This is a genomic window from Vibrio lentus, from assembly GCF_002875945.1.
Lineage (GTDB): Bacteria > Pseudomonadota > Gammaproteobacteria > Enterobacterales > Vibrionaceae > Vibrio > Vibrio apostichopi.
In genome coordinates this window covers 1-57,671 of record NZ_MCZK01000097.1, presented here as the reverse complement: position 1 = coordinate 57,671, position 57,671 = coordinate 1, and the positions used below count along the sequence as shown (strand labels likewise).

The window sequence follows — 57,671 nt, the reverse complement described above, 5'->3', positions numbered from 1 at the left end:
CCGTATCGGTTTTGGTAAGCACTTGTTCCACGACTGGCGCTTCCTAGATGACGCAGGCCAACAGCCAAACCCTGAGTTTGTCATGAACGCACCACGCTATAAAGGCGCTTCAATTTTACTGGCTCGTGAAAACTTTGGTTGTGGTTCATCTCGTGAACACGCACCTTGGGCGCTTGCCGATTACGGTATTCAAGTGATGATCGCTCCAAGCTTTGCTGATATTTTCTACGGTAACTCGATCAACAACCAGATGGTTCCGGTTCGTCTTACAGAGCAGGAAGTTGATGAAATCTTCCAGTTCGTAGAAGCGAATGAAGGAGCTGAGATCCACGTTGATTTAGAAGCAATGAAAGTTAGTGCGAATGGAAAAGAATACTCGTTTGAAATTGATGAATTCCGTCGTCACTGTTTGTTGAATGGCCTAGATAACATCGGCCTAACGCTTCAACACGCAGATAAGATTTCAGAGTTTGAAGCTAAGATTCCTAGTTTCCTGAAATAAAGAAGTCTTGAAGTAGAATCACACAGTTTTGTGTTCATATAAAAGGTTGGCCTAGCGCCAACCTTTTTATTTGGCTGGCTTTTAGCTTAACTTAATGTGTTTATTAAGCTTAGCCCTTTTTAGATCAGTTCCGCTATTTAACTGAAGAGCTATGAAAGAAAATCGTAAAGCATAAGGTCTTAGTAGTCAGTCATCAGGAGAATGCCATGAAACAACTACTCTTTATTATTAGTCTACTTTTCTCAACCTTAGCTTGGTCTGCACCTAAATCCGAACTTTGGCCATACTGGAACCAAAGTAATGAATCGAACTCAACACAGGTGTCTCATCAAGATTGGCAGCAATTCCTCGATAGCTATTTAGTCACGCAAGGCCAACACGCCCTAGTGCGTTATCAAGCCGTGAGCACTGCAGACAAGGCAAAGCTCAAGCAGTACATCCAGAATCTAGAGCAGGTAAATCCACTCGACTATTCAAAAGCCGAACAGTATGCCTACTGGGTTAATCTATATAACGCCGTGACTGTCGATTTGATTCTTGATGCCTACCCAATAAAATCCATCACCAAGCTCGGTGGGCTATTTAGTTTCGGGCCATGGGGAGATGACGTTGCGACGGTCAATGGGAAGTCGCTGACACTCAATAATATTGAACATCGAATTTTAAGACCGATTTGGCAAGACCCGCGCACACATTATGCTGTGAACTGTGCGAGTTTAGGTTGTCCGAACTTACAATCTCAGGCCTTTACTGCTGACAATACAGAAATGCTTCTAGAACAAGCGGCGGCCGAGTTTATAAACAGTGATAAAGGTGTGCTAGTCAACAGCAACAAGCTTGAATTGTCATCAATTTACGAGTGGTTTGCTGTGGATTTTGGTACAGAGAAACAGCTCATTCAGCACTTAGGCCAATATCGAGCTAAGCCTGTACCGAGTACTAACAAAATCAGCTATGACTATGATTGGTCACTTAACAAAGCGAACTAGTTTTCACCTGATGATGCCCGATTAAAAATACGCAGATAAAAAAGAGGCGAGATACTATCTCGCCTCTTTTTCGTTTGACCAATTTAAAACAGGTACAACACAGATAAACTTAAAACATCAAAAGCTTGAACCCGGTTGCTGCAAGAACTCAATTTCTTCGGCAGTTGATTCTCGTCCCAACACCTCATTACGGTGAGGGTAACGACCAAAGCGTTCAATAATCACTTTATGTTTGAACTCAAAATCCAGATTGTTTTCTAGACCCGTCTGAGAAAAAAGCAGAACCGCTTGTTCATGAATCAACAGAGATTCGCTGTGCATATAAGGCATATACAAGAAGCTTTTTTGTTGTTGATTCAACTGATGGTCAAAACCACCAGCAACCGCTTCCTGAGCTAAAGCGAGTACCATCGGGTCAGCTGAAAATGCAGCAGGACTGTTTCTGCCAATATTCCGAGAAAACTGATCCAGAACGATAATCTCAGCCAAACGCCCTTCCGCTGTTTGACGCCATTCAAAAAGTTCACCTTGAACAGCGACTTTATGCAATTCAGAGAATCGAGTCTTAATTAAAACATCGACCTCTTCACCGCCAGTAAACCAATCCTTAGGCGTCAGTTCATCGAACCAAAACTCTAGAACATCCTGATACGTTACTGTCATATAATTCCCTTTAATAAAAAACCGAATCATTTAGTATCATGACTCAGTCTATGTTCGATTACTTGAAACCTTTGACCTTCTTAATTAGGTCATAAGCATTTTGAATTTCTTGTGATTTCTCTTTGGCGACATTCATCATCTCTGGCGGTAAACCCTTCGCCATCAATTTATCTGGGTGATGTTCATTCATCAGTTTACGGTAAGCTTTCTTCACTTCTTTGCCGTCAGCACTTTCACTCACATCCAGTACCTTAAAGGCATCCGCCAATTGGTTCTGTTGTGAAGCTTGCTGCCAACCTGATGACTGCCCGTGACCTTGATGACCACCAAAGTTTCCACCTTGCTGTTGGAATCGGAATGCCGCTTCTTGCATCTGCAAGCGACGCTCTAGTTGCTCTGAAGAGAATCCAAGCCCTTGCGCTATCTTATGAAGAACCTGACGTTCACTTGGGTGCAAGCTGCCATCGGCAAACGCCGCCGATACCTGTAGCTCTAAAAAGAACTGCAGAAGATCAAAGCGGCCACCCGATGAGATCTTCACACGCTCAAGTACATCGCTTAACGGGAAGTCACTTTCTTTGCCATCACGAAACGCATCTTGCGCAGCTTTACGTTGCTCGCCGTGCAGGTTCATACGCTCCATCATTGTAGAAGCGAGCTGAATCTCTTCTGGCGTTACCTGCCCCTTGGCCTTAGCAACATGTCCCATAACCGCAAAAGCCGCTTTAAAGAACTCGTTTTGCCTTTCAGCTTGGCTTGGTCCGCGACCAAAACCAGAACTATTGAACCCCGATTGGTTTAAACGTCGAGCCTTATCAAATTGATGCCCCAAAAACAGGCCAAAAACTAAACCAAGCGGACCTCCAAATAAAAAGCCAAAAAAAGCGCCCAAAATTTTGCCAAATATTTGCATTATGTGTTCTCTATCTATGAATTTTATCTGAGTAACGCTGTCTGATGATGCTGAATGCTAATATTTCCTTTATCATAAGGAAAATGCTTTATTAATTGGATTGATACTAGATCAACCCTTCATCTAGTGACACAGGATAGTTCAACTTCATGCAATCTTTTTCCCGCACCTTGTTAGCCGCGTCTATAAGTACGGCATTATACGTGTCGACAACTCAAGCTGAAACAATCACCGATAGTAGTGTGCAGGAAATGCCCTCTATAGATCAATGCTTGATCGAACCCGCTGCCGAAAACGAGACACAACTGCCCGCTCATGTGGAATCAGATCGCTTAGAGGCTATCAATGGTGACAAGGCAATATATTCAGGTGATGTAAGAGTTACGCAAGGAAATAAGACCATCCTTGCTGATAATGTAACGCTTCACCAACAAGAAAACATCGTTGTAGCTGAAGGCAACGTAAACTTTAGTGACGGTCAAATTAAGTCTATCTCAGACAAGGCGACTAATAATCTCACTACCGATGAAATGACGCTAGAAAATACCGACTACGAATTTCTTTGCGAACCAGGTCGAGGGAATGCGGTATATATTGCGAAAACAGGCAAGGCGGTTTATGAGATAGAAGATGGTTCGATTACCTCTTGTCCTATTGGTGATAACGCTTGGCGACTAAGAGCATCGAGCATCAGCGTCGACCAGGACGAAGAACAAGCCACTTTTTATAATCCACGTTTTGAAATTCAAAGTGTCCCAGTATTTTACTTACCCTACTTAACCGTACCAGTGGGTGACACACGTAAAACTGGTTTCTTGTATCCAACCGTTTCTTACGGTTCAAGCGATGGTTTTGAAGCCGAAATCCCCGTTTATTGGAACTTAGCTCCAAACTACGACTTGGAAACGACCTTCAAGTACATGCAAGAACGCGGCACCCAACTCAACAGTAAATTCCGTTATCTGAGTGATTTCGGCTCAGGTAGTATTGACTCTGAATACTTACCTGACGACCAAAAATACTCAGACAAAGGTGACCGCTGGGGATTTCAACTCCAACATTCAGGTATCTTTCAACAATCTTGGTTATTTGAAGTCGACTACTCAAAAGTCAGTGATATTGATTACTTTACCGACTTAAGTTCTGGTATTGGTAACCGTGAAGATGGACAACTTCTTCAGGAAGGACAAGCGACATACCGTTCACAAAACTGGGATGCCTCAGTATTGGTACGAGACTTTCAGGTTCTTACCACAAGCAACAACCTGCCTTACCGCTTAATGCCACAGCTAGAGTATAACTACTATGCTCCTGAGGTCATGGATTACCTAGATTTCGACCTCATCAGTCATATATCGATGTTCGATACCGATGCTTCTGGTAAACCATCTGCGACGCGTGTACACGTTGAACCTGGCATTACAATTCCGGTTGGAAACACCTGGGGTACTTGGACAACAGAAGCTCGATTACTGGGTACTTATTACCAACAGGACCTTGATGGCGTTGATACAGGCAGTGGCTCAGATTATGAAGGACTAGAAGAATCTACCAGTCGTGTTATTCCTGAATTTAGAAGCCACGCTGGCATCGTTTTGGAGAGAGATACCACTATTGTAGGTAACTATACACAAACGTTAGAGCCTCAAGTACAGTACCTTTACGTACCCGAAGAGGATCAAAGCGAAATTGGTCTTTACGATACAACACTACTACAGACTGATTACTATGGCTTATTCAGAAGCCGTAAATACAGTGGCGTAGATCGAATTGCTGCGGCAAATCAGGTCAGCTATGGTGCATCGTCTCGTTTCTTTGATGATGAATATAAAGAGCGACTTAATATATCCTTTGGTCAAATCTTCTATATTGATAAAGACACCAAACAGAATTTAAACAGCGATGACGCAGATAAAAATTCCAACTACTCTTCTTGGGCTGTTGAGGTCGATTTTAACTACGACGATTACCTGTTTTATCACGGCGGTGTACAATACGATATTGATACATCAGCGATGCAACTGGCAAACAGTACTCTCGAGTACCGCTTTGCTGGCGGTTACGTACAAACCAACTATCGATATGTAACCAAAGAGTATATTGAAGATACCGTAGATTTTAATGTGGGCTCAATTACCAAAGATGGTATATCTCAAGCAGGCTTACTCGGCGCTTACCAAATTTCACCAAAATGGAATGCAAGTGCTCAATACTTCTATGATTTAACAACAGAAGAAGAACTAGAGTGGTTAGCTCGACTCAATTATAAATCAGATTGTTGGTATATAGGTTTCACCTACAGCAACCAATTGCGCAGTTGGGAAGGTGATTACATCAACACATCGAACGCAACTCCGGTCTACGAAAATAACCTTAGTGTGAATTTCGGTATTATTGGCTTTGGTACTAACCTAGGTTCTGATTCAGGTGCTGTTGGGGATAGTAGTTCAGACAACTCATTGAGCTATGGCCGCCCATTCTTCTTAAACAACTAATTTTCTTTATTGATAAACAATCAGTAAATATAAAGGATTACACATGACATTGTGGAAACACACATTAATTGCTATCGCAGCAGCTTGCACTGTATCAACGAGCTACGCAGCACCGGTTGAGCTCGATAGCGTAAAAGTGATCGTTAACGAAGGCGTTATCTTACAAAGTGACATCGATGCTTCAATGAAGACACTGCGCGCAAACGCTAAGAAAAGCGGTCAAACATTACCATCACAAGATGTCTTGAATGAGCAAGTTCTAGAGAAGCTGATCATTGATACGATTCAAACTCAAGAAGCGGAACGTATCGGTGTTCGTATAGATGATGCACGACTTGATCAAGCAATCGAAGACATTGCGAAAGACAACAAACAGACAGTCGCTCAGCTTACAGCCTCCGTTGCTGAAGAAGGCCTGAGCTACAATGCATTTCGTGAACAAGTAAGAAAAGAGATTGCAGCAAGTGAAGCTCGCAATGCCTTGGTTCGCCGTCGTATTAATATCCTTCCTGCAGAGGTCGACAACCTAGCGGACATCTTAGCGCAAGAAACCAATGCGACTGTTCAATACAAAATTGGCCACATTCAACTTCGATTTAATGATGACCAAACCAAAGAAGAATTAGAAGCACAAGCGACAGATTTAGTGGAAGAGCTAAACAACGGCAAAGACTTCAGCACCATGGCTTATACTTACTCTAAAGGCCCTAAAGCACTACAAGGTGGTGATTGGGGTTGGATGCGTAAAGAAGAGATGCCTACGATTTTTGCAGACCAGATCAAAATGCAAAATAAAGGCAGCATCATCGGTCCATTCCGAAGCGGTGTTGGCTTCCATATTTTAAAAATTGAAGACGTAAAAGGTTTGGAAACCGTTGCCGTTACCGAGGTGAATGCACGCCATATTTTGATTAAACCAACGGTTATCTTAAGTGATGACGGTGCCAAAGAGCAACTTGAAGAAATCACGCGTCGCGTAAACGCGGGTGAAGCGAGCTTTGGTGAACTTGCGCAGCAATACAGCCAAGACCCAGGCTCAGCCGTTCAAGATGGTGAACTAGGTTATCAAACTCCTGACTTATACGTGCCGGAATTCAAGCACCAAGTGGAAACACTACCTGAAGGTAAAATCAGTGCACCATTCAAAACGGTTCATGGCTGGCATATTGTTGAAGTGCTTGATCGCAGAGAAGTAGACCGTACAGACTCAGCTTTGAAAAACAAAGCATACCAAATTCTATTTAACCGTAAGTTCAACGAAGAAGCTGGCGCTTGGCTGCAAGAAGTAAGAGCGAGTGCTTTTGTTGAAATGGTTGAGGATGACCAAGATGACAACTAAACGCCTTGTCATTACAGCAGGTGAACCGGCGGGAATTGGGCCAGATTTAACTCTCGCCTTATCCCAAGAAAGCTGGCCACATCAGCTCGTCGTTTGTGCGGACAAAACCCTACTAGCAGAGCGAGCTAAAATGTTAGGGATCGAGGTTGAGCTGTTAGACTACGACTCAACCGCGCCTAAGCAACCTCAACGCTCTGGAACACTGGTTGTGAAACATGTTCCACTCGCTGAAGTCGCCGTTGCGGGTCAACTTAATGAAGCGAACGGCCACTACGTATTAAATACATTAGAAACCGCAGCAATTGGCTGTATGAATGATGAATTTGATGCTATTGTCACCGGCCCTGTTCACAAGGGTGTAATTAACCGAGCTGGCGTTGCTTTTAGTGGCCATACCGAGTTCTTTGCAGAGAAGTCCAATACTCCACTTGTCGTGATGATGTTGGCAACAGAAGGGCTGCGTGTTGCTCTCGTAACAACGCACATCCCGCTAGCTTATGTATCTCAAGCAGTGACCGAAGATAGATTAGAGCAAATCATTGCTATTCTGCATAAAGATTTGGTCGAAAAGTTTGCTATAGAGAAACCAACTATTTACGTGTGTGGATTGAACCCACATGCGGGTGAAGATGGTTGTTTGGGTCGTGAAGAGATAGAAACTATCACCCCTACGCTAGAAAAAATTCGCCAGAAAGATGGTATTAATTTAGTTGGCCCATTGCCAGCAGACACCATCTTTAATGAAAAATATTTGCAAGATGCAGATGCTGTTTTAGGTATGTATCACGACCAAGTACTCCCAGTATTGAAATACAAAGGGTTTGGTCGCTCAGTGAACATCACGCTTGGCTTACCGTTTATTCGCACATCAGTCGATCACGGTACCGCCTTAGACTTGGCAGGGAAAGGCCAAGCCGATACAGGGAGCTTTAGAACAGCGCTCACGCACGCCATTGAATTAGTAGAGAAAAAGCAATGAGAAATGATGTCCACTTAGGGCACAAAGCGCGTAAACGTTTTGGTCAAAACTTCCTTAACGATCCATACATTATTGATGGAATCGTATCGAGTATTAACCCACTTCCAGGCCAGAACTTAGTAGAAATCGGTCCTGGTCTTGGTGCGATTACTGAGCCTGTAGGCAAACTTGTCGACAAGTTCACAGTGATTGAACTGGATAGAGATCTTGCTGAACGTCTGCGTAATCACCCTGATCTTGCTGAAAAGTTAACGATCTATGAAGGCGATGCAATGAAGTTCGATTTCGAACAACTTGTTAAGCCAAACAACAAGCTACGAATCTTCGGTAACTTGCCATACAACATCTCTACACCATTGATGTTCCATCTTTTTGAGTTCCATAAAGATGTGCAAGACATGCACTTTATGCTTCAAAAAGAAGTCGTTAACCGATTAGCAGCTGGCCCAGGCACTAAAGCTTATGGTCGTCTAACAGTAATGGCTCAATACTACTGCAAAGTGACACCAGTACTAGAAGTACCACCAACAGCATTTGTTCCGCCACCGAAAGTAGACTCAGCAGTCGTTCGCCTTCAGCCTTATGAAGTACTGCCTTACCCAGCAAAAGATCTTAAGTGGTTAGATCGCGTATGTCGCGAAGGCTTTAACCAGCGTCGCAAAACAGTACGTAACTGCTACAAGAGCCTAATCGACAAGGAAGTGCTTGAAGAGCTAGGTGTAAACCCTGGCATGCGCCCTGAAAACCTGACGCTCGAACAGTTTGTCGATATGGCGAACTGGTTGCACGACAGTCACAACGCTGACAAATAATCGTAAAAGGCTCCTACACTTCGGTGAGGAGCCTATTTTTTTATGTAATACTTAAAGCATACCAACAACAAAAGGTGCGAATATGGATATATCTACGCCTTGTATCAAATGCCAGGTTCATTCTAAATATATTGAAGAACAATCTGAGCCATCTAAAAATCGCTACGTTTTCGCTTACATCATTACCATCAAAAACCTAAGTAAAACAACGGTGCAACTTATGTCTCGCCGCTGGTTGATTACCGACTCTAACGGTAAACAACTCACCATAGAAGGTGATGGCGTGGTTGGACAACAGCCGGTGATTGAAGCCAATGACGAATACACATACACCAGTGGTACCGTCATCGAAACCCCGGTGGGAGTCATGCAAGGGCACTATGTAATGACCGATCATAAAGGCATTGATTTCATAACAGAAGTAGACCCATTTAGGCTGGCTATCCCCAATATTCTTAACTAGTACACATCTCTACTACTTACAGGAAAATGCTGTGTCGAATTATATTGTCGGAGACATCCAAGGATGCTTTGACGAACTTCAGTTACTGCTTGAAACCATCAACTTTGAGAAACAACAAGATACGTTATGGGTCGCCGGAGACTTAGTTGCTCGTGGCCCTAAATCCTTAGAGACGTTACGTTTTGTTCGTAACCTTGGCAGTTCAGCGAAGGTGGTATTGGGTAACCATGATTTACATCTACTTGCGGTGTCCTTAGGCCTCTTTTCAGCCAAACCAAAAGATAAGACTCAACCAATTCTTGACGCTGAAGACCGTGACCAATTGCTGGAATGGTTAAGGCAACAACCCTTGATGCAAGAACACCCAGAGTTTGTCATGACACATGCGGGCATCTCACCTCAATGGGACTTAGAACAAGCACGCACAGAGAATCGAGAGATAACGTCGTTACTTAAATCGGACCGTTGGCAATGGCTTATCAAGAACATGTACAGCAACACGCCAGATCTCTGGAACAAAGAGTTGCAAGGCATAGAGCGCTATCGCTATGCGATCAATAGTTTCACTCGAATGCGCTTTTGCTCTCCAGATGGCCGACTCGACATGGCGTGTAAACTTCCGCCCAATGAAATTACGGATGAACCTTTGATACCCTGGTTTGACCTTTCACAACGTATTACGCTTGATAAAACCGTGCTCTTTGGGCACTGGGCAGCCTTAGAAGGCTATTCAGGAAAAGATGTGATTGGCTTAGATACTGGATGTGTTTGGGGAGGAGAATTGACGATACTTCGCTGGGAAGATAAAAAGTTTTTCACTCAAGAAGCTCTAACTATAGTTTAATATAGGGCTTACTTTATATTTCAATAAAGTAAGCCCGACTATAAATTATCGCTCTAATATAACAAAATGCATATCAAATCGGTTCTTAGCATCATGAGTGTAATATTCATCATACTCACAAGTCCAACCTTCACTTCCCCAGCTAGGAAAGCGAGTGTCACCTTCAATTTCAGCTTCAATAAATGTTAGATATAGTTTATTTGCTATAGGAAGGTAAGATTCATATATAGAACCGCCACCTATAACCATTACCTCTTCAACGTCTCCAACAGCTTTCAGAGCTTCCTCTGTAGATGTAACTGTTGTTACCCCGTCGATGGATAACTCAGGATCACGACTGATAACTATATTCTGTCTTCCAGGAAGAGGACGACCTATAGAGTCATAAGTTCTGCGCCCCATAATTACTGGTTTTCCTAGAGTGTGTTTTTTAAACCAAGCAAAATCAGCAGGTAAGTGCCATGGCATGGCATTCTCTTTACCAATAATCCGGTCACCAGCTTCAGGTAAATAAAAACCATTTTCCTTGTCAATTTTCCCACCATGAGCCATAGCTGCAATTAAGCTAATTTTCACAACTCTATACCTCTGTAATTTCTGAGACACAGATTATACCGATTTCCCTCATAGGGTAAATCATTATGCGATTATACTATCGGTCTTCTTCTATAAAAGAGCAGCCCTGGCACCGCCAAGCCAACCGCTAGCCCCGCGATAATGAACATCGACTTTAAGAAGTTCTCCATCAACATGGCGAGCAATTCTGGGTTATACCCTGCTCTGTTGATTTCTACCATAGCGATCATCGCTTTGAACGCGAAGACTCCTGGAACCATAGGAATCAAAGCGGCGACGGTAAATACCTTTGGGTGCGCCAACAGTTTGTGTGACCAATGAACCCCAATCATCCCGACAATGGTAGCCGCGAAGAAGGTCGCCCACTCAATGGGTATCCCGAAATGCATCATTAAGTAACGGCTACCGTGGCCGATTGATCCTCCTAGAGCACAATAGATCAACGCACGTTGTGGTACGTTAAAGACCAATGCAAATCCGACGGCAGGTATGGCTGCAAAAAACATATCGTTCAGAAGGCCTACCAATAATTCAAAGATAGTCATTAGCTTGCCCACCCCCACACATTCGAAAGACTCATCGCTGCAACAATACCTAAGCTTGTTGCCAACGTTAATAAACTGGCCATGGTGAAGCGTGCGAGACCCATATTAATATGACCTTTAAGCATATCCGCAACAGAGTTAATTAAAGGGAAACCGGGTACAAGCATCAGCACAGAAGAAGCCATCACGATAGTGGGTTGACCACCGATGTTATAAAGAACCGCTTGCGCTGAAATAGTTGTCGTAACAAACGCAGTGATAGCAAAGTTTAATAAGGGGTTAAAATGACGATGGCCTATCTCTTGTCTGACGATCATGCCGCAAGCTGATGCGATAAAAGTCATCATGAAGACCTGCCAATCACCGCCAGCAAGGTGACTAAAAGAGGCGCACGATAATCCAATCATCACGACAACCAACCAACGATTATAACGTTCTGGACTGATCCCTTGGATCTTCTTGTAAGCTAAATCATAATCAAGAATCCCTTTCTCCATCATGATACACACGCGTTGAATCTCTGTTATCACCCGCATATTAATGCCACGATCAGCACAGCTTCGAGTCGTCGTTATGCAATGATCATCCATTACTGTTGTCACAACCAACGCATTGGCTGACAGTGCAACTTCAACCTCATTCACCCCACAAGCAATACCAATGCGGCGCATAATGTCACCGACCAGTGTGCTCTCGGCGCCGTGTGCCAATAACATTTGTCCTGACTGAGCGACTAACCTTGAGATCGCTCTTTGTTCTGATGCCATGATTTCCTTCCCATAGGCGTTATACCAGTCACAGTAAGTAAGTGATCAGAAATAGCGCAGAAAAAAAGCTTGAGAACAAGGCAGAGATTTTCGATAAGTAGTTATTCTACAATCAAAATCTCTAACGCAGTTATCGAGCGTTTTAACCAGCTAGGGTGACCAGTTATTTACTACGATTGATATTAATTATCTAGAAATAAATTCTGCATTAAAATTTGATAAGACATAATGATTTAGATACAAAAAAACCGCAATTTTCATTGCGGTTTAGTAAAACTATCAGTGTGCTTCAGAAGAAGCGACCAAAGTATTTATAGGAAACGGTGAGGATTAGTCACGAACATAGATAACATGACCGTCATCTTCTTCGTCATCCCAGTCATCCCAATCGTCGTCATCTTCAGTAACGACATTCTTACCGGCCATCGCATCTTTATGGTAGTCATCCCACATAAAGTTAACTTTTTCTTCTTCTTCAATTGCTTCAACTTCACGAGGTAGGTTCTCCATAAACTCACCCAGTTTAAAGCAAAGATCTTTGGTACCGATCTTGTTCACAGCAGAGATCTTGAAGTACTCGCCTTCCCAACCTAAAGCTTCGACGATTTCTTGAATCTTTTCGTCCGCTTCTTCTTCAGGCATTAGATCAACTTTGTTGAATACTAACCAGCGAGGTTTCTGTGCCACTTTTTCGCTGTATTGCTCAAGCTCGTCAATGATCGTCAGTGCGTTCTGAATTGGATCAGAACCATCAATCGGCAAAATATCGATCATGTGCAGAAGAACACGACAACGCTCAAGGTGCTTCAAGAAACGAATACCAAGACCAGCGCCATCAGCTGCACCTTCGATAAGACCAGGGATGTCAGCAACAACGAAGCTCTTTTCAGGGACAACACTAACAACACCTAAGCTAGGGATTAGCGTGGTAAACGGGTAATCAGCCACTTTCGGTTTCGCAGCAGAAACTGAGCGAATAAAAGTCGATTTACCAGCGTTTGGCAAGCCAAGCATACCAACATCCGCTAACAGAAGAAGTTCTAAACGCAGTTCGCGAACTTCACCTTTAGTACCCATTGTCTTTTGACGAGGAGCACGGTTAACCGACGACTTAAAACGCGTGTTACCAAGACCGTGCCAACCACCTTTACCAACCATTACTTTTTTGCCATGTTCAGCAACTTCAGCAACGATTTCATTAGTGTGGATATCAACAGCGCGAGTACCTACAGGTACTTTCATGGTCATATCTTTACCACGTTTACCAGTACAGTTACCACCGCGGCCATTTTCGCCACGCTCTGCATTGTAAAAACGTTGAAAACGGTAATCGATTAGCGTGTTTAAGTTTTCATCCGCTTGAATGTAAACATCACCACCATCACCGCCATCACCGCCGTCAGGACCACCTTTAGCGACGAATTTTTCGCGCCAAAAGCTTACTGTACCATTACCGCCATCACCGGCTTCTATTTTTACTGATGCTTCATCAACGAATTTCATTTTTTAACTCCGCACTTACGTTGCGTTACCACTCATCAAGGAGTGATATAAATTCTAGCAGATCCGTGTTTAGATCGATCACCTAAGATCTAGATCGATCTGCAACCAAGGAACAAATAAGGAGAGGTTCTTTGCTTTCTGTATCTTAAAAAACAAACGGCTTCTTGAAACTAAACGGTTTCTCAAACACCAAACTGCTTCTCAAAACTAAAGCCAGAGCGTCTACTTTTTTATTCTCGCTATAAATAAAAAACCCTGCCGAATCGGCAGGGCTTTTGAATTCAGCTTGAAAGCTAGTATAAATAATCTAATGAAAGATTAAATTACTCAGCTTCGATGCTTACAAACTTACGGTTTTTAGGACCTTTTACTGCAAATTTCACTTTACCTTCAGTAAGAGCGAAAAGAGTATGGTCTTTACCGATGCCAACGTTTGTGCCAGCGTGGAACTTAGTACCACGTTGACGAACGATGATGTTACCTGCAAGAACAGATTCACCACCAAAACGCTTAACACCAAGACGTTTGCTTTCTGAATCGCGGCCGTTATTAGTAGAACCGCCAGCTTTTTTATGTGCCATTGTTAAACTCTCCTAATACTTAAGCGTTAATGCCAGTGATTTTCACTTCTGTGAACCACTGACGGTGACCAGCTTGCTTACGCGAGTGCTTACGACGACGGAATTTAACGATTTTTACTTTATCGCCACGACCGTGTTGTACTACTTCTGCAGTAACCTTGCCACCTTCAACAAGAGGTGCACCAACAGCGATTTCTTCGCCGTTAGCAACAAGAAGAACTTTATCAAATTCTACAGTTGCACCAGTTTCAACGTCTAATTTCTCTAAACGAAGTGTTTGACCTTCGCTTACTCGGTGTTGTTTGCCACCAGATTGGAAAACAGCGTACATATTTTACTCCGCTTTTTCCGCACAGCCTATGGTTGTTAATTCTACAACTCGGGTGTGCGCTAAACTAATCAATAGGGCGCAGATTCTACGGGAATCATGCCGCTATGACAAGCCATATTTTTAAAATATTGGCGAAAACATGTTCGCCAAAGAAAAGTGCGGCAATGATGCCTTTAAGTGATGTATTAATCAACGTTTTTTAGTGTATTATTCAACAATTAAATACAACGTATAAGCCTTACAGGGTCTAACTTCAGCCGGATGAACAATGGATTTTAAAGCTATCCAAACGCTTACTGCCAATGATATGGCAAAAGTGAATGAAACAATTCAAGCCCAACTTAATTCTGACGTAAGTTTAATCAACCAGCTTGGTTTTTATATCGTTAGCGGTGGTGGCAAACGCCTACGCCCTTTGCTTGCTCTTTTATCAGCTCGTGCACTTGGTTACCAAGGTGAAGCTCATATCACCTCAGCCGCCTTTATCGAGTTTATTCACACAGCAACCCTTCTCCATGATGATGTCGTCGACGAATCGGACATGAGACGCGGCAAGGCTACAGCGAATGCTGCTTTTGGTAATGCCGCTAGCGTTTTGGTTGGTGATTTTATTTACACCCGCTCGTTCCAGATGATGACTACACTAGGATCTTTAAGGATCCTTGAGCTAATGAGCGAATCAGTAAACGTGATTGCCGAGGGTGAAGTTCAACAATTGATGAACTGTAACAACCCAGACACCACAGAAGAAAGCTACATGCAGGTGATCTATTCAAAGACCGCTCGCTTGTTTGAAGCCGCAACCCAAATCGGCGCGATTCTTACAGAGTCTTCACTTGAAATCGAAACGGCGATGCAAAACTACGGTAAGTACCTAGGAACCGCATTCCAGCTTATTGATGATGTGATGGACTACACCGCTGATGGTAAAGAGATGGGTAAAAATGTTGGTGATGACCTAGCAGAAGGCAAACCGACGTTACCGTTGCTTTACGCAATGCGTAATGGCTCTCCAGACCAAGCAAGCATGATTCGTGAAGCGATTGAAAAAGCCAATGGTATGGAACGTCTCGACGACATTATGTCTGTCATGAAAGAGACAGGCTCGTTAGAGTACACGACCAATAAAGCCTATGAAGAAGCTGATAAAGCGATAGCAGAGCTGTCTATTCTTCCTGATTCAGAATACAAACAAGCTTTAACTACGCTAGCTCACCTTGCAGTAAAACGTAACAAGTAAATAGAAGCTAAGTAGTAAGTAGACAGCTAGATAATAAAAAAGAGCCGGTTGGCTCTTTTTTTGATCCTGCTAGATATTACTCTGGGTTTTAATATCGACTCGATTCTAATGATAAAGGTAATTGCGCCTCGATCTCTTCAAGTTCTTCCAACGGAACCGCATATTGCTTATGGCTGTTGTAAGACTCAAACAAAGCGAACTGCTCTTGTTCATCGATAACCAATATCTTACCCAAGCGACCTAGATAGTTAACATTCATTCCCTTTTGTACTCTAGTCATAATCCGATACCCTAATTCTTCGTGGTTAGAAAAAGATTACGAGTGGGTTGAATACTAGGATCAAAAAAGCCGATCACAATGATCGGCTTTCGTTAACTGTCTTTTTAGCTGAGTTCAGTTGTCTATCGCTTATTTAGCGAATTCAACACCAATCTCAATATCGCCATTTAACGTTTCTAGCATGCTGTCTAGTGCGTTGCGTTCGAAATCGCTCAGTTCACCGTAGCTAAGGATCGCTTCAGCGCCCTCTTTGCCAAGTTTAACTGGTTGTGCGAAGAATGGTGCGTGCTCGCCTTCACCTTCAACGTATGCACATTCAATCACGTTCTCTTCGCCTTGAAGTGCTTTCACTAGAGCAAGACCGAAGCGACAAGCCGCTTGACCCATAGATAGAGTCGCACTACCGCCACCCGCTTTAGCTTCTACTACTTCAGTCCCCGCATTTTGGATGCGAGTTGTTAGCGCTGCGATTTCTTCATCAGTGAACTCTACGCCTTCAACTTGAGAAAGAAGAGGCAGGATCGTTACACCAGAGTGACCGCCGATAACAGGAACGCGAACATCGCCTGGATCTTTATCTTTTAGCTCAGCAACGAACGTTTCAGAACGAATAACATCAAGAGTCGTAATACCGAATAAACGACGCTTGTCGTAAACGCCTGCTTTCTTTAGTACTTCAGCAGCGATTGGCACTGTTGTGTTTACTGGGTTAGTAATGATACCAACACAAGCAGTAGGACAAGTAACGGCAATTTTCTCAGCTAGAGACTTAACAATGCCAGCGTTCACATTGAAAAGATCCGCACGATCCATACCAGGTTTACGAGCAACACCCGCAGAAATAAGCACAACATCCGCACCTTCAAGTGCTGGAGTTGGGTCTTCACCCGCGTAACCTTTGATCGAAACAGGCGTTGGGATGTGGCTAAGATCGGCAGCAACACCCGGAGTTACCGGAGCGATGTCGTAAAGTGCAAGATCTGAACCAGCAGGCAGGCGGTTCTTTAGTAGTAGGGCTAGGGCTTGACCGATGCCACCAGCGGCACCAATAACAGCTACTTTCATTGTTATTCTCCTTGAGAGATTTCTCTTATAGATTCTTTGTAGAGTAATTCTTGAGCTAAATTAAGGCTAAAAAGCTAAATTATCGCTAAAAAACTATATTAATCACAAAGTGATTACAATCAATTAACGCCAGCTTTGCGACTTCGCGCAAGTCAACAAAACCGTGCCACACAGCGAGTTGGTATTATGGGGATAATCATCTGAAATAACAAAATAAGTCGGCACTAATAACACATTATTCTATTAAATTTTTACAGTGATATGACTAACAAATTACCGTGATATTTTGGCTAAGATTGAATATGTATGCGAGAATATGCAGATATCTTTATTAATGAATAAGAATGACATATGCGCAATACAGAAAAACAAGACAACTTAGTTCGTGCTTTTAAATCATTACTAAAAGAAGAACGTTTTGGTTCGCAAGGCGAGATTGTCGATGCCCTCAAACATGAAGGTTTTGAAAGCATCAACCAATCTAAAGTTTCGCGTATGTTAACTAAGTTTGGCGCTGTTCGAACGCGCAATGCAAAAATGGAGATGGTTTACTGTCTTCCAGCTGAACTTGGCGTCCCGACAGTTTCGAGCTCTTTAAGAGAGTTGGTGTTAGATATTGACCACAACAATGCATTAGTTGTGATACACACCGGCCCAGGTGCTGCGCAGCTTATTGCTCGCTTGTTAGATTCATTAGGTAAGTCAGAAGGCATACTGGGCGTAGTCGCAGGCGATGACACTATCTTTATTACTCCAACCTTGTCAGTGACCACTAAGCAACTGTTTGATTCAGTGTGCGAACTGTTTGAATACGCTGGATAATTGCCCATAGTTTCATAACTATCACAGCTACTAATGGATCACGAACATCTATTCGCTTCGTGATCCAAATCACATCCTAAGATATCCATTCCCTCCCCCCTTAAAAACCACTAAACCATTGATTTTAAAAAACTCAATAGCAAATTAAACACGAGATCTAACCGTCATTTGTTAGATTTTTTAGCTATATCTTTTAACATTTGAGTAATTTTCTGCCAATTTTTGATATTATTCAGCCACTTTTTCATCACATGGATTGAAAAAGGTGCCGTTTCCAAATAGGAAACTCCAGAAACGACTACAATTGTTTCAGGGTTAATAATGAATAAAGGAAGGGAAATTCATGGCATTTACCAAACTTATTAAAGTTGGGGCTATTGCAGCTGCTGTAATGGGCGCTGGCGCAGTTAACGCTCAAGAGTTCATCACAATTGGTACTGGTTCAGTAACGGGTGTTTACTACCCAACTGGTGGTGCTATTTGTAAGCTAGTGAACAAAGGCCGCAAAGACCACAACATTCGTTGTTCTGTTGAGTCTACTGGTGGTTCAATCTACAACGTTAATACCATCCGTGCTGGTGAACTAGATTTCGGTGTTGTTCAATCGGATTGGCAATACCACGGCTACAACGGTACAAGTAAGTTCAAAGATCAGGGCGAATACAAGAAACTTCGCGCTATGTTCTCTCTACATACAGAACCGTTCAACATCATCGCTCGTACCGATGCTGGCATCAACAATGTGTCTGACCTAGCTGGTAAGCGTGTAAACATTGGGAACCCAGGTTCTGGTGACCGTGCAACGATGGGTGTTGTAATGGACGCTATGGGTTGGACTAACGATAGCTTCAAGCTTGCTTCTGAACTAAAAGGTTCTGAGCGTTCACAAGCACTTTGTGATAACAAGATTGATGCATTCATCTACATGGTTGGTCACCCGAACGGTTCAATCAAAGAAGCAACAACTTCTTGTGATGCAAAACTGGTTTCAGCAACAGGTCCACAGATCGACAAAATCGTAGCTGAAAACCCATACTACGCATACAGCACAGTTCCAGCTGGTATGTACCGTGGTACAGATGCTGACGTAAACAGCTTCGGTGTTGCTGCAACTATGGTAACAACGTCTGACGTTTCTGATGAAGTCGCATACAACGTTGCTAAAGCAGTATTTGAAAACTTTGCTACATTCAAACGCCTGCACCCAGCATTTGCGAACCTGAAGAAAGAAGACATGGTTAAAGCGGGTATCTCAATCCCTCTTCACCCTGGCGCAGTAAAATACTACAAAGAAGTAGGCCTTCTAAAGTAACTCTACTTTAAGCCTGCTCTACCAATAAGGAGGCGTGTCCTCCTTATTGGCTTTTCACGTTTTATAAAAATAACCCAAGTGAAAAGAGACAAACCTTTAAGTTTCTCCAATTTGGCGAACTTACCTTCGTATCAAGCCTAAGACAAAGACGAACAAAAAACGCATTTCCCTATCGATTCACTACACTAGATAGGAAATAAATAACGTCTCGTTGTTCGTAAGAAAGGCAGACCATCAATAATAAGGATAAAGTACATGACGCAGACAACATCACCGTCTCCAGATGTGCAAGAAATGGTGGCACAATCAGACACTGGTGCGCGTAGCCCTCGCGGTATCCAAGGCCGTATTTTATGGTTTGTGCCTCTATGTTGGTCACTGTTCCAACTTTGGTATGCATCTCCGCTGCCGTTCATTTTTAACTTCGCAATTTTAAACGACACTGAAGCTCGAGCAATTCACCTTACGTTTGCCATCTTCCTAGCCTTTACCGCTTATCCAGCCATGAAAAATTCGCCTCGGGATAGAATTCCTGCGGTCGACTGGATATTAGCGCTTGTAGGTAGTTTTTCAGCTTCTTATATCTATATTTTCTATACGGAATTAGCCGGTCGTTCAGGCGCGCCAACAACATTCGATATTGTTGCGGCTGTGTTCGGTATGGTTCTACTGCTTGAAGCAACTCGACGCGCTTTGGGTCCACCTCTTATGGTTGTGGCAGCAGTATTCCTACTTTACACCTTTGGCGGTCCTCATATGCCAGACGTGATTGCCCATAAAGGTGCCAGCCTGAACAAGGCAATGTCACATCTATGGCTAACGACAGAAGGTGTATTCGGTGTTGCTCTTGGCGTATCAACGTCATTCGTATTCTTGTTTGTACTGTTTGGTGCAATGCTAGAACGCGCAGGCGCAGGTGCTTACTTCATCAAGGTTGCGTTCTCTTTACTTGGCCACATGAAGGGCGGTCCAGCGAAAGCAGCCGTTGTTGCATCTGGCCTATCAGGTCTAGTGTCTGGTTCATCTATCGCTAACGTGGTAACCACGGGTACTTTCACGATCCCTCTAATGAAAAGAGTCGGGTTCTCAGGTGAAAAAGCCGGTGCTGTAGAAGTTGCGGCTTCAACCAATGGTCAATTAACCCCACCAATCATGGGTGCTGCTGCATTCTTGATGGTTGAATATGTGGGTATCTCGTACGTAGAAGTTATTAAAGCGGCGCTATTGCCTGCTCTTATCTCTTACATCGCCCTGATTTACATTGTTCACTTAGAAGCATGTAAAGCAGGTATGACTGGCCTACCTCGTCGTCACACGCCAACTATCGTACAGAGCCTTCTGTCTTTCACTGGTACCATTTTAGGTCTCTGTGTCATCAGTGCTGCGGTTTACTACGGTGTCGGTTGGACGAAAGATGTCTTTGGCGATGCAGCAACCCCAATTGTTACCGTTGCTCTATTGATCGCTTATGTAGCCTTGGTTCGAGTTTCAGCAAAATATGCGGCTGAAGGCGGCATGGACATCGATGCAGAGCTAACAGAAGTGCCTGATCCAGGCCCTACCATTAAGTCTGGTTTACACTTCCTATTGCCTATCGTGGTTCTTGTTTGGTGTCTGACTGTAGAACGTTTCTCTCCAGGTCTTTCAGCCTTCTGGGCAACGGTATTCATGATCTTCATTTTGATCACACAGCGTCCTTTGATGACTCTTATGAACAAATCGGACGATCTTGCAGAGCAGACTAAAGCAGGTTTCGTTGACCTATTAGAGAGCTTGGTTTCAGGCGCGCGCAACATGATCGGTATCGGTGTAGCAACAGCTGCAGCGGGTACGGTTGTCGGCGTGGTAACTCTGACGGGTATCGGCTTGGTAATGACGGACTTCGTTGAGTTTATCTCAGGCGGTAGCATCATTCTTATGCTGCTATTCACTGCGGTAATCAGCTTAATCCTAGGTATGGGCTTACCAACAACGGCGAACTACATCGTTGTATCAACGCTAATGGCTCCCGTAATTGTTACCTTAGGCGCGGCGCATGGCCTAATCATCCCTCTGATTGCGGTTCACTTGTTCGTGTTCTACTTCGGTATCTTAGCCGATGATACACCTCCGGTTGGTTTGGCAGCCTTTGCGGCCGCCGCGATTGCAAAATCAGACCCGATCCGCACTGGTATTCAAGGCTTTACCTACGATATCCGAACCGCGATATTACCATTCATGTTCATTTTCAATACTCAACTACTATTGATGGGCATTGATTCTTGGTGGCATCTATTCCTCACTATCTTCTCTTCTGTAACTGCGGTACTTATCTTTGCCGCGGCAACGCAAGGTTGGTGGTTTACCAAGAACAAATGGTGGGAAACGATCCTATTATTGGTTCTAACTTTCTCTTTCTTCCGCCCAGGCTTCTGGTGGGACATGATTTATCCAGAAAAAGTTCTTTCACCTGGAGTTGAGATCGCTCAAATCACAGAAGGTCTATCTGTGGGACAATCTCTTGAGTTAAGAGTGGGTGGCGAAAACTTAGAAGGTGACTATTCTGAGAAGACGGTTCGCCTTCCATTTGAAGATTCTGCGACAACAAGTGAAGACCGCCTTGCTTCAATGGGCTTAATGCTGACGAAATCTGAAGACAAGATGATTGTCGACATGGTTGAGTTCGGTAGCCCAGCAGAAGCGGCTGGTATTGACTTTGATTGGGAAATTAAATCAGTTATCCAAGACGCAGAAAGACCAATGAAAGAGTGGGTATTCTTACCATCCCTACTGATTCTTATTGGCTTAGCGATGAACCAAAGAAGGCGTGCTCGTAAGGATGAGATTAGCGCGTAATGGATAGAGCCAAGTAGCGCTCAACTCTATTTGGCTTTATTACATGGAAAGGATAATCACAGCGCTTGGTCAATACTAAGCGCTGATAAAAAAGAGAAAAACACATGTATAAACAAATCCTTGTTCCTGTTGATCTTAACGACAAAGGCTTTTCTGACAAAGCTGTTGAATTAGCGGTATGGCACGCAAAGCACAGCAATGCTGAAATCCATATCTTGAACGTATTGCCAGGCATTCACATGTCGATGGTTGCGTCTTACTTCCCGAAAGATGCCGCGAATCAAATGAAGCTTGATGTAAAAAATCAGCTAAAAGAGTTTGCTGATAAATACATCGACGATGAAGTGGTTTATAAGGTTCACGTTGCGGAAGGTAAAACCTACACAACGATTCTAGATTATGCGGAAAAGCTTGGTGCTGACCTAATTGTAATGCCTAGCCATAAGCGCTCGAAAATCGACAAAGTGGTACTGGGTTCAGTGGCGAGTAAAGTCGTACAGAATTCACCAATTAACGTATTGGTTATCAAGCCTCAAGGCTAATGGCTAATGGCTTCTAGTTAATAAGCTAATAAGCTAATAAGCTAATAAGCTAATAGACCAATAAGCTCTGTCGAACTAAAGACAAAATATCGAAAAAGGTTGGCTCAAAGCCAACCTTTTTTATTTCTACTTCATCAAGTGCAGACTGCTGAATACAACCTAAATTAACTCACTAGATTCTGTGGTTTCCCTTCAACAAACGCATCAATGTTATCCATCAGAATATCGGAAAGCTTCTGAATTGAGCTATCACTGCCCCATGCTACGTGTGGCGTTAACAATAGATTCGGTAAGTGACTATTCGCCAATAACGGATTCGAAATATCTGCGGGTTCTTGTGTGAACACATCCATACCCGCACCCGCAATCTCATGATTGATCAACGCTTCGACCAAGGCTTGCTCATCGACTAATCCACCACGGCCAGCATTAATTAACACCGCACTTGGTTTCATCATTGTAAGCTCTCGCTCCGATATCAGATTTCGAGTCGCTTCGGTCAACGGGCAATGCAAGCTGATCGCATCTGCTTGTTGTAACACCGTATAAAAAGGTAGATACCCCTCTCGACAAGAGTCGGCCCCTTTACGCTCAGCAAAGATGACGTTCATACCAATCGCTTTGGCCAATATCGCGGTCGCTTGCCCTAAACTGCCGCTACCCATTAAACCTAATGTACTGCCTGCAACATCTTGGATTGGATGAGTGAAAAAGCAGAACTGTTTGTCCTTTTGCCATTCGCCGGCCTCGATGTCTTGATGATAACCAACGAGGTTTCGCTTTAGCGTAAACAGCATCGCGATAACATGTTCAGGTACCGATTGAGTCGCGTAGCCTTGCACGTTTGTCACCGCTATGTTCTTGCCATTGCAGTAACCAACATCGACATTGTTCACTCCCGTAGCAGACACTGCAATTAACTTAAGCTGTTGTGCTTGAGCCAAATTCGATTCGTTAAGCACGACCTTGTTGGTAATAACCACATCAGCGCCTTCAATTCGTTCAGACACTTGTTCAGGCGAAGTGAAGTCATACTCCACCCACTGATGTTCAAAGCTAAGGGGTTTTAAATTAATCTGAGATGGGATGGTAGCTCTGTCGAGAAAGACCACTTTCAACTTCGGCATTGTACGTCCTTGCATTGGTATTGATTTAACCATTCTAAGCTTTTAGCTTGCTGTAGTCTGGAAGCTCAGGCGCAATTTCAAAGTGCTGTTCTATTTGTGGCAATGCTTGAGGATAAATATCACATGGCACGAAGGCTTTGAAAAGCTGATTATTAGCCGGATGATAAAAACTCAGTTCGCACGCGTGCAAAGCTAACCTATCACTATACTCAAACGCCTCTGGCGTGGCATAAAACTCGTCGCCAACAATTGGAGTCCCTATCGCCATACAATGAACACGCAACTGATGAGAACGACCAGTGATCGGCAGCAACTTCAATAATGTCGTTTGAGCCTCTTGTTGCTCCACAATATAGCGAGTCTGTGATGGCTTTCCATCCTCGAAGCACACTTTCTGCCTAGGACGATTTGGCCAATCACAAATGAGTGGCAGATCAATCAAGCCCTCTTTTTCCTCTACTGAACCCCATACTCGCGCGTAATAGAGTTTGTGTGTCAGTCGATATTGAAACTGCTTCTTCAAATGACGCTCAGCCTGTTTGTGTTTAGCGAGCAGCATCAATCCCGATGTCGACATGTCCAGTCGATGTACAACCTGAATATCCGGAAAATCCACAACCAACCGACTCCACATACTGTCGTAGTGCTCAGGCAGTCTCCCCGGCACCGAAAGTAGGCCTGCAGGCTTGTTCACCACAAGAATATCATCATCTTGATAGACAATATCAGTCCACGGTTGACGTGGTGGTGTGTACTGTTCTAACGCCATTAGAGCCTCTTAATTACTGGTTAATAAATAACTCACGGTCGATTCGTTTATTAATAAATACAATTTTCAACATTTTCGTACATAAAAGTTGACGAAAATACGAAACATGGTATTGATAAGGTAATGGAAAATAAGAACTAAGCCTCAAAGGAAAAATGATGGAAAGTACGGCTAAAACCACCACAACACCAACCTCCGCACCACTTTCAAGTCTGATTAAATCTCTTGGCCCAGGAATCATGATGGCCGCTGCTGCGGTCGGTGGTTCTCACTTAGTCGCTTCAACGAAAGCTGGCGCCATTTATGGTTGGCAACTAGCCGCACTGATTCTTTTGGTTAACGTATTTAAGTACCCATTCTTTAGAGCCGGCATCCAATATACCCTTGGCACCGGGCAAAGTTTGGTGGAAGGATACTCTAACCTTGGCCGACCTTACCTTGTTATCTTTTCGATACTGAGCGCCATTTCCGCCGTGGTCAATACCGCAGCCTTACTGTTATTCAGTGCAAGCTTGCTTAGTTACTTTGTTCCTTTTGACTTGGCCACCAGCACATTGTGCATGATCGTTTTAGCGACGTGTTTGATCATTCTATTCGCTGGCCATTATCGCGCGCTCGATACGCTGTCCAAAGCGATCATGGCGATCCTGACCATCACAACCTTAGCTGCAGTCGCCATTGCTATTGGGTCTCCCGTTGAACCTGATGCGGCTTTTGTTCCGCCATCACCTTGGTCATTGGCTGCTATTGGCTTTATCGTCGTGACCATGGGTTGGATGCCAGCACCTATCGAGATATCCAGCATCACCTCTATGTGGCTAAAAAGCCAAAAAGAGAAGCAAGAAGTGACTGCTCAATCAGCACTGTTCGATTTCAATGTAGGCTACATTGGCACAGCGTTGCTTGCACTGGTATTCGTTGCTCTAGGTGCACTGGTACTTCACGGTTCTGGCGTTGAACTATCTCGCTCTGGTGTTGGCTTCACCCATCAATTGGTTGGCATCTACGCTTCTACGATTGGTGAATGGTCTCGTCCACTGATCGCTCTTATCGCCTTCTTCTGTATTTTTGGCAGTACCATTACCGTTATCGATGGCTATTCACGCGTACTTGCTGAATCACAACGCCTGTTATTGAAAAAAGAATCTAGCCCAAGAATGCTGCAAGGCTGGATCATCATTGTCTCTCTTGCTGCACTCGCAATTGTAATGTTCTTCAGCGCAGCACTGATGCCAATGCTTGATTTCGCGATGGTGCTTGCTTTTGCGACTACGCCATTCTTCGCATTGCTTAACTTCATCTTAGTCAGTAAAACTAAGCTTCCTGAGGCGCTCGCGATTGGCACTAAGCTAAAATGGTTGTCTGTGGCAGGCCTGGTTTACCTATTTGGTTTCCTAGCCGTATTTGTTTGGTGGAAATGGTTAATGTAATTCCTTTGCCATTACACCTTTCAACAATCAAAACACCTTTCAAACGCTAGATAAAAAGAAGGCCTTCATGATGAAGGCCTTCTTTTGTTAAAGCATTTAGCTCATTCAAAACTAGTTGTGAGAAACCACAATCAAACGTAGCGAATCTAGCTGAACCTGAGCTTTGCTGATGTAACCGGTCAGTTCATTGATTTGAGCTTCGATAACTTCTAGCTCTTCATCACGAATATTAGGGTTGACCGCTTTAAGCGCTTGTAGGCGCTCTAGTTCACCGTTCAAGTTAGTTTGCATATCTTTCTGAGCTTGTTGACGAACTTCTTCAACCTTCGGTAGGACATGCGTCTCACCCGCTTCGATTAGCTTGTGAATCTCGCCTTGTACCGAGTTCACTAGCTTGCTCGCTAAATGACGGTTTACCGGGCTTAGCTGACGGTTAAAGCTATCGAACTCAACCTGAGCAGATAAATCGTTACCACGACCATCCATCATCAAGCGAATCGGCGTCTTAGGTAAGAACTGGCTGATACCGCTGCGCTTTGGCGCTTGTGCATCAACAAGGTAAACCAACTCAAGCAGAATAGTACCGACTGGCAGCGCTTTGTTCTTCAGTAGAGATACCGAAGACGCACCTACACCTTCGCTCAATAGCAGATCAATACCGCCTTGAATCATTGGGTGTTCCCAGCTAATGAAGTTCATGTCTTCACGAGAAAGCGCCGTTTCACGGTCAAACGTGATCGTTGCACCTTCATAAGGTAAGCCTGGGTAGCTTGGTACCATCATGTGTTCAGAAGGTGTCACGACTAGCGCATTTTCACCCTTGTCATCTTGGTTCAGACCAATGGTATCAAACAGGCTCAGAGCGAAAGAAACTAGGTTAGTATCACCATCAGTAGACGCGATCTTTTCTGCAATCTCATGGGCTTTATCGCCACCATTTGAATGCATCTCTAGTAGGCGATCTCGGCCTTTTTCTAGATCCGATTTCAGGCTTTGATTGAGCTTCGCTGATTCTTCAATGACTTCATCAAGCTGCTCGGTGTTACCAGAAGCCAGCATTTCAATCAGTACATCAGAATACTTATCGTAAACTGTGCGACCAGTAGGACAAGTCTCTGCGAATGCATTCAGACCTTCATCGAACCAACGCGCTAGAATCGCTTGCGATGTGCCTTTTAGGTAAGGGACATGAATGTCGATATCACGAAGCTGACCGATACGGTCCAAACGACCAATACGTTGCTCAAGCAAATCCGGGTTAAACGGAAGATCGAACATCACTAACTGGTTAGCAAACTGGAAGTTACGACCTTCAGAACCGATTTCGCTACAGATAAGCACCTGAGCGCCGCCCTCTTCTTGAGCAAAGTAAGCCGCAGCTTTATCACGTTCTAGAATCGACATGCCTTCGTGGAATACCGTTGCACGCACACCTTCACGCTCACGCAGTGCTTGCTCCAGTTGCAGAGCCGTACTCGCACGCGACGCGATCACTAAGATCTTTTCGCTACGCTTGTCTTGGATCTTTTCAATCAACCAGTTCACACGTGAATCGAACTGCCACCAGCTTGAGTCTTCACCTTCAAATTCTTGGAAGATCTCTTCTGGGTACAACATCTTCATTGCACGAGCTTCTGGCGCCATCTTGCCACCGATCATGCCTGATACACGCATCGAGGTTGTGTACTGCGTTGGAATGTCCATCGGCAGTAGGTTTACATTACGCTTAGGGAAGCCTTTAATTGCAGCACGCGTGTTTCTGAATAGAACACGACCTGTACCATGGCGATCCATAAGGTTATCAATCAATTCTTGGCGAGCTAACGCTTGCTCTTCTTCGCTGCTGTCGCCTTCGATAACGCGGAATAGAGGCTCAACATCTTGTTCAGACAGAAGCTCTGTAATCTGGTTCTTCGCGCTGTTTTCAAGCTTCACGCCAGAGAACAATGCCGTTACTGCATCAGCAACAGGGGCGTATTGATCTTCTTCTTCAACGAATGCTTCGTAATCGTAGAAGCGATCAGGATCAAGCAGACGCAGACGCGCAAAGTGGCTCTCACGACCCAGCTGTTCAGGGGTCGCTGTCAATAGTAGTACGCCAGAGGTGTTTTCAGCGAGGCCTTCAACCACTTGATATTCACGGCTTGGCTTATCTTGGCTCCACTCAAGGTGGTGTGCTTCATCGACAACCAATAGATCCCACTCACCTTCAAGTGCTTGCTCGTAGCGCTTGCGGCTCTTACGTAGGAAATCCAGTGAACACAGAACGTATTGTTGAGTATCAAATGGGTTATCTGATTCAGCAAAAGATTCAATACAGCGCTCTTCATCAAAGATAGAAAAGTGCAGGTTGAAACGACGCATCATCTCGACAAGCCATTGATGTTGTAGCGTTTCAGGCACCACAATCAGAATACGCTCAGCACGGCCAGACAACACCTGTTGGTGGATGATCATGCCCGCTTCGATGGTTTTACCTAGGCCAACTTCATCGGCGAGTAAAACACGCGGTGCGTGACGACGACCCACTTCGTGAGCAATGTAAAGCTGATGAGGGATAAGACCTGCACGCATACCACACAAGCCGCGCATTGGGCTCTTGTGTTGTTGATATTGATTGCTTAAAGCACGGTAGCGCAAGACAAAGTTATCCATGCGATCAATTTGACCTGCATACAATTTATCTTGCGGTTTATTAAAACGGATTTGGTTGCTTAAGAAGATTTCTCGTAGAGCCACATCCACTTCTTGAGTATCTTCACGAGTACCCATGTAAGTCAGAATGCCTTTATCTTCGATCACTTGTTCAACCGATAAAGACCAACCCTCTTGGCACTCGATGACGTCGCCGACATTAAACGTTACTCGGGTTACGGGAGCATCCGTTCGTGCATACACACGATTCTCTTCTGATGCTGCAAACATTACTGTCACTGTTCGAGCATCCATTGCTACAACGGTACCTAAACCTAAATCGCTCTCCGTATCGCTTATCCAGCGTTGCCCCAAAGCAAATGTCATGAATCGACTACCTCAATCTTATAGTTGGAATTTGGTCTTTTTAACTGCATTGTTATCAGAATTTTCTGACTCTCAAAATAAAAATATAGCTAAAAATGCCTAATTTGCAGCCACTTTTAAAGTGCGCTTAAGATAAAAATCATCTTAAGGAAATGGTGCAGAAAAAGGTCGCTAATCTTACTCGATACTGTGATTTAGGTCACGTCTAAAGGCTGCTATTTCATGCTTTTTTTCTGTTTTCGCTAATGCAATCAAACTGTCAAAAATTCATGGTTACTCTAGAGGGAGTAGATAAGTTATTTCGAGCAGACTCTTAATATTTGAGCTATTACTACTAGAGGTAGGATCTACTCGGTGTACTTTTGATAAGTGCTTGATAGTAATGCCGTCAAACACATCAAGAGTTTGCTAGCGTTCAATCAACCCATTCGAGCCACGTGGTGGCAAGGAGATGCTATGGGCGATACCAATCGGAAATTATTTGTTCTAGATACCAATATCTTACTTCACGAACCCTTTGCTATATTTTCGTTTCAGGAACACGATGTCGTCATCCCAATGACGGTACTCGAAGAACTCGACAGAATTAAGGACAGTAAACGCGATGTTGCTCGCGATGCCAGAGTCGCAATCAGAGCATTAGAAGATCTTTTCCATGACGCAACCCCAGACAAAATATCCGAAGGCATTCCTTTCTCAACCGATGTAAGCGCTTCAGGCACTATTTCAATACTCGCAGACTACGAACTCCAAGAAAGCATTAAAGCCTTTGCCGACGATAAGGCTGGCGACAACCGCATCCTCAACGGCGTGTTGTACTTACAAAATAAACGTGCACCGCGAGAAGTAGTACTCATTACCAAAGACATCAACATGCGTTTGCGAGCTAAAGGTGCAGGGGTACGCTTTGTTGAGGACTACCAAACCGACCAATTAATCGATGACGTTCAATATCTCACAAAGGGCTTTCAACAGCTTGAAGGGTCATTTTGGGATGGTATAGACAATGTTGAGAGTAAGAGTCTTGGAGGGAAAACACTGCACACCCTCGCAAGAACACCGTTCGAACCCACTTTCATTAACCAGTACATTATTGATCAAGACAGTGACTTTGCTGCTCGTGTCGAAGAGATTGAACCCGAAACTATCACTCTGCGAGACTTAAGCCGAGAACGATTAATGAACCGCAGGGCGTGGGACATTACGCCAAAGAACATCTATCAAGGCATGGCGATTGATGCCTTACTTGATCCCGATATTGATTTGGTGATTTTAACTGGTGCTGCGGGGAGCGGGAAAACCTTGCTTGCCATGGCAGCCGCTCTTGAACAAACCATTGAGCGCAAACATTTCGATAAGATCATCGTAACCCGAAACACACCGGACATCGGTGAATCCATTGGTTTCCTTCCCGGAACCGAGGAAGAGAAGATGTTACCTTGGTTAGCTGCGGTGACCGATACACTCGAAGCGCTGCACAAGAATGATCACTGCACCGAAGGGTCGATGAAATACATCTGCGATAAAGCCAATATCCAGTTCAAATCCATCAACTTCATGCGTGGCCGCTCGATCCAGAATGCGTTTGTACTGCTGGATGAGTGTCAAAACCTCACAGCTTCGCAAATCAAAACCATCATCACCCGTTGTGGTGAAGGCACCAAGATCGTCTGTTCAGGAAACCTGGCTCAGATAGATTCTTCCTACTTAACTCCTGTGACATCAGGGCTTACCTACATGGTCGAGCGTTTTAAAAACTTCGAAGGCAGTGCCAATATCCACCTTAATGGAGTGGTGCGTAGTCGACTGGCAGAGTTTGCTGAAGAGAACATGTAATGGTTCTGTATAGCTCACTAAATCAATAACCTAAAAACAAAAAAGCGCCTCACATTGGAGGCGCTTTCAAACTATTTTATGACGGGGGTTTTTGAAGCTAACTCGTGCTGCTGACCTGAATTACTCAGTACCACCAACCGTTAGAGAGTCTAGTTTCAATGTTGGTTGACCAACACCGACTGGTACGCTTTGGCCAGCCTTACCACACACACCAACACCGCGGTCGATGCTTAGGTCGTTACCAACCATAGATACTTGCTGCATCGCTTCGATACCAGAACCAATTAGCGTTGCGCCCCTCACTGGGTGAGTGATCTTACCGTTTTCAATCATGTACGCTTCAGAAGCCGAGAAAACAAATTTACCGGAAGTAATATCAACCTGACCGCCACCGAAGTTCGGTGCGTAGATGCCTTTTTCAACCGTAGCAATGATCTCTTCAGGAGTGTGCTCTCCCGGTAGCATGTATGTGTTGGTCATACGCGGCATTGGAAGATGCGCGTAAGATTCACGACGACCGTTACCTGTTGGTGCCACACCCATTAGGCGAGCATTCAACTTATCTTGCATGTAGCCTTTTAGGATACCGTTTTCGATTAGCGTGTTGTACTGACCATTAACACCTTCATCATCCACGTTTAATGAACCACGAAGATCAGTCAATGTACCGTCATCAACAATCGTACATAGGCTTGAAGTGACTTGCTCGCCGATCTTGCCAGAGAAGACTGAAGATTCTTTACGGTTAAAGTCACCTTCTAAACCGTGACCTACCGCTTCGTGTAGAAGAACGCCTGGCCAACCAGAACCCAGAACAACTGGCATTGCGCCCGCAGGAGCAGCGACAGCTTCAAGGTTAACTAGCGCTTGGCGAATAGCTTCATCAGCAAATTGGTAAGCAACTTGAGAGCCGTCAACATCACTTAAGAAGAAATCGTAACCAAAACGACCACCGCCACCAGCACTGCCACGTTCACGACGATCGCCTTTCTGAGCAAGTACGCTAATAGACAAGCGAACCAGCGGGCGAATATCACCAGCGAAAGTGCCGTCAGTCGCGGCAACAAGCATTTGCTCGTGTACACCGCTTAGGCTCACTGAAACCTCAGCAATCATCGGTTCCTTGGTGCGAATGTAAGCATCAAGTGCTTTTAGTAATTCTGTTTTCTGTTGTTTTTCCCAGCTTGCTAGCGGGTTAACTGCGTCATAGTAAGCTTGGTTCGAGTTACGCTTGAATGCATGAACTTTGCCGTTTTGACCTTGCTTCGCAATACCACGAGCTGCAATTGCGCTCTGCTTAAGACCATCCAATTGGATTTGATCTGAGTAAGCAAAACCGGTTTTTTCGCCAGATACTGCACGAACACCAACACCGCAGTCGATATTAAAAGAGCCATCTTTAATAATGCTATCTTCTAGTACCAACGACTCGTGCCAGCTCGATTGGAAATAGATATCAGCATAATCAATTTGGCGGGTAGCAATGCTCGCCAGTGTATCTGCGATATTTTGCTCCGTCAGCCCTGTCGGGTTCAGTAGCGCTTCTTCAATTTGATTAATGCTCATAAATGGCTCTTGTTTAAAATTAAAATTGATTGGTAAATCGAGAGTGCTGCGCTATTGGCATATTCTGCCTGATCGATTCGCAACTGGATGTGTCTATCTCAACCACCATACTTTTAGGGGCTTGGTCTAACTGTGCGACCACTCGCCCCCATGGATCAACCACCATTGAGTGTCCCCATGTTTCTCTTTGGCAAGGATGTTTCCCCCCTTGCCCTACCGCGACAATCCAAGACTGAGTCTCGATGGCACGGCACCTTAATAAGGCTTCCCAGTGTGCTTGACCTGTAACGGCCGTAAACGCCGCGGGAACCACGATGATCTGCGCACCTTGCTTACGTAACTCTGAATACAAGTGAGGAAAGCGCACATCATAACAAATACTCAAACCTAAGCGACCAAAAGGCGTTTCCGTCGTCACAACTCGGTCACCCGGCGTGAAAATATCGGACTCGCGATAACATTTATGTGTATCGGCGACATCAACATCGAACATATGCAGCTTATCGTAATGAGTCACTAGAGCGCCAAAATCATCGATAACCAATGTGGTGGTGGTGACACCTGCTGCGGTTCGAATTGGCATGCTACCGACAACGACCCAAACACGGTGCCGTTTTGCTAGCTCAGATAATTTCTGCTGCAAAGGTCCATTATTCAGAGGTTCGGCATATTGGTGATAATCGGCTTTATTGCCGAACACTAATGCATTCTCAGGACACACAACCCACTTAGCCCCTAACGCTTTGCACTTTGCTACCTCGTGCTCAAGGTAATCAAGGTTATGCTCAGGGACTGGGCCTGAAGTCATTTGAATCAATCCAACACAATCCATGTGCACCGCTTCTCCATTCATTATGATTCAGAAATCCGAATTTAGCCGCATATAAACTGACTCGCCTCTAACGACTATTCCGCTAATTTCCTCAGTTTTTCTGGTAACTGAAACTCACCCGAGCTACGCGAAAGCTCGCTTACTATTGGTGAATCTAGTGGCCCTTTTACTGAGTAGTTTACTTGAGTAAAGACCTCAACAACCGGTGAAATAACCGTGGTCACCGCCAATACATACAGCGCCGTTTGTGGGGTTACGGCAAACGCCGTTAATACAGGAATTCCTGAAGTGATATCTGGAGTGAAGTTAACCTCAGCATCGACCTGACGAGTGTTTAGATTCGCGATACCTTTGATCTTCATCTCACCGGCAACCGCATCCATGTTCAGATCATTGGTTAAGAAGATACCATTTTGGATCTCGCCAGTACCCGTAATACTGTTGAATGCCATGCCTTTATCAAACACATCAGAGAAATCGAGCTGCATCTTACGGATAATCGAATCTAGACTAAACAAACCAAGCAATCGAGCGGCGCCACTCACGTCCGAGATGATGCCTTTACCCAGCTTGGTTTTAACGTTGCCGTCGATGGTATCCATCTGAATACCCCACGGAGAACCGTCCCATTCAAGCTGACCTTCCAATGCAAAAGGTGCTTTTTGAATCCCGGAAGTAATACCGAAGCGCTCCATTAACTCACTGTTATTTTCACCTTCGACATCAATCGATAACGATGAATGACTCTTGTCACCATTCAGTGCCCACCAGCCACTCACATCGGCTTTATTGTTTCCGCTTCGGACTTGAATCTTATTCCACTCAATACGATCGTCTTGCCTTGCTAGCTCAATATCGACCTTACCTACTTTATAGCCTTGCAACCAAAAATCGTTCAGTGTGAGTTTAAGATTTGGCATCGCATCATAGATCTTTTTATCGAGTTCAGAGATCAATGGAGCTTCTTGTTCTTTTCGTTGCAGCAGTTGCTCTTGATTTTTCTTGTCACTCCATTCAGGAACGAACAAATGCAGACGATCTAGAGACACCGTTAAGTCGTAAGGGGGCAAATAATTGATATCCCCTTCGATCTCTTGGCTAGTCACTTCCATTTGCCAAGCTTCTTTATTCTTACGGGCACTAAAATCGACGTCATTCCAAGCTATGCCACCTAAGATCAGCTCTTTACTCTCAAAAGTAATACGGCTAGGCGCAGGAATGGTTGGCGTGTTCATTTGGCTAAGCACTGCTGTTGATGGCTTCACGGGTTCCATCGCAACCGCTAACCAATCATCGGCATTAAATTTGTCAGTACGAATTAAGGCATGATGCCCAACAACAGGGCTAATTTTATAACCACCACGGCCCAACACTAAATTGGTTGCCGTGAGCTCTGGAACCTCACCCGTAATATCAATTTCAGCTTGATATTTGGTATTCGGCAGCTGCAGGCGCGCAGTAATGGCTTCTTGGTTACCCGAGGCTTGCAGCCTAGCAGAACCACTCTCCAAGGATTTTTTCGCCAAAGGATAAGGGTAATCACTGGCTAAATACTTAAGATCTGACTGTAAGTCTAACTGGTAGCTAAAACCTATATCGTTGAGTTGAATATCAATCTGGCTTTGCCATTGCGCATGACCCGACAAGCGACTCAACCACTGTTCGCCAATATAAGGCTCTAGAGGTTTCACGTCCCAGTCACCTAAAACATCGATATCAACCGCATAACCTGGGCCGTCATTAAGGCCTTTAAAATCAACAGAGATGCCTTGCTTTAGTAAGTCAGCGGATAAACCATTCGCCGTGATGACATCATTATCAAACTCGATACGTCCGGTGGTGTTTTCGAGCACCATTGGCGGCGCTTCAATCTCAACATGGTTATCTTTGAGATCGGCATAGCCCCACGCTCTTGGCTCTTTTTCGGAATCAAAAGGAATATTGAGTTGGAATTCAGACGATACATCACCACTCACTTGCAGCGCCGTTAAGGCAGCACCGACAGAGTCGACCAATGGCGAGGCCGTCATATAATCACGAACAGCATTACCCGAAGCGGTCGCTTTGGCTTCAATCTCGATGTGGCCGCCTTCCCCTAGATAAGGAATACGCCCAGTAATACGGTCAGCCGTTACGTCCATCAATTGAGCAGAGCGCGAATCAAGATGCATCGCATCATTTTCAAACAGGAGATCAAGCTGAAGATCGGTGATCAGTGGCCATCCAGTATCAAAACTGAACTTTGCATTTTCTAGGCCAACCCAAACTTGGAAGATCCCGTCATGGTTGGTGTATGGGTATTGACCCAACTCACCGTGCCATAACAGTTTCACAGTATCGGCTTTACCCGCTTGAATCGCAGTAGAAAGGTAGTCGGTTAGATCTTGTCCAAGTGCCAACGTCGGTAAATAACGCCAGGTTTCACCCACATTGTAAGCGTCCGCTTCACCGTAGAAAGACAAGAACGGGCTCGCATCATTCGGGAAGTCCAAACGAAAGGCACCCAAAACTTGTAAATCTGGCGTTGCTGCGGTGATTTTATCAGACCAAAGCTTCCAGCCGTTTTCATCTTGCTGCCAAACAATATCAACCTGACCTTGTCTGATATTGAGAGGCGCTTGGAATACATCGCCATAAGGGAACACATCATCAATAACATGAAGGTTCGCTTTCGCTTGTGACGTAGAACCAAACACACTGCCTGAGACTTGGCTAAAGCCCGGAACTAATTCCCATTGCTCGATGGCAAGATCACTAAAACTCGCTGAATAACGTAAGCTTTCGATACCAGAATCCATTGAGACCCGAATATCAGAAACGGATCCACCTGGCTTCAACGAATTAATCATTTGGGTGGATTGCTCGGAGTCCGGCATTAACTTAATAAGAGGAGTAATTGCCTCAATATTCAGTTCAGAAACATTCAGTTGCCACGGACCTTTGTCCCATTTGAAGGCAACATCTAACTCAGGCCAAGGCGTATCATCCGTTCTAAGATTAAGTGAGTGACCATTCACTTGCCATCCATCATCAATGGGAGACAACTTAAAGACGCCTGATTCAAGCATTAAGTCATGTTGGCCATCTTCGTTCCAACTCAGTTCCGAAGGCAGCACTTCTACGTAAGCATTTACCGGCTTACTGTTTTGCAAGGTAACCCAACTGTTCAGGCTCACCGTGCCCGTTTCTATGCCCGACTCAGCCTGCATGTAACGAGTTAGCCATGGTTTAACCGAGATGTTTTCTGCACTCACATAGAACTCACCGGTTACGTCGGTCAATGAGCCACCATCGATAAAGTTAGCACTTACTGACAACGAGTTGAGATTGGCGTCTTTAATGCTCACCACACCTTCCGCAAGGTGGTGTTTACCTGAGTTTTTCCACTTTAAGGTTTCAATATCGAGTTGGCGCTCTTCATCAGAGATGGTTCGATACAAAAGTGAGGAGTCTTTGGCGGTCACATCCACTAGCGTTTTGAGTAGCAAGTTGTCCAGCTCTTGCATAACCCGCTTTGAGGAGCCCGATTCTTTAGGTTTATCTTTGCCGTTCTGACCCGCAAACAGATCGATCGAACGTATATCCAGATACATTCGATTCATTACAAGGTCGGCAACAACAGGACGCATCTGTACCAGAGATTGAATCAAATCAAATTCAACTTCGACACGTTCTACAGAGAAGGTTACATCTTCAGCATTAGGAAGACGGGCTTGAACGCCTTGCAGCGCGATTGAGGGATGGGTGTTACGCCAAAATCCACCCACATCTTGAATAGAAAATTCAAAACCGGAATGTTGGTTTACCCAAAGCTCAATCTCAGATTGATACTTATTTAAATTGGGTAAGGCGACACGCAGTGTAGTAACAGCAATGGCTAGTGTTACTAAGAGAGTAACCACTAACCACAGACACGTACGTAAAATCAGAGTAACACTAGAACTCACAAAATATCCATTACATCATAACGACATCAAACTGCTCTTGTATGTACAGAGGCTCAGCCTGAATTTTCACTTGTTTACCAATAAAGACTTCAAGCTCCGCAAGCGCATGAGACTCTTCACCCTCTAATGCCTCGGCAACCGCTGCTGCCGCATAAACCACGAACTTATCCGCATCGTAGGCACGATTTACACGAGTAATTTCTCGAAGTATTTCATAACACACGGTTTCGACTGTCTTCACACTGCCACGACCTTCACAGGCAGGACAGCTAGAACACAGAATATGCTCAATACTTTCACGAGTACGTTTACGAGTCATCTCAACCAAACCAAGCTGTGTGAAGCCGTTAATATTGGTTTTCACACGGTCTTTGTCGAGTGCGGCTTCTAAAGAAGTTAGTACTCGCTTACGGTGTTCTTCAGACAACATATCGATAAAGTCGATAATGATGATGCCGCCTAAGTTACGCAGGCGAAGTTGACGAGCAATCGCTTGTGTCGCTTCTACGTTGGTATTGAAAATCGTTTCTTCTAAATTACGACGACCAACAAAGGCACCAGTATTGATGTCGACGGTTGTCATCGCTTCTGTTTGGTCGATAATCAGATACCCACCAGACTTCAATTCTACTTTACGATCCAGTGAACGCTGAATTTCATTCTCAGTGTCGTACATATCGAAGATCGGTTTATCACCTTCGTACAGCTCAAGCTTATCGGTAAGCTCAGGTACGTACTCCGAAGTAAACTCTTTCAGGTTTTCAAACTCTAGTCGAGAATCGACCTGAATCTTACTCAGCTCAGTACCCACAAAATCACGTAAGATACGTTGACTTAAACACAGCTCACCATATAAACGCGTGCGAGCCTTATGCTTACCACGACGCTCTAATACTTTGAGCCACAAACGCTTCAAGAAAGCAGCGTCTTGTTCAAGCTCATTAAAATCAGCACCTTCAGCGGCAGTACGGATGATAAAGCCACCGTGCTCATCACAGTAACGAGATACAGCTTTTTTAAGACGATTACGTTCTGATTCGCTTTCGATACGCTGGGAAACACCTACATGGCTGGCTCCCGGCATAAACACCAAGTAACGAGATGGCAAAGTGATATCAGTCGTTAAACGAGCGCCTTTTGTTCCAAGAGGATCTTTAACAACCTGAACCACAATATCCTGACCTTGACGGACAAGCTCAGAAATATCACGTACCTGAAACTGCTTCTTTTCATTTTCAGCAACACATTCAGTGTGCGGAACAATGTCTGAGGCATGTAAAAATGCTGCTTTCTCAAGGCCTATATCCACAAATGCAGCCTGCATTCCAGGAAGAACACGGCTTACACGTCCTTTATAGATATTTCCTACGATACCGCGTCGAGCATCTCGTTCGACATGGATCTCTTGAAGAGCTCCCCCTTCAATCATGGCCACACGAGTTTCACTCGGGGTCACGTTCAGCAACAATTCAGCACTCATGGTGCACCTCAGATTAGTAATTATAAGAATTCTTGCAGTAGCTGGTCCGTTTCAAATAAAGGTAAGCCGACAACGGCGTAATAACTACCTTCAATTCGGGTAACAAAGCGTCCACCCAAACCTTGAATCCCATAGCTACCGGCTTTGTCGCATGGCTCCCCTGTTTGCCAGTATTGTTCTATTTCTTTTTCACTGAGGGGTTTAAACCATACGTCGGTAATAATGATTTCTGTTTTTTGTTTTTCAGCAGAAACGACAGAAACCGCCGTCATGACTTGATGACGTTCATTCGCTAACTGAGTAAGCATACGCTTAGAATCAGCAAGGTCTGCAGGCTTCTCGAGCACTTGCCCTTGGCTGACCACAACAGTATCAGAGCCAAGGACTACTATTTTAGAGTCAAGAGCTACGATATCTGAGCCAACAGCCGCAACATCAGAGCCTAGAGCGAGATTGTCGGAACTAGAAACTACAGTATCAGAACCAGTAACGACATGCTGCTTTTCAGAAGAATTCTCTGTTAATAAAGAAAGCGCTGCTAAGGCTTTATCTAAAGATAGACGTTGAACGTACTCTTCGGCGGTTTCTTGGGCGTGTTTACACTCTTCTACATTGGTCACAAGGACAGAAAACTCATAACCAAGCTGGGATAACAATTCTTTGCGGCGTGGTGAGCCGGATGCCAAAACTAAATGTTTCTTTTCCATTGTCATATTACCTCACATGCCAATGGCGACGGACTCGTCTCATTAATAAAAACATCCACGGCCAAAGTATACAGTTAATCAATGCGCTCCATAGCGATAATGGATTAAAAACGACATCTTGAATCAAATATTCACCAAAGAAGATCAACACTTCAAACAATACCGTTAAAGCCGCGATGATCATGGCTTGTTGCCACAACGCCATGTTGCGGATCACGAGGAAGTTGAGTGCAATAATGTACATCACGATTGCCATCATCATCCCACGAATACCTAACGTAGAACCGATCAAAAGATCCCACAATAAGCCTAGAATCAAAGCACTACCCACGTTAACACGGTGAGGAAGAGCAAGAACCCAGTAACAGGTAACCAGCAATAGCCAAGACGGCCTGAATAGATCCAAACTACCAGGCCAAGGGATCGTCTGCAGAATAAGCGCGATCAAAAATGAGCAACCAATTACTACCTTGCTTCTTAAAACGCTATTGGCCATCTTCGCCCTCTAACAATGCTTGTTCTATGCTGGATTGATCCGCTTGCATCTGTTTGTTCTCGTCTGGCCATACAAGCAGCAAGTATCTGAGCTTATCAAACTCAACCACTGGTTCTGCTTTAATAACGGCGAACTCACGTTTCGGGTCGTAATCAACCGCAGAAACATAAGCCACTGGATAACCTTCTGGATATACCCCACCCAAACCAGAGGTCACAAGTAAATCTTCTTCTTGAATATCTGTACTGGTTGGAATGTGTTCTAGCTGAATCTCATCAATGTTGCCATTACCCGAAGCAATCACACGAATATCGTTACGAATAACCTGCACGGGAATCGCATTGTTTGCATCAGTGAGTAGAAGGACACGGCTATTATGAGCAGCAACAAAGGTAACTTGACCGACAATGCCTTTCTCGTTGATCACCGGTTGACCTTCATATACTCCATCAATCAAGCCTTTATCGATCACAACTTGATGACGATACGGTGAAGTATCAACAGCCATAACTTCTGTGACGACTTTCTTCTCATCACGGATAAACGGAGAGCCCAATAGCTTACGAAGGCGCTTGTTTTCCTCTTGATATTGCTCAAGCAAAATCAGCTCGCTCTTCAGACGCAAGACTTCTCGTTTAATATTATGGTTGGATTCGATTAGCCCTTTGCGAGTGCTAAAACGGTCGTATACACCATCGAACATAGTGCGAGGCAAGTTGGCTGCATACTGGATAGGCGCAACCATGCTGTTCAATAGATAGCGGACATTTGAGAAAGCATCTAAACGACTATCAGCCAGCATAAGGCTGGCTGATAAAATTACAGCAAAAAACAGGCGCAATTGTAGAGAGGGACCTCTACCAAAAATTGGCTTCATTCTATATTTGGTCCTAGAGCTACATTTGATCCTATAGACAAGGTCCTAGGCTCTTTACATAAAACTAGATAAGAAAAGAGCCTAACACTAGATATTATTCTTCGCTGAACAGATCGCCGCCGTGCATGTCGATCATCTCTAGGGCTTTACCGCCACCTAGAGCAACACACGTTAGTGGCTCTTCTGCAACAACAACAGGGATACCTGTTTCTTCTGTTAGCAGACGATCAAGGTCTTTAAGTAGTGCACCACCACCGGTTAGTACCATACCATTTTCTGAGATATCAGAAGCTAACTCTGGCGGACACTGTTCAAGTGCAACCATTACTGCAGATACGATGCCAGATAGAGGCTCTTGAAGCGCTTCAAGGATTTCGTTTGAGTTTAGGCTAAAGCTACGAGGAACACCTTCTGCAAGGTTACGACCACGAACTTCGATCTCTTGCACGTCATCGCCAGGGTAAGCTGAACCGATTTCGTGTTTAATCTTCTCTGCTGTCGCTTCACCAATCAAGCTGCCGTAGTTACGACGAACGTAGTTGATGATTGCTTCATCAAAACGGTCACCACCGATACGAACAGAAGACGAGTAAACTACGCCATTCAGTGAGATAACCGCAACTTCAGTAGTACCACCACCGATATCAACCACCATTGAACCTGTTGGCTCAGATACACGTAGCCCAGCACCAATCGCAGCAGCCATTGGCTCATCGATTAGGTAAACCTCACGAGCACCAGCACCTAGCGCTGATTCACGGATAGCACGACGCTCAACCTGAGTTGAACCACAAGGTACACAAACCAAAACACGAGGGCTTGGTTTAAGCACACTGTTATCATGCACTTGCTTAATAAAGTGCTGAAGCATTTTTTCGGTTACGTAAAAGTCAGCAATTACACCGTCTTTCATTGGGCGGATCGCTGAAATGTTACCAGGCGTACGACCAAGCATTTGCTTAGCAGCGTGACCAACCGCAGCGACACTCTTTGCAGACCCCGTACGATCTTGGCGAATAGCGACAACGGAAGGCTCATCAAGAACGATGCCTTGGCCTTTTACATATATAAGGGTATTGGCTGTACCTAAATCAATCGATAGGTCGTTTGAAAACATGCCACGAAGTTTTTTAAACATATTCTTCGCTCATCCTGCAAGAATTAGAAGACAAAAATTGCACTAAATGTACCAATGCCTTGCTGTCACGGCAAGGCATTGAAGTATAAACATGGACTGAAACCCGCAATTTCTTACAGATTCCTAACTTAAGGGGCAAAAATTATATTTTTACTGACCTGTTAAACCGCTTTCACCTCGGTAAATCACTCGATCGTTACCGCGGTAGATACCAAATGTGACGACGGTGGAGGGATCCTGCTCTCCATTTGCCTCATCCGAAACTTTATCGCTACCCCAATCGTATCTGAGCCATGGAATATCATCCATATTTTGCCACAACTGTACTTGTTCACGCGCGCTTACACCTGCACCTTGAGAAGCCGTCAGGTTACGAGATTCTCCATCAGAGACCAGTCCGCCATTAGCGAGTGTTACTGTCGTGGTAACACTGTCGTCTTCTGACCAAATAACATCGCTAGCGCTCGTAGAAGCTTCGACGTTTGTAGCATTATCATCTTCATTAAGAACAAAGCGACTGCCATTCCAATACTCAACTCTTAGAGGAATAGTAATTGTTGCTCCTGAATTACCACCAACATCGTCTAAGTCCATTCGACCAAAGCGAATATCGGGCTGCGCGGTTAGGAGTTGAGGATCTCTACTCCCCTCCTCGTTCTGATAAGCAACCGGATCATCACTTACAGAACCAGTGTGAGTAATTGATATATCTGTTGAGTTGCCATTAGTACCGTTGTAAGGACCATCCTCATAATTATTAGCCATTGATAATTTTTCGAGACATAGTTCTGAATCACAGTCAGTTGAAGGAGAAGTTTCACTTAATGTAAAAGTACCAATACTTCGATTATCAGTAGCAGTCCACTCTTTGTTAGGTACAGGAGCATTAAAGCGGTCACCAAAATTTGGCTCAAATAATGAGAAACCCGCCGTTAACGTGCTATCAAATGATGCATAATTTTCAATCGCGTTCCCTAGAGCATTTAGCGCCTCAACTTCAAATTCGACACCATCGAATGGTTGATTCATATAAGCAAAGCTTTGCTCACTTACTCCACTTCCTGGATAGTCCCAAATTGGAGTACCTATCGTGGAGAAATATTTTGGATAAAAGCGACCTACTAGTTCCGTATCTTCATTTAGATCCATAGTAAGGTACGTAGCATTTGTCTTAAATTGCACAGAGCCGACTTCATCCCATAAATAATTTGAAATCACAAGTTCGGAAGAGTTATCAAACGGTCCTACCACCGCTGGCGTTATATTTAAATTGTCATCAACAATGTTGGGATAAACTAATTTAAAAGACACATTGATAGGACCGGAATCTAGTGCATAGTTAGTAGTTACATCTAAATTACACTCGTCTCCACTACCAAATACAATTGGTCGATACTTGACAGAAAAGTTCTCACCTGAAGCCATAAACCCGGGGCTTCCAGTCGTCGTTGCTGGATTTGAATTTGTTGTTACAGACGTCTCTTTTATATCACAAATCGCAATTTTCCACGGTCTAGCTTTAAACTCAACCTGTCCAACCACCTGCTTTATTGTGCCCTCTGGGCAACCTTGTGCATTAGGGAAATCATCGCACGAAACAGGAGCCTTTAGAGCACCTTCAAACCATCCAGATTCATCGAATTTAAGACTAATACTCCCTTCAGCATTGGTTACTGAAGCATCAAGTTTTAAAGACGCACTATTTCCCGAGCTAGGGGTAAATTTAGTCTGAGTTACATTACTCTCGTCCAAATCGACAGAATAGCCTAATGAAATAGGCTTACCCGTGTTATCACACGCCAGTGCCTTTATCGGGATTGAATCTTTCTCTTGACCCGCTATCAGTTCGATAAACTTTTCGTTATTGACTTCAAATTTTAGTGGCACAAAGATAAGGTCGCTAGTATCTTCAATCGCACTTCCAACTACATTAGCCGTTACAGGAATAGCGCCATATTGGTTACCATCTCGACTATCGATATCAAAAACAAACCGCTTATTCTGACTGTCAAATGAGCCACCACTAAAAGTGACGCCCTGCGCGCTTATTGATACCGTTTCTCCATCCACACTATCCATTGGCTGATCGTTATCATCATAGGGAATTACATAGACTTGAGCTGTATCATCACAAGTTAAGTGGTAATTATTAGGTTCGATTTCTATATATTTTATAGTGGGTTCTGTAGGTGTATAACATCCAGTTAAACTTTGAGCTTTTATGTAGCTAGTGTCTCTTGCTCTAAACGTAACTCTAGGAGCTGTTATTGCTCCAGTCATTTGAAAACGGGCTACATTATTGACATCAAAGCCAACGCTAGCAGACTCTGGAGATATATACACATTTGCATTTAAGCGAATATCACTACCATTTTGCGGCCAAAACGCAGCAAGAGCTCCATGCCCAATAAAAGTTAATTTATTATGATCATAATTAGAGTCTGGATCACTCTGATCATTCTTGCCCGCATTTATGTATATACGACTTTTTTGATAAAAATTAATATGGTTATAGTGAATAACAACGGGGCCATCACCTTGCACCTGAATATAAGAATCGTTGTGATTGAAGTTAATGCTATCAATCCAGTATTCGCCAGCTGGAAAAATAACAGTGCTATTGTTTGCACTAAAAGATAATGAAGTATAATAGTACTGCGTTGCAATCGTGCTTTGATTATTACCAGCAGCTATCAATTCCCCACCGGAAGCACTAAAAGTTGCTGTATCAGGCACGCCAAACGGAAACAAATTCTTAGTCGTACTAACTGTGCAGCTGCCACCATTGTTTTGGCCATCTTTGTACACACAGGCACCAATACCAGAAACGCTAGAAGAAGAAAAACCTATGGCTTCTGATTTAGATAGTTGGTTTAAGTAGATATTATTTCCACTACCATTGCCCGAAGATATATTTAATGCCCCGTCCCAAGGTATCCACTCTCCCGGATTAGAGCTAGGGCGATAACGATTCGACTGCAACATTTCAGGAAAGTAGTCACACTTTTCAATAGGTAGCATTACTCTTTCAAAAGCAAAGTAACCAACCTCTTCCGGTATATGAGTACGGTCTCTAAAATCTTCATCTACAACAAAACTAACCTTATCGTTATTGATGTTACAACGGCGTAACCAACCTCCGTGCCCACCAGCTCTCTCTTGTTTATTGGCGATGATCCCATCAATACTACTTAGAGAGCTAGTGGCGTACTTATCTTCACAACCGTCTAGCATTGGGTCACTACCACTTTGACTTGGCGTATCATAACCTCTTGCAAATTGAACCTTATACCCATCAACCTCAAGATTGGAATTAGTTGGTAATGTTGCTAAAAACGCTATTTTTTCATCTTCATAATCACGATTACTACTGTGAGAAGCACTGAGCTCTAAAAATAGATCTACGTAAGATCTTTCATTAGTTCTTTTTACCTTTCCTGATGTCATCCATTTAGCACTATTATTCCGAGTTTGGATTTGGTGTAACACGACTGGATTTGAGGAGAACGTCCCTCCACCAAAATCACTATAGAGAACTCTATCATTGTCGTTTGAACCAGACTTAGCACTTGCTTCATCAGTCTCCAGATATCCAGCGATTACTTGATGACCATTAAAGTCAGCCACCCCAGGTTCAATAGCAAGATAACTAACCTCTGTCATTGGTTGACTAGTTAAATCTGAGCCACCTCCATTCTTAGGAGCTTTAATTTGCTTAATCGTTGCTTCCGTTTTCGTAACATTAGTCACAACTAACGTTGCAGGAGCATCTGAGTCAGGATTAGCTGGATCGATAGTTGGCATTACAAACACAAGTGGCGTGTTCGTAAAAGGTTTATTCAGCGGAATCTTACATTCTGAGCCATTACATTGCATGACACCAAACTGGTAAAGCGCTTGGGGTGCATAACTTGGAGGAGGTTGAGTTATATCATCATCACACTTGATTTCGCTCGCCCCATCGCCTGAAACCGCAATCGCTGCAGAAAGCCCTGAAAGGTCAGCATATTGACGAGTTCCAACTTGTCGCCAAGAACTTCCTTCCCACAAATTGTAAGTTAACCATCCTGACTTATTCGTGACGCTCTCATATTCAAGCCAAACCTCATAAAACTCACCATTCGACGTTTCGTTATCATCAATTACGGGGCTTTGAACGCTACTATCATTACTCCAAATGGGTGTCGGACTACCGCCATTTCTTTTAGTCGCATATATAGTATCTTCCCCGGACGATGGAGCTAATTTAAACCATACGGAGAAATCGTCCCCTGCGTGGAGAGAACTACATTGGGATGAAGAAAAATCAGCAAAAGAAGGAAAAGAAATAAATAGCAGCGCAAATATTATACTAAGATGTTTCATTCAGCCTCCTTAACCCAAAGCTCTTGATTACGTTGAACTTCACTCACTCCAGAACCACAAACAACTGAGGACTCTAAAACATAAAAAACAAAACCATCGAGCCGACCCCGGCTTTCACATTGCAATGAACTCAGCGAACAATTCATCGATGACTCAGAAACTATTGAACCAGCAACATTTGCCACAGCACTCGGTATAGGGTCAGTGCATACAGTTGAAATAGCAGATGAAGAATGTGGGTCAGGATCCGGATAAAACTGAGTCATAACATACTCATTAACAGAATGGCTGAGTAACCAAGCTTGCGTGCCAAGTACAACTCGAGTGTTTGAATCATTATCAGACCAACTAGTTCGACTCAAACTTGTCGCTAAGAAACCCAGCACCACGATAACAAAGATGACCATGATTAGCGCACTACCTTTTTGGGATAATTTACGGGACATTAATCACCTGTATATCTTGCTCGAATACTGTAGATTCATTGTTTTCTGAAAACTCGAGAATCAATTCAACAACACCACTTCTCTGAACATCCGCGGGTTGGTAACTCAGAACACTATTATCAACAACAATTCGGTCGCTTATGGTTATTCCATTTCTAGTCATTAGATTATTAGCAGCAAGGCAGTATTCGACTAGATTGTTTTCATCAAATACATAATGCCTATTGCTAACAGAGCCACCAATGAGGCTAACTGCACCACTAGGTATCGTGAAGAAATCTTCCGTGGGTAGTGATCTGACGCCACTAAGAGAAAACACATTATTAACACCGCTACTCACAACGGTGTGAGATTGTGTCGGGTTTATGACCAAAGACATTGATTGCAATGATGCGCTAGTTGCATTTGTATCACTAACTAAAAAATTAATATCACTTCCCGATACCGCATAAAACCCAGATTCAACAATAGGATAGAATGAAACACAACCACTATTCTCTGCCGACGGGAATATATTAGGTACAGCATGTCTCACTTCACGAGAAAGCTTTTCCAATACAAATCTAGCTTCAGTTTGTAATCGAAATCGCTCTACAGAACCAAAATAGCCTCTCATTCCAAGCTCAGTAAAATTAGCGACACCAAGTAATACAATACTTGAGACGACTATGGCCAAAATCATCTCTATTAGCGTAAACCCTTTATCCTTCATTAATACTCCCCCTTAAAGGCGACTAAAGTGATAGGGGGGTTATTGCTCGCGGTAATTGTTAGCGTAAATTTCTGCATCGACGTGGTCGGTGTATCGTTGGTAACTATCAACTCCACATCAAAATTAGTGTAAGTGCTGCCAAGATCTATAGATGTTCCAGAGCTTACTGACCCGTAATCACGAGCAAGAAGATCCGTCATAATACTTTGACCTAATGCTGAGGCTCGGTTGGAATAATTAACTTGCCCAGAAAGTGCGGATTGTGGTGCGAGAAAAGTAGAAAATGCGAGCATTGCAAAACCAAGTAGTACAATAACAATGATCGACTCAATAAGCGTAAAGCCACTATTTACGTACTTCATGGGCATGCCTGATTACTTGGATAAACAAAACCTTGAGAATTGATACAAACCCAAGCTCTGTCTGAACTATTATTGGATGAAATCGTAATTTGAACACCAGATGAAGCGGTATTTTCAGGATTACCTAAAAGGCTGAATTCGATTGGAGAAGAGTAGCTAGAGGAAGGTACAGATGAGAAACTATAATCATCACTAGCGATAACATCACTTCTTGTTTCAGATAAGTTGTCACAAGCAGATTGCGAGCCGATGCAATTGTTCGCAGCCACTAAACGTAAGCTTTCGGCACCTGACACAGACATATCCATATTGGATTGCATTCTATTCAACTGAACTTGCCGAACAATGGAGATTACTTGATCTTGCAGAGCATATAGTTCAAAACTACTTCGACCTGACATACGTGATACAGCTGTAATTGACACGATAGCAAGGATAATGATAACGACGATTAGCTCTACCAGAGTAAAGCCTTTAGGTATCCGACTGTTATCCATAATGAACCTCTGACCACCTAACAAGTATTGATTATACAAGACAATAAAAATTTCGAACTTATGTATATGAATAGTTTTGATATTTATGAGCTACAGATAGAAAAAAGGCCAGCGATAGCTGGCCTTTCATTACTATCGTAATTAGTTACAACCTGTGTCAATTACTGTAGCTGAAGCTGCTTCTGATACAGCAGTACCTGTAGCTTGGTCAAAACGAACAGCACAAGTAACATCAGTACTGCCCGAAAAAGTATATGTGATACTCGTGTTAGCAACACTTGCAGCAACAGCCCAGTCGTCACCTAAGCCAACTACTGCAGCACCAATACCATCTTCTGTTGCGCGTGGGTAACCAAAAATAGTAGAAATACCGTCAACGTCAGTACCTGTAGCTGCACTTGCCGTTTCAGAACCTTCAATAGCAGCTTTACCAAATACAATCCCCGAAGCTCCGTTCATTGCACCTTTTAAGCCTTGTAATGACGCTTCACGAGCATCACCTTGTAGGTTTAGGAAACGTGGTGCCGCAGTTACAGCAAGAATACCTAGAATAACAATTACAACCACTAGTTCGATTAGGGTGAAACCGCCTTGTCTTTTCATAGTTAAGCTCTCTCTATGTTTAATTTTACGCAGACTTACTGCAAAGTTACGGTCACACGACCAGTTTTAATTTCGTAAACAAATTGGTGCTCAGTACTACCTTCTAATTGAACGTAAGTACACGTTGCATCACCTGAATTCGCTTGCGCTGAATATTTGTAATTTGAGTCACTTGCAACATCTGAAACCGCACCAACTTTAGGTGGATTTTGCAGCAAGTTTTCCATCAATTCAGAACATGTTTTATCTGAAATGTCTTGTGGCGCGGTGCTAGAATTATTATTCAGAGTCCATGGATAGCCGTCTCGAAAGTCGGTATCTTCGTTGTTACTGTTCTTTGATCTTGTTAACCAAAAATCAACACCATCATAATTTACAGTATTGTATGTTTCAACACCAATCTTCTCTGATGGGCGTGCTTCTGCTTCCCACTGTGCTCTTGCCGACAAAACTGCGGTCGCAAAACCACCAGCAACGCCTTCAATGCTTGATTTCTTGGCTTCATCTGTCACATCTAAGAAGCGAGGTAGGGCGGCAACCGCCAATAAACCAACGACCACAATCACTATGACTAATTCGACAAGGGAGAAACCCTTTTGATTCTTAAGCATTTTCTACCTACTCATCTAATTATTAACGCGCATTATACATTCGCGCTCGTATAAAACCATACAAAAACTGTCAATATTTTCACAAAGCCAAAATATTGGCTTTAACACTAAATCTTTCTTTTTTGAGCAATATATCTATCTGATACTTATCACTATAATGATAACTACAATGAAATTGTATGTTATCACTTTTATCTTCAACACTTGGAGAGCTTAGCCCTAAAATGCTCCCTTGTGGATACAATTGATCCAGCCAATAATTGCAGTCTCGTTCCGAGTCTTGGAGCGGCATTATCCACCCTGTTCTACTGTAAATTTTTGGTGATTCCGAATCATCTTCTCGCTTAGTACCCTTTAACAAATACTGTTGCTTGAAACGATTGGCTCGCTCTAGCATTTGCTTACTCGCCACGATAAATGCCGTGTTAGTCGCTTCCTCTTCTACCGTTTTCGATGCAGAAAGTAGGCCTACAATCAGAAAAAGAATAACCACACTCCAAATAACAAAACGTGAGCGCTGTAGGTTATTTAGCATTCCCTAACCTTTGATTGCATCCAGCATGCCCCACATAGGTAAGAAAATACCTAGCGCTAAAATCAGCACCATACCCGCAACTACCGTCAACAGAATCGGCTCAATTCTGGCCGTTAAAGTCTTCAGATCGTAATCGACTTCTCGATCATAAAAATCAGCCACTTCAAGTAGCAACTCATCAATACGACCTGTCTCTTCACCCACTGAAATCATTTGTATCACGAGCGGTGTGAAAATTTCGCTGTTGATCGCGGTAGATGAAACGGTACTACCCGCTTCGATTGCCGATTTCATGGCTTGAACTCGCAGTTCTAGAAAACGATTGTCCAAAGCCTCAGCTGATAACGCTAATGATTGGTTAAGTGGTACACCCGCTTTTAGCATTAGTGCAAAAGTACGTGAAAAGCGCGACAGTAGCGCTCGATTTACAACTCCACCAATAACCGGCATTTTTAAACGCAACCTATCCCACTTTTCCAATCCTTTGTCGGTTTTTACCCATGCTTTAAACGCGAAGATAAGACCGAAAATAACCGCGAGCATCAAGCCCCAGTAATTCACAAAGAACTCGGACATACCAATCAAGATACGAGTAGGCAATGGTAGATCGACACCAAAGCGCGCGAACATACTAGAAAACTGTGGAATCACCTTGATGTTAAGAATGAACATCGCAATCAAAATAAAGCTGATAACAAAGGTTGGGTAACGCATTGCGGTCTTGATTCGCTTACGAGTCTCAACCTCCTGTTCGTAGTATCCAGCCAGTTGTAACAAGGCCTGGTCTAAACGACCTGTATTTTCACCAACACCGATCATAGATACAAACAGCGGGCTAAATACTTTTGGGTGCATCTGCATCGACGCCGATAGTCCACGACCATTGGTTAATTCAGCAACCACTTCTTCTAAAGCCGCTTTCAACTGTTTGTTTTCGCAGTTTTGGGTTAGGCCTTTCATCGACCTTAATAATGGAACACCCGCTTTAGTGAGGCTGTATAACTGTCGGCAAAACAGAACTAAAACTTCTAGAGGCACATTAGGAGAAAACAGGCTAGATACATCCATATCTAACACTGACCCGCCACTTTTCCCCAATTTGATCGAGGTAGGAATGATCCCCTTGCTCATCAAGCTTTCAGCAGCAAGATCTTCGTTATTCGCATCCAACTGGCCAGTCACTTGACTGCCATCAGAACTACGACCTACATAACGATACGTTGGCATACTAGTCTACCCTTACAGATAAATTGGATCGGTTGCACCGGAGGCATCGCCTTCACCAAGGTGCATGATCTCATCGAGGCTCACAACACCTTGCAAAGCCAGTTCCATCGCAGAAGCCAATAACGGTTTGTAATTGTCAGACTGTCTCGCTGTTTGAGCGAAACCAACCGCGTCGTTGGCTCTGAGCGCATCCATCATGTTTTGCTCTAGCTCTAGCATTTCAAAAACACCAATACGCCCGCGGTAACCCGTCAAATTACAGTTCTGACAACCACGTCCCTTCATGAAAGGTACATCGACTTGATTTGGGAAACGTACACTCAGCCACTGCTTACGAGGCTCATCGAGTTCGTCATCGACCTTACAATCAGTACACACTTTACGAACCAATCGCTGTGCGACAACCGCTCTCACGGCACTTGCCACGAGATAACCGGGAGCACCCATGTCCATCATACGCAGTGCGCTATCTACTGCATCGTTGGTATGGAGCGTACTTAATACTAAGTGACCGGTTAATGCAGCCCTTAAGCCAATCTCAACGGTTTCGTGATCACGCATCTCACCAATAAGAATGATATCGGGATCCTGACGTAGGAAGGTTCTCAATACCGTCGAGAAGTCGAGGTTGATCTTAGGGTTTACTTGAACTTGGTTTACACGAGGAAGACGGTACTCGACCGGATCTTCCGCAGTAATGATCTTTTTACCCGGTTCGTTCAGTTCGCTTAACGCACCATATAAGGTCGTCGTTTTACCTGAACCTGTTGGGCCAGTTACCAAGATCATGCCATGAGGACGGCGTAATTGCTGGCGAAGACGAACAAGAAGATCGTTGGGGATACCCGATGCTTCTAGCTTACGTAAGCCTGCTGATTGGTTAAGCAAACGCATTACTACAGACTCACCATGCTGTACTGGCATGGTCGACATACGAATATCGACAGACTGACCTTTAGCTCGAATATTGAAACGACCATCTTGAGGCAGACGTTTCTCAGAAATATCCAAGTTCGCCATCAGTTTCAAGCGCAGTACCAAAGCAGAAGCAATATTCACTTCATTCAATAGCGTTTCATGCAGCACCCCATCAATACGCTGACGAAGACGTAATACATTAGAGTCTGGTTCGATATGGATATCGGAAGCGCCGACTTGAATTGCATCTTCAAACAAAGAGTTGATAAGTTTAACAACCGTCACTTCGTCGCTGTCTTCACCTGCGATATCAAAATCAAAGGCATCATTAACTTGGTGCTCGGCATGCAGCTGCTCAGCAAAAGAAGCGATCTCTTTGGTTCGACGATAGTAACGGTCAAAACCATCGACTAACTGTCTCTCTTGAGCGACAACAAATTCAAGTGCGTAATCACCTAGTTGACCAAGCAATGATTCCTGAGCAAACAGATCAGCAGGATCACTCATTGCAACACGCAAGGTATCGCCTTGGCGACCAATCACCAATGCACGAAGGCGACGAGCATGTACCTCGGGTAAAAGCTGAACCGCTTCTACATCGACTACGGCTCGACTTAAATCAATCAGAGGAATCGCTAACTGCTGAGACAAAAAGCTCAGCATCTGCTGTTCAGACAAGAAGCCAAGTTCAATCAAGGCATCGCCAAGCTTACGCCCGGTACTTTTCTGAGCGGCCAGTGCTTGTGCAACCTGAGCCTCGGTAATGATGCCTTCTTCTACGAGCAAATCACCAAGTCGCTTCCTTAATCTAATTTGCATCGTCGTTCTCCTCTAAGGCATCGATTATTTTTAATCTGTCGCGGACAAAGTTTTGCGATTGAGATGAGATTCCAACTCGAGTTAAAGCGCCTTGGTACGACTCTTTAGCAGCACTAAAATCAAGCTGTCGCTCTTGTTGAATCGCAAGACCTAGCCACCAGCGAGCATTGGCTGAATCGACTTCGACCAACTTTTGGTAACTCTCTAAGGCAATCTCTTCTTGTTGTGATTTTTGACTCAAAGCCGCACGCATTGCTAAATAATCTTTGGACGGATTGGGCGGTAAATGTACTAATGGACTCAAGGCGGCTTCCGCTTGATTCGCTTTGACGAGCAATTTTGATAAACCAAGACGTAGCTTTTCACTATTGGTATTCAGCTTGATTCCGGATTGATAAAGCTCATAGGCTTTACGAGTATCACCCTTACCAAAATAGAGAATCGCAAGTTTCTGACGCACATCCTCATTTCTAGGGGCGTAACGCAGAGCTTCGGTATAACCTTTCAGAGCACCAGCAAGATCGTTCGCATCGAGAGCTTTCTGAGCTCGACCTACGGCATTATCGGATAGCTGTTGAGAAGTCAGCTCAATCTGCTCGATCAACATGCCATCGCCAACTGAATTCACAGGTGAAGCTGCAGGCGTTTCTACACTCGCCAGTTCATTAACTGACGAAGACTTTTGTTTCGATACGCTTGCCACATAAACCGGCTTTTGAGGAGCTACTTTTAACGCTTTAGGGGCTTTTGGCTGTTCCGCGACACTGGTCGTTTTAGCTTTTATTGACTGGTCTACTCGCGACTTAGTGGTTATCGATTGAGTTGTTACAGGTGATTGAGGTTTTTCAACCATAGAATGAGATGTCACTGACGTAAGTTCAGAATCGACAACAACCAGTTTTTGAGTTGGTGACAAAGGCATCGCTGGCGTAACAACACGATTCACTTGCCCCGAACTGTCGACAAGCGACACCTCTACTTGTGGGGCACTTACTGAAATGGGGTTATCAAGTTTAGGGGCTTGCGACACCGCCCAACCACCCATAGCCAAACTTAAGGTAAAGCCACCGACAACCCAAACCAATGGCGAGCGCGTTTTGACTTTAGGCACGACAGCCGCTTCTATCGATGTTGTTGATTCTTTCTTTGCCAATTCAGACAAGGCGTTATTAATGACGCTCATAATTAATTCCAACCCCACAGTATTGGCGTTTTAAATTTAGGCTTACATACATCGTATGTTTCATGCATTGCAGCAAATAGGTGTTGGTTTTCAAGCGTTTTTTTATCTTCGCTAAACGAAAGCAACAAGGCTTTGTGACACAACTGATTAATCAACCTTGGAATTCCTAAAGAAGAGCGCCAGATTGCTTTTTTATGATTCAAACTAAATAGGTTTTGATTGCCACCCGACTTGGTTATTCGGTTATCGATATAAGCTACCGCTTCATCAAGATTAAGCGGCCTTAGAGTTGAGCTAAAACTGATTCTTTGACGAAACTGCCTAAGATGATAAGCCTCTAAGCGGATATCCAATTCAGGCTGTCCGAGTAACACTATCTGTAATAATTTCTTATCTTCTGTCTCTAAATTACCGAACAACCTTAATGTTTCGAGCGCCTCATCCGATAGAGCTTGAGCTTCATCGATTATCGCGACGACTCTTAGCCCCGAGCTGTGTAACTCAATCAATTTATGCTGAATGCTATCGACTAAAGTCGCTTCGTTCTCGACCACAACGTCAAGCTCTTTAGCGACAGCTTGACGTAAGTCAGCACCAGATAGCATTGGGTTGGGAAGGTAGATTAGCGCAGTACAGTCTTGTAGATGGTTCACCAACATGCGGCATACCATCGTTTTTCCCGTACCGACCTCACCAGTAACCTTGATCACGCCCTCCCCCATCTCTAACGCCGAGATAACCGTTTGAATCGCCTCAAAGTGAGGCGCCAAACCATAAAAGAAGTCGGTATTCGGCGTTAAAGTAAACGGCAGTTGTTCAAAGCCAAAATGAGCTTGATACATAAGGTGACCTACCTTAATTCAGCGCTGCCAATCTACACAGAGAAGATGAGTGGTTACTCTCCATCAGGGAACCATTCTTGTAGAAGGTCTCGAGAACGCTCCAACTCAGACTGCCAAGTATTGACGCCCACAATGGTCGGTTTCAATAAGATCACAAGCTCAGTTTTTTGAGTTAATTGACTGGTGTTACGGAACAAGTGGCCGAGTGCTGGGATATCACCAAGGAATGGAACTTTAGACGTCACATCACTGGTGTTAGATTTCATCAAACCACCAATCACAACCACATCGCCATCTTTTGCACGAATCACTGAGTCAGACTCACGAATAGAGCTTTTCGCCAAAGGAAGTTGCACCAAGCCCGTTGTTGAACCTAGGTTGAGTTCTTTCACTTCTTCCTCAACCTCAATAACGGCAGGGTGAACATGTAAGAATACGCTACCTTTATCATCTATCTGAGGAGTCACATCCAAAGAGATACCAGAGAAGAACGGAGTTAGCTCGACTTCAGGAGCAACATTGGCATTATCACCACTGCCGACCGAACTTGATAAATCTGTTACGTAATACTCGTCAGTGCCCACTTTGATAACCGCTTTCTGGTTATTCGCTGCCGTTACTCGTGGGCTCGATAGAACGTTAAGGTCACCTTGGGTATCCATAAAGCTCAAAACCGCTTCAAAGCTGCCATCTGAAATCGTTACGTTGGTTTGTCCGCCTAACAAAGAGCTGATTGCATCTAAAGGAGGTAATGTTCCGCCAGGTCGGTCAATAACAACACCGCCGCTGCCAATCGACTTGGATAAATTAGACCAGCTAATCCCCTGTTGGTAACCATCACTCAAGGTCACTTCCATGATTTTGGCTTCTAAGATAACTTGGCGCTGCAAACGTTTCTGAGAAATACCTAAAAACTCTCGAACTTCACGAATTTCATCAGGATAAGCGCGTACCGTAATCACACTGGCTTGTGGGGTAACCACAACACTTTGCCCTTCGCCAGATCCGATTAGGTGAGCAACTGCGGCTTCAAGCTGTGGCCAAAAATCACTTTCCGAAGTCGTTTCAATCTCTGTTCCGCCATTCGATGTCGAATTCGATGAATTGGACGAATTAGAAGAGTTAGATGAATTCGATGAGTTTGAGTTCGAATTTGAAGAGCTTGATGAATTGGAGTCTGAGTTAGAGATCGTGCCGGTGGTAATCGTCGTCAATGAGCGACCAGAACGCTTAACTTGTAAGTAATCGACAGGAATCGTGACCGTTCGAAGACCTGCAGGGTAAACCTGAATCACTTTGCCACGCTTCTCAATATCGTAGCCATACATATCTTGAGCAACAGCCAACACTTCATCTAACGTCACATCGGTTAGATTCAACGTAAGGTTTCCAGCCACGCTTGGGTGAATAGCAGCACTGTATTCAGTCCCTTTAACTAAGCTAGCAAAGAAGGTTCTAGCTTCGACACCATTCGCCTGAATACGAAAGCGCTTAACCGTTTCCATACTCGGAGACATAGAGTCTGAATCAAGTTGTGGCATGAGGTCATCTTGAACCGATGAAGGAAGCTCATGAAGTGCTTTACTATTAGCTTCATTAATGGATTCGTTCAAAGACTCTTTTATCTCAACAGGGTCACGATGCCCCATTGAACAACCGACTAAAGATGACACTAGAATTGCTACTACAAGTTTACGCATGTCTTCACTCAAACCTTAATTATTCTTAATATCTAAAGAGAACATCTCTAATTTCCACTGCTTAGAGTTTCTCTGCAGAGTGACGTATTCTGGATCGATATTCTTAACTCGATACCCTCTGACCGTTTCTCCTTGAGCGAGAATTTGACCATTTAGAATCGCATAACAAGGTGTATCACCTTTACAAACAATGCTCTCTAATGATGGTAGACGATACTGAGTCGGCGCTTTTTTAGCTGGCGCTGCTTGTTGCGGCGTTAACCAGCCTAATGGCGCCGTGGGATCTTGTTCAGCTCTTGCTACTTGTCCACAAAAAAGTAGCGACAACAGGATAATTCTAACCACCGATAAACTCCTGTCTGGTACCTAGCGTATAAACCTCAAACACAAGTCGAGCATTTGGGTACTCTTCTACCGAGTATTTAAATGTACGCCAGTAATAACTCACAGGCAGAGATTCAAGCGCTTGAAGGTAGGCTGAAATACTAAAATAGCTCCCCGTCAGCTCCATTCTTACTGGGTGTAGAAAGTAACCCGAGTACTCACTGGTTTCTTTATTATTCGAAATCGGTTCTGGTTTTAACGACTCTAAAGATTCAAGCTTTAATCCACTGCCAGCATTAAGCACACTCTCTAACAACTGTGACATTTGAGACGGCGAGATCAGCCCATCAATGATTTCTGATAACTGAACAGAGAGGTCTTGGCTCTCGACTAACAGCTTTTTGTATTCGAGATTAATCTCTTTATCCGGGTCTTTGTTCAGCTTGGCTTGAATCACCAGCAGCTCACCCTGTTGTCTTTGGTTTGACTGAGTCAAGCTCATCGACTTAGCTTTTTTAGCTTGTAAATCGAGATACGCAGGCTCAACCAGCAGCGTGAAAAGCAACATAGCTAGACCAACAAAACCACATACGAAAAGCAGCCATTTTTCTCTTTGACTTAATGCAAGAAACTTATCGCTAAGCTGATTCCACTGTTGCACTATTTGCTCTCCCTACGAGTACTCAATTCAAAAGTCACGACATCTTGATCATTACGACCTATTTTTAATTTTTCAAACGTTCGTCCAACTAAATTTAGTTCGCTTTGAAATTGGCCAATCCAGTTTGGAACGACATTTGCGTTACGCGCAAAGCCACTCAAATCTAAGGTATCGTGAGTCATATAGATGTTCGAAAGTGAGATATCATTTCGCCCTAACTTAGCGGCTCTTCTCCGCTTAGA

The 57,671-nt window shown here is 43.9% G+C and carries 51 protein-coding genes and 1 pseudogene (1 of these 52 running past the window's edge); 15 read left to right on the top strand and 37 right to left on the bottom strand.

Features of this window, described 5'->3' with window-relative positions:
* Both leuD and BCT49_RS06655 read left to right on the top strand, forming a co-directional pair.
* Positions 1 to 502 carry the 3' portion of a 3-isopropylmalate dehydratase small subunit gene (gene leuD / locus BCT49_RS06660; protein ID WP_065113140.1) on the top strand. 101 nt of this gene lie to the left of the window's left edge, so only the last 502 of its 603 coding nucleotides appear in the window; its start codon lies off the left edge, out of view; it ends in the stop codon at positions 500 to 502.
* 206 nt (positions 503 to 708) lie between these two features.
* Positions 709 to 1,491 (top strand): DUF547 domain-containing protein, encoded by a 783-nt coding sequence (locus BCT49_RS06655; RefSeq protein ID WP_102434626.1) that lies wholly within the window; start codon positions 709 to 711, stop codon positions 1,489 to 1,491.
* 117 nt (positions 1,492 to 1,608) lie between these two features.
* On the opposite strand, the gene BCT49_RS06650 is transcribed toward BCT49_RS06655, so the two are convergent.
* Both BCT49_RS06650 and djlA read right to left on the bottom strand, forming a co-directional pair.
* Entirely contained in the window at positions 1,609 to 2,154 is a 546-nt protein-coding gene (locus tag BCT49_RS06650) for a DUF924 family protein (RefSeq protein ID WP_102434625.1), read from the bottom strand.
* Positions 2,155 to 2,212: 58 nt separating this feature from the next.
* Positions 2,213 to 3,067, bottom strand: a complete 855-nt coding sequence (gene djlA / locus BCT49_RS06645) for a co-chaperone DjlA (RefSeq protein ID WP_102434624.1) — start codon at positions 3,065 to 3,067, stop codon at positions 2,213 to 2,215.
* 149 nt (positions 3,068 to 3,216) lie between these two features.
* Between djlA and lptD the strand changes: the two genes are divergently transcribed.
* The 6 genes from lptD (at position 3,217) to BCT49_RS06615 (ending at position 9,999) form a co-directional block, all read left to right on the top strand.
* A complete protein-coding gene (gene lptD, locus BCT49_RS06640; protein ID WP_102434623.1) occupies positions 3,217 to 5,562 on the top strand; it encodes an LPS assembly protein LptD in 2,346 nt (781 codons plus the stop codon).
* A 43-nt stretch (positions 5,563 to 5,605) separates the two neighbouring features.
* The gene (gene surA, locus BCT49_RS06635) at positions 5,606 to 6,901 is read left to right on the top strand and encodes a peptidylprolyl isomerase SurA (RefSeq protein WP_102434622.1); all 1,296 of its coding nucleotides are present in this window, start codon (positions 5,606 to 5,608) and stop codon (positions 6,899 to 6,901) included.
* Positions 6,891 to 7,880 (top strand): 4-hydroxythreonine-4-phosphate dehydrogenase PdxA, encoded by a 990-nt coding sequence (gene pdxA, locus BCT49_RS06630; RefSeq protein ID WP_198595830.1) that lies wholly within the window; start codon positions 6,891 to 6,893, stop codon positions 7,878 to 7,880. The genes surA and pdxA overlap by 11 nt, the downstream gene beginning before the upstream one ends.
* Positions 7,877 to 8,692 (top strand): 16S rRNA (adenine(1518)-N(6)/adenine(1519)-N(6))-dimethyltransferase RsmA, encoded by an 816-nt coding sequence (rsmA, locus tag BCT49_RS06625; protein ID WP_009847826.1) that lies wholly within the window; start codon positions 7,877 to 7,879, stop codon positions 8,690 to 8,692. The genes pdxA and rsmA overlap by 4 nt, the downstream gene beginning before the upstream one ends.
* An 82-nt stretch (positions 8,693 to 8,774) precedes the next feature.
* The gene (gene apaG, locus BCT49_RS06620) at positions 8,775 to 9,155 is read left to right on the top strand and encodes a Co2+/Mg2+ efflux protein ApaG (RefSeq protein ID WP_009847827.1); all 381 of its coding nucleotides are present in this window, start codon (positions 8,775 to 8,777) and stop codon (positions 9,153 to 9,155) included.
* A 31-nt stretch (positions 9,156 to 9,186) separates the two neighbouring features.
* Positions 9,187 to 9,999 carry a symmetrical bis(5'-nucleosyl)-tetraphosphatase gene (locus BCT49_RS06615; protein ID WP_102434620.1) on the top strand — a complete coding sequence of 271 codons (813 nt, stop codon included), beginning with the start codon at positions 9,187 to 9,189 and terminating at the stop codon, positions 9,997 to 9,999.
* A 45-nt stretch (positions 10,000 to 10,044) separates the two neighbouring features.
* On the opposite strand, the gene folA is transcribed toward BCT49_RS06615, so the two are convergent.
* The 6 genes from folA to rplU form a co-directional block, all read right to left on the bottom strand.
* Positions 10,045 to 10,575 carry a type 3 dihydrofolate reductase gene (gene folA / locus BCT49_RS06610; RefSeq protein WP_372051227.1) on the bottom strand — a complete coding sequence of 177 codons (531 nt, stop codon included), beginning with the start codon at positions 10,573 to 10,575 and terminating at the stop codon, positions 10,045 to 10,047.
* Positions 10,576 to 10,646: 71 nt separating this feature from the next.
* Positions 10,647 to 11,120, bottom strand: a complete 474-nt coding sequence (locus BCT49_RS06605; protein WP_170213690.1) for a threonine/serine exporter family protein — start codon at positions 11,118 to 11,120, stop codon at positions 10,647 to 10,649.
* Entirely contained in the window at positions 11,120 to 11,887 is a 768-nt protein-coding gene (locus BCT49_RS06600; protein ID WP_102434617.1) for a threonine/serine exporter family protein, read from the bottom strand. Before BCT49_RS06600 ends, BCT49_RS06605 begins: the two co-directional genes overlap by 1 nt.
* Before the next feature lie 330 nt (positions 11,888 to 12,217).
* A complete protein-coding gene (cgtA, locus tag BCT49_RS06595; RefSeq protein WP_009847831.1) occupies positions 12,218 to 13,390 on the bottom strand; it encodes an Obg family GTPase CgtA in 1,173 nt (390 codons plus the stop codon).
* Between the two features lie 323 nt (positions 13,391 to 13,713).
* On the bottom strand, positions 13,714 to 13,971 hold the full coding sequence (gene rpmA, locus BCT49_RS06590) for a 50S ribosomal protein L27 (protein WP_004735905.1): 258 nt from the start codon (positions 13,969 to 13,971) through the stop codon (positions 13,714 to 13,716).
* A gap of 19 nt (positions 13,972 to 13,990) precedes the next feature.
* Entirely contained in the window at positions 13,991 to 14,302 is a 312-nt protein-coding gene (gene rplU / locus BCT49_RS06585; protein WP_004740823.1) for a 50S ribosomal protein L21, read from the bottom strand.
* Between the two features lie 268 nt (positions 14,303 to 14,570).
* Here rplU and ispB point away from each other — a divergent pair, with 268 nt between their 5' ends.
* Positions 14,571 to 15,542, top strand: coding sequence for an octaprenyl diphosphate synthase (gene ispB / locus BCT49_RS06580; protein ID WP_102434616.1), 972 nt, complete (start codon positions 14,571 to 14,573; stop codon positions 15,540 to 15,542).
* Positions 15,543 to 15,630: 88 nt separating this feature from the next.
* On the opposite strand, the gene BCT49_RS06575 is transcribed toward ispB, so the two are convergent.
* Positions 15,631 to 15,822 (bottom strand): hypothetical protein, encoded by a 192-nt coding sequence (locus BCT49_RS06575; RefSeq protein WP_009847833.1) that lies wholly within the window; start codon positions 15,820 to 15,822, stop codon positions 15,631 to 15,633.
* Positions 15,823 to 15,951: 129 nt separating this feature from the next.
* Positions 15,952 to 16,887, bottom strand: coding sequence for a malate dehydrogenase (gene mdh / locus BCT49_RS06570; RefSeq protein WP_010434414.1), 936 nt, complete (start codon positions 16,885 to 16,887; stop codon positions 15,952 to 15,954).
* Between the two features lie 351 nt (positions 16,888 to 17,238).
* On the opposite strand from mdh, the gene argR reads away from it, so the two are divergent.
* From argR to BCT49_RS06550, 4 genes are all read left to right on the top strand, one after another.
* Complete coding sequence (gene argR, locus BCT49_RS06565) at positions 17,239 to 17,709, top strand: transcriptional regulator ArgR (protein WP_004735909.1); 471 nt, start codon at positions 17,239 to 17,241, stop codon at positions 17,707 to 17,709.
* 343 nt (positions 17,710 to 18,052) lie between these two features.
* Positions 18,053 to 19,021 carry a TAXI family TRAP transporter solute-binding subunit gene (locus BCT49_RS06560; protein WP_017078819.1) on the top strand — a complete coding sequence of 323 codons (969 nt, stop codon included), beginning with the start codon at positions 18,053 to 18,055 and terminating at the stop codon, positions 19,019 to 19,021.
* A gap of 255 nt (positions 19,022 to 19,276) precedes the next feature.
* Positions 19,277 to 21,856: a TRAP transporter permease gene (locus BCT49_RS06555; protein ID WP_102434615.1), complete on the top strand. Its 2,580-nt coding sequence runs from the start codon at positions 19,277 to 19,279 to the stop codon at positions 21,854 to 21,856.
* A 104-nt stretch (positions 21,857 to 21,960) separates the two neighbouring features.
* Positions 21,961 to 22,398 (top strand): universal stress protein, encoded by a 438-nt coding sequence (locus BCT49_RS06550; protein WP_004735912.1) that lies wholly within the window; start codon positions 21,961 to 21,963, stop codon positions 22,396 to 22,398.
* A 164-nt stretch (positions 22,399 to 22,562) separates the two neighbouring features.
* On the opposite strand, the gene BCT49_RS06545 is transcribed toward BCT49_RS06550, so the two are convergent.
* On the bottom strand, positions 22,563 to 23,525 hold the full coding sequence (locus BCT49_RS06545; RefSeq protein WP_102434614.1) for a D-2-hydroxyacid dehydrogenase: 963 nt from the start codon (positions 23,523 to 23,525) through the stop codon (positions 22,563 to 22,565).
* Between the two features lie 34 nt (positions 23,526 to 23,559).
* A complete protein-coding gene (rluA, locus tag BCT49_RS06540) occupies positions 23,560 to 24,294 on the bottom strand; it encodes a bifunctional tRNA pseudouridine(32) synthase/23S rRNA pseudouridine(746) synthase RluA (RefSeq protein WP_102434613.1) in 735 nt (244 codons plus the stop codon).
* Between the two features lie 158 nt (positions 24,295 to 24,452).
* Between rluA and BCT49_RS06535 the strand changes: the two genes are divergently transcribed.
* Complete coding sequence (locus BCT49_RS06535; RefSeq protein ID WP_102434612.1) at positions 24,453 to 25,724, top strand: NRAMP family divalent metal transporter; 1,272 nt, start codon at positions 24,453 to 24,455, stop codon at positions 25,722 to 25,724.
* A gap of 111 nt (positions 25,725 to 25,835) precedes the next feature.
* On the opposite strand, the gene rapA is transcribed toward BCT49_RS06535, so the two are convergent.
* On the bottom strand, positions 25,836 to 28,745 hold the full coding sequence (rapA, locus tag BCT49_RS06530) for an RNA polymerase-associated protein RapA (RefSeq protein ID WP_102434611.1): 2,910 nt from the start codon (positions 28,743 to 28,745) through the stop codon (positions 25,836 to 25,838).
* Between the two features lie 456 nt (positions 28,746 to 29,201).
* On the opposite strand from rapA, the gene BCT49_RS06525 reads away from it, so the two are divergent.
* Positions 29,202 to 30,581, top strand: a complete 1,380-nt coding sequence (locus BCT49_RS06525; RefSeq protein ID WP_029225732.1) for a PhoH family protein — start codon at positions 29,202 to 29,204, stop codon at positions 30,579 to 30,581.
* A 120-nt stretch (positions 30,582 to 30,701) separates the two neighbouring features.
* On the opposite strand, the gene tldD is transcribed toward BCT49_RS06525, so the two are convergent.
* The 24 genes and pseudogenes from tldD to BCT49_RS06405 all read right to left on the bottom strand — a co-directional run.
* Positions 30,702 to 32,147: a metalloprotease TldD gene (tldD, locus tag BCT49_RS06520; RefSeq protein ID WP_102434610.1), complete on the bottom strand. Its 1,446-nt coding sequence runs from the start codon at positions 32,145 to 32,147 to the stop codon at positions 30,702 to 30,704.
* Positions 32,148 to 32,166: 19 nt separating this feature from the next.
* Positions 32,167 to 32,979, bottom strand: a complete 813-nt coding sequence (locus BCT49_RS06515) for a carbon-nitrogen hydrolase family protein (protein WP_102434609.1) — start codon at positions 32,977 to 32,979, stop codon at positions 32,167 to 32,169.
* A gap of 74 nt (positions 32,980 to 33,053) precedes the next feature.
* Positions 33,054 to 36,926 carry a YhdP family protein gene (locus BCT49_RS06510; RefSeq protein WP_102434608.1) on the bottom strand — a complete coding sequence of 1,291 codons (3,873 nt, stop codon included), beginning with the start codon at positions 36,924 to 36,926 and terminating at the stop codon, positions 33,054 to 33,056.
* A gap of 10 nt (positions 36,927 to 36,936) precedes the next feature.
* Positions 36,937 to 38,406: a ribonuclease G gene (rng, locus tag BCT49_RS06505; protein WP_102434607.1), complete on the bottom strand. Its 1,470-nt coding sequence runs from the start codon at positions 38,404 to 38,406 to the stop codon at positions 36,937 to 36,939.
* A 20-nt stretch (positions 38,407 to 38,426) separates the two neighbouring features.
* Positions 38,427 to 39,113, bottom strand: a complete 687-nt coding sequence (locus tag BCT49_RS06500; RefSeq protein WP_102434721.1) for a Maf family nucleotide pyrophosphatase — start codon at positions 39,111 to 39,113, stop codon at positions 38,427 to 38,429.
* A 7-nt stretch (positions 39,114 to 39,120) separates the two neighbouring features.
* Entirely contained in the window at positions 39,121 to 39,609 is a 489-nt protein-coding gene (gene mreD, locus BCT49_RS06495; RefSeq protein ID WP_010434372.1) for a rod shape-determining protein MreD, read from the bottom strand.
* Positions 39,599 to 40,486, bottom strand: a complete 888-nt coding sequence (gene mreC, locus BCT49_RS06490; RefSeq protein WP_102434606.1) for a rod shape-determining protein MreC — start codon at positions 40,484 to 40,486, stop codon at positions 39,599 to 39,601. Before mreC ends, mreD begins: the two co-directional genes overlap by 11 nt.
* Before the next feature lie 94 nt (positions 40,487 to 40,580).
* The gene (locus BCT49_RS06485) at positions 40,581 to 41,624 is read right to left on the bottom strand and encodes a rod shape-determining protein (protein ID WP_102434605.1); all 1,044 of its coding nucleotides are present in this window, start codon (positions 41,622 to 41,624) and stop codon (positions 40,581 to 40,583) included.
* Between the two features lie 150 nt (positions 41,625 to 41,774).
* Positions 41,775 to 45,989, bottom strand: coding sequence for a DUF6701 domain-containing protein (locus BCT49_RS06480; protein ID WP_102434604.1), 4,215 nt, complete (start codon positions 45,987 to 45,989; stop codon positions 41,775 to 41,777).
* Positions 45,986 to 46,435, bottom strand: coding sequence for an MSHA biogenesis protein MshP (locus tag BCT49_RS06475; protein WP_102434603.1), 450 nt, complete (start codon positions 46,433 to 46,435; stop codon positions 45,986 to 45,988). Before BCT49_RS06475 ends, BCT49_RS06480 begins: the two co-directional genes overlap by 4 nt.
* Positions 46,425 to 47,147 carry a PilW family protein gene (locus BCT49_RS06470; RefSeq protein ID WP_102434602.1) on the bottom strand — a complete coding sequence of 241 codons (723 nt, stop codon included), beginning with the start codon at positions 47,145 to 47,147 and terminating at the stop codon, positions 46,425 to 46,427. Before BCT49_RS06470 ends, BCT49_RS06475 begins: the two co-directional genes overlap by 11 nt.
* Entirely contained in the window at positions 47,147 to 47,509 is a 363-nt protein-coding gene (locus BCT49_RS06465) for a type IV pilus modification PilV family protein (RefSeq protein ID WP_102434601.1), read from the bottom strand. Before BCT49_RS06465 ends, BCT49_RS06470 begins: the two co-directional genes overlap by 1 nt.
* Positions 47,506 to 48,006, bottom strand: coding sequence for a prepilin-type N-terminal cleavage/methylation domain-containing protein (locus tag BCT49_RS06460; RefSeq protein ID WP_102434600.1), 501 nt, complete (start codon positions 48,004 to 48,006; stop codon positions 47,506 to 47,508). The genes BCT49_RS06465 and BCT49_RS06460 overlap by 4 nt, the downstream gene beginning before the upstream one ends.
* A gap of 141 nt (positions 48,007 to 48,147) precedes the next feature.
* Positions 48,148 to 48,609 carry a type II secretion system protein gene (locus tag BCT49_RS06455; RefSeq protein ID WP_102434599.1) on the bottom strand — a complete coding sequence of 154 codons (462 nt, stop codon included), beginning with the start codon at positions 48,607 to 48,609 and terminating at the stop codon, positions 48,148 to 48,150.
* Between the two features lie 35 nt (positions 48,610 to 48,644).
* Positions 48,645 to 49,220 (bottom strand): prepilin-type N-terminal cleavage/methylation domain-containing protein, encoded by a 576-nt coding sequence (locus tag BCT49_RS06450; protein ID WP_102434598.1) that lies wholly within the window; start codon positions 49,218 to 49,220, stop codon positions 48,645 to 48,647.
* Positions 49,221 to 49,299: 79 nt separating this feature from the next.
* Positions 49,300 to 49,755, bottom strand: a complete 456-nt coding sequence (locus BCT49_RS06445) for an MSHA biogenesis protein MshF (RefSeq protein ID WP_102434597.1) — start codon at positions 49,753 to 49,755, stop codon at positions 49,300 to 49,302.
* A 3-nt stretch (positions 49,756 to 49,758) separates the two neighbouring features.
* The gene (locus BCT49_RS06440; protein ID WP_102434596.1) at positions 49,759 to 50,982 is read right to left on the bottom strand and encodes a type II secretion system F family protein; all 1,224 of its coding nucleotides are present in this window, start codon (positions 50,980 to 50,982) and stop codon (positions 49,759 to 49,761) included.
* A gap of 12 nt (positions 50,983 to 50,994) precedes the next feature.
* Positions 50,995 to 52,719, bottom strand: coding sequence for a GspE/PulE family protein (locus BCT49_RS06435; protein WP_102311266.1), 1,725 nt, complete (start codon positions 52,717 to 52,719; stop codon positions 50,995 to 50,997).
* On the bottom strand, positions 52,709 to 53,902 hold the full coding sequence (locus tag BCT49_RS06430) for a tetratricopeptide repeat protein (RefSeq protein WP_102434595.1): 1,194 nt from the start codon (positions 53,900 to 53,902) through the stop codon (positions 52,709 to 52,711). The genes BCT49_RS06435 and BCT49_RS06430 overlap by 11 nt, the downstream gene beginning before the upstream one ends.
* Positions 53,903 to 53,904: 2 nt before the next feature.
* Complete coding sequence (locus BCT49_RS06425; RefSeq protein ID WP_102434594.1) at positions 53,905 to 54,744, bottom strand: ExeA family protein; 840 nt, start codon at positions 54,742 to 54,744, stop codon at positions 53,905 to 53,907.
* 53 nt (positions 54,745 to 54,797) lie between these two features.
* Positions 54,798 to 56,444, bottom strand: a complete 1,647-nt coding sequence (gene mshL, locus BCT49_RS06420; RefSeq protein WP_102434593.1) for a pilus (MSHA type) biogenesis protein MshL — start codon at positions 56,442 to 56,444, stop codon at positions 54,798 to 54,800.
* Between the two features lie 15 nt (positions 56,445 to 56,459).
* Entirely contained in the window at positions 56,460 to 56,789 is a 330-nt protein-coding gene (locus BCT49_RS06415; protein WP_102434592.1) for an MSHA biogenesis protein MshK, read from the bottom strand.
* Complete coding sequence (pilO, locus tag BCT49_RS06410; RefSeq protein WP_102327010.1) at positions 56,782 to 57,429, bottom strand: type 4a pilus biogenesis protein PilO; 648 nt, start codon at positions 57,427 to 57,429, stop codon at positions 56,782 to 56,784. Before pilO ends, BCT49_RS06415 begins: the two co-directional genes overlap by 8 nt.
* Positions 57,429 to 57,671: pseudogene (locus BCT49_RS06405) on the bottom strand (MSHA biogenesis protein MshI); the annotation flags it as partial. The pseudogene BCT49_RS06405 and the gene pilO, both read right to left, overlap by 1 nt.

What these genes read in the sequence shown, in the direction of transcription:
- surA (WP_102434622.1), top strand. Translation starts at nt 5,606, where the DNA reads ATGACATTGTGGAAACACACATTAATTGCTATCGCAGCAGCTTGCACT.
- BCT49_RS06555 (WP_102434615.1), top strand. Translation starts at nt 19,277, where the DNA reads ATGACGCAGACAACATCACCGTCTCCAGATGTGCAAGAAATGGTGGCA.
- BCT49_RS06605 (WP_170213690.1), bottom strand. Translation starts at nt 11,120, where the DNA reads ATGACTATCTTTGAATTATTGGTAGGCCTTCTGAACGATATGTTTTTT.
- BCT49_RS06535 (WP_102434612.1), top strand. Translation starts at nt 24,453, where the DNA reads ATGGAAAGTACGGCTAAAACCACCACAACACCAACCTCCGCACCACTT.
- BCT49_RS06455 (WP_102434599.1), bottom strand. Translation starts at nt 48,609, where the DNA reads ATGAAAAGACAAGGCGGTTTCACCCTAATCGAACTAGTGGTTGTAATT.
- BCT49_RS06560 (WP_017078819.1), top strand. Translation starts at nt 18,053, where the DNA reads ATGGCATTTACCAAACTTATTAAAGTTGGGGCTATTGCAGCTGCTGTA.
- BCT49_RS06650 (WP_102434625.1), bottom strand. Translation starts at nt 2,154, where the DNA reads ATGACAGTAACGTATCAGGATGTTCTAGAGTTTTGGTTCGATGAACTG.
- BCT49_RS06480 (WP_102434604.1), bottom strand. Translation starts at nt 45,989, where the DNA reads ATGAAACATCTTAGTATAATATTTGCGCTGCTATTTATTTCTTTTCCT.
- djlA (WP_102434624.1), bottom strand. Translation starts at nt 3,067, where the DNA reads ATGCAAATATTTGGCAAAATTTTGGGCGCTTTTTTTGGCTTTTTATTT.
- mdh (WP_010434414.1), bottom strand. Translation starts at nt 16,887, where the DNA reads ATGAAAGTAGCTGTTATTGGTGCCGCTGGTGGCATCGGTCAAGCCCTA.
- rsmA (WP_009847826.1), top strand. Translation starts at nt 7,877, where the DNA reads ATGAGAAATGATGTCCACTTAGGGCACAAAGCGCGTAAACGTTTTGGT.
- BCT49_RS06470 (WP_102434602.1), bottom strand. Translation starts at nt 47,147, where the DNA reads ATGAAGGATAAAGGGTTTACGCTAATAGAGATGATTTTGGCCATAGTC.
- BCT49_RS06450 (WP_102434598.1), bottom strand. Translation starts at nt 49,220, where the DNA reads ATGCTTAAGAATCAAAAGGGTTTCTCCCTTGTCGAATTAGTCATAGTG.
- apaG (WP_009847827.1), top strand. Translation starts at nt 8,775, where the DNA reads ATGGATATATCTACGCCTTGTATCAAATGCCAGGTTCATTCTAAATAT.
- rpmA (WP_004735905.1), bottom strand. Translation starts at nt 13,971, where the DNA reads ATGGCACATAAAAAAGCTGGCGGTTCTACTAATAACGGCCGCGATTCA.
- BCT49_RS06545 (WP_102434614.1), bottom strand. Translation starts at nt 23,525, where the DNA reads ATGCCGAAGTTGAAAGTGGTCTTTCTCGACAGAGCTACCATCCCATCT.
- BCT49_RS06525 (WP_029225732.1), top strand. Translation starts at nt 29,202, where the DNA reads ATGGGCGATACCAATCGGAAATTATTTGTTCTAGATACCAATATCTTA.
- BCT49_RS06655 (WP_102434626.1), top strand. Translation starts at nt 709, where the DNA reads ATGAAACAACTACTCTTTATTATTAGTCTACTTTTCTCAACCTTAGCT.
- lptD (WP_102434623.1), top strand. Translation starts at nt 3,217, where the DNA reads ATGCAATCTTTTTCCCGCACCTTGTTAGCCGCGTCTATAAGTACGGCA.
- BCT49_RS06475 (WP_102434603.1), bottom strand. Translation starts at nt 46,435, where the DNA reads ATGTCCCGTAAATTATCCCAAAAAGGTAGTGCGCTAATCATGGTCATC.
- ispB (WP_102434616.1), top strand. Translation starts at nt 14,571, where the DNA reads ATGGATTTTAAAGCTATCCAAACGCTTACTGCCAATGATATGGCAAAA.
- pdxA (WP_198595830.1), top strand. Translation starts at nt 6,891, where the DNA reads ATGACAACTAAACGCCTTGTCATTACAGCAGGTGAACCGGCGGGAATT.
- BCT49_RS06430 (WP_102434595.1), bottom strand. Translation starts at nt 53,902, where the DNA reads ATGAGCGTCATTAATAACGCCTTGTCTGAATTGGCAAAGAAAGAATCA.
- BCT49_RS06485 (WP_102434605.1), bottom strand. Translation starts at nt 41,624, where the DNA reads ATGTTTAAAAAACTTCGTGGCATGTTTTCAAACGACCTATCGATTGAT.
- BCT49_RS06550 (WP_004735912.1), top strand. Translation starts at nt 21,961, where the DNA reads ATGTATAAACAAATCCTTGTTCCTGTTGATCTTAACGACAAAGGCTTT.
- BCT49_RS06445 (WP_102434597.1), bottom strand. Translation starts at nt 49,755, where the DNA reads ATGCTAAATAACCTACAGCGCTCACGTTTTGTTATTTGGAGTGTGGTT.
- rng (WP_102434607.1), bottom strand. Translation starts at nt 38,406, where the DNA reads ATGAGTGCTGAATTGTTGCTGAACGTGACCCCGAGTGAAACTCGTGTG.
- tldD (WP_102434610.1), bottom strand. Translation starts at nt 32,147, where the DNA reads ATGAGCATTAATCAAATTGAAGAAGCGCTACTGAACCCGACAGGGCTG.
- BCT49_RS06500 (WP_102434721.1), bottom strand. Translation starts at nt 39,113, where the DNA reads ATGGAAAAGAAACATTTAGTTTTGGCATCCGGCTCACCACGCCGCAAA.
- BCT49_RS06465 (WP_102434601.1), bottom strand. Translation starts at nt 47,509, where the DNA reads ATGAAGTACGTAAATAGTGGCTTTACGCTTATTGAGTCGATCATTGTT.
- BCT49_RS06600 (WP_102434617.1), bottom strand. Translation starts at nt 11,887, where the DNA reads ATGGCATCAGAACAAAGAGCGATCTCAAGGTTAGTCGCTCAGTCAGGA.
- rapA (WP_102434611.1), bottom strand. Translation starts at nt 28,745, where the DNA reads ATGACATTTGCTTTGGGGCAACGCTGGATAAGCGATACGGAGAGCGAT.
- rluA (WP_102434613.1), bottom strand. Translation starts at nt 24,294, where the DNA reads ATGGCGTTAGAACAGTACACACCACCACGTCAACCGTGGACTGATATT.
- rplU (WP_004740823.1), bottom strand. Translation starts at nt 14,302, where the DNA reads ATGTACGCTGTTTTCCAATCTGGTGGCAAACAACACCGAGTAAGCGAA.
- mreC (WP_102434606.1), bottom strand. Translation starts at nt 40,486, where the DNA reads ATGAAGCCAATTTTTGGTAGAGGTCCCTCTCTACAATTGCGCCTGTTT.
- BCT49_RS06575 (WP_009847833.1), bottom strand. Translation starts at nt 15,822, where the DNA reads ATGACTAGAGTACAAAAGGGAATGAATGTTAACTATCTAGGTCGCTTG.
- argR (WP_004735909.1), top strand. Translation starts at nt 17,239, where the DNA reads ATGCGCAATACAGAAAAACAAGACAACTTAGTTCGTGCTTTTAAATCA.
- BCT49_RS06515 (WP_102434609.1), bottom strand. Translation starts at nt 32,979, where the DNA reads ATGGATTGTGTTGGATTGATTCAAATGACTTCAGGCCCAGTCCCTGAG.
- mshL (WP_102434593.1), bottom strand. Translation starts at nt 56,444, where the DNA reads ATGCGTAAACTTGTAGTAGCAATTCTAGTGTCATCTTTAGTCGGTTGT.
- BCT49_RS06435 (WP_102311266.1), bottom strand. Translation starts at nt 52,719, where the DNA reads ATGCAAATTAGATTAAGGAAGCGACTTGGTGATTTGCTCGTAGAAGAA.
- mreD (WP_010434372.1), bottom strand. Translation starts at nt 39,609, where the DNA reads ATGGCCAATAGCGTTTTAAGAAGCAAGGTAGTAATTGGTTGCTCATTT.
- BCT49_RS06440 (WP_102434596.1), bottom strand. Translation starts at nt 50,982, where the DNA reads ATGCCAACGTATCGTTATGTAGGTCGTAGTTCTGATGGCAGTCAAGTG.
- BCT49_RS06460 (WP_102434600.1), bottom strand. Translation starts at nt 48,006, where the DNA reads ATGGATAACAGTCGGATACCTAAAGGCTTTACTCTGGTAGAGCTAATC.
- BCT49_RS06425 (WP_102434594.1), bottom strand. Translation starts at nt 54,744, where the DNA reads ATGTATCAAGCTCATTTTGGCTTTGAACAACTGCCGTTTACTTTAACG.
- cgtA (WP_009847831.1), bottom strand. Translation starts at nt 13,390, where the DNA reads ATGAAATTCGTTGATGAAGCATCAGTAAAAATAGAAGCCGGTGATGGC.